The sequence below is a fragment of the Mesorhizobium sp. STM 4661 genome (assembly GCF_000359125.1).
GTDB lineage: Bacteria > Pseudomonadota > Alphaproteobacteria > Rhizobiales > Rhizobiaceae > Mesorhizobium.
Genome location: NZ_CAAF010000027.1, coordinates 115,344 through 173,014 on the forward strand (window position 1 = coordinate 115,344; position 57,671 = coordinate 173,014).

Here is a 57,671-nt window from a genome sequence, read left to right on the forward strand (position 1 = left end):
ACGCGCATCATCTTGAAGTCCGCACCGAAGGGCACGCCTTTTGACTCGCCGTATTGTCGCAGGACAGCTGCTGTATCCCGGTGAGGGTCGTAGCTTATTGCCGCAACTCTGATCTGGCCATCAAGCCCTGCATCCAGCAGGCCTCTGTGAATTTCCACGAGGTTGTAGATGGTCTGAACACACTTTCGAGGGTTCATGCATGTCGCGTAGAAAAAGGCCACGACACTCGGTTTGCCGTGGAAAAAGTAACCCCACTCGAACTTGCCACCATCCTGGTCCTCAACTTCAATGGAAGAAAGATTGAGATCGTGTTCAGTCGTCACAATGCCGGGTTCGATCAGCGGCGCTGAACCGCAGCACGTCCGGGGAGTGGTCGCGGCATATGACCGTAGGGATTCGATGCAGCGGGCGATCACGGCACGGGTTTCCGGGCTAAACCGCGCCGAATAGGTAGAAAGCAGAACCTCCAAATCTGGAACAACATGATGCGCGGCTGGTCCCAGCCAGGCGACCGCCTCCAACACCTCCGATAGTGCCGTGGAGAAGCTGGTGAGCGGCCAAGTCACGTCATAAGCTTCAAAGCTTACTGGCTGGTCGTTCTGCCAAATGTTGTAAATTGCACGGACTAGGTAATCGGCCAGTCGAGCGTCGGGGGCGGCTCCACCCTTGATGGCTCGGGCTGCCGCGGCAACCAAGTTGGGACGGAAGGACGTTTCCAAAACTTCTACGACGTATGGAAGCGCATCGTTTGGGAGGCCGCTGTCATGGAATGCTGCCATGGCATAGGCGCGCATCCTTGTCGCTGACCCGGCGGAACGACCGCGGAAAACCTCATGGCTCACCGACAACAAAGGCAACAAGGTCTTCGCTGCCTCGCTACTACGCCGCCTTTGTTTGTCGACAAACGAGGCGAACCTCTGCTCCGTTATGGAGCCGTCCAACCGCGGTCTTTCTTCATGGACCTCTGAGCCAACGTCACCCACGGGATTGTCCTCACTCGTTCGATAGGGCTCCGGCGGGCAGCGTCAGTTGATCGGCGGCCTGCCGAAACAAGACGGTAGCGGTTGGCGCCATTGAGCGTATGACCTCTCGAGCCTCTTCGACCCCCTTCTGGTCTTTGTGCGGCCTGATGCTGGCGACACCACGGGCCAAGTATGGTGCAATTTCACTTGCAGCGCCCTGTTCCTCCAGCATCCGTTTCGCGACGGAGGCAAACCCACCAGGATCGAAGTTGTTGACGATGTCCGGTATTAACGCCCGCGCAGCGAAAGGCTTCGACTCGTCTTGAAGGATTTTCGTCAGAACCGGGGCAGTGTCAGCATCGGCCGGCAGGTGCCGGACAGCTTGAATCAGGCTTGCATCGTCTGGAGGGTTTTGAGCGATGGCAAGCAGGAGGTCCTTGTCGATGCCTTTCTCGTCCGCGCCCAGCATGGCGATGGCCTGATACGTAGGCACGGACTTTTCCGCCTCCGGTTTGTCCGATTCCAACTCAGAGCGTAGATGCTGCTGGGCAACCTCGTCTCCCCTAAGCGACAGAAAGGACAGCGCTTGGCGCCGAACCTCGGCATCGGGCGACTTGATCAACCCACGCAGCGCGTTGGTCAGCTCGGCCGATCGTGTTGGCAGCACCTTGGAAAAGATGCCCACTACTGTAAGAGTGCCGATGGCACTGAGTTGGTCGGCCGCCGACGTAGCGGGATTCGCGAGCCGCTCAATGAGCGCGGCGATCTGCTCATCGCTTCCCGCCAAGTCCAATATTTCCTGGGTGCCTGCATCAAGTTGGTCGCTTGCCTTCTGGACCTGCTGCAGGAGCTGATCTCTGTAGTCTGAAATTTTGGTCATGCGGTGTCTCCTTTGAAGTGCCAAGTGGCAACTTTAGGAAATGGGCGGTTCGACGTGGTTGTACGGAACGTCGTCATAGCCGAAGCCCAGATAGTGATCCGAGTTGTGGTTGGCGTATGGGTCGATCGCGTTTTCTATGCGCGGACTGTTATTCGGGAAGTTTACTACAAGGTCCGACCGGGTAAAGTTCTCTTTTCGAGTCCCCGGAGGTAGCATGCTTCCTGGTTGGGAGGTCCCACCATCCCAAGGCCACTGTCTGGCGTCGATAATTTCCCACGGATCTGCATCCCCCGCCTGCTGGTAGGGATAGGTGCGGATGTCGTTCTGGTCGTCGCGCTCGAACATGCCCTGCCAAAGAGCCCAGAGACGATCGATATTGCAGTGTAATAGAAAAAACAGAGGGTCTTCCGGGGCTACCGGGACGTTGTTGATGCGACCGTTAAAACTCATATGGGCTGCGCCATGCGGGGTGCCTTCCATTCGAGCAAAACTCTTAGGTAGTGTGAGACTTCCGAGCTTAGCTTCTTCTGGATCGTCGGGAGCCACGCCACCACCCATTCCAAGCGTAACGTCTTGGCTCGTCAGGCGAAAGTCCCGTCCGTCTGGAAGTACCAAGCCGGTCGCTTCCCCGCTTTGTGGATCAAAGCGGGCAGTCCTCGGAATACCTTGGACATCGCCGATTTGCCAACGGGAGAGAGGATTATCAAGGGCTAAGCGCGCGGGGGGCGTAGTAGCTCCACTATCGATCGCTCCTCCTGGCTCCCGGCTGTCTCTGGGAATCTCATCTATGGCGCCCATGAAGCCTTCCGTGAATAGATTGGGCGCAGCCTGATCAAATCGCCAATAAGGCAGCGTTACCGTGGGCTTAATCGCTTGTAGCAGTCTTTCCAGGTCCATCAAGTAGAGACGATGCCAAGGCAAAAAGTGAGAATCCCCATGTTCAGAGTCTGTTGCTCCTTGGACATGCATTTTTACGAAGTCGGTGACGTAAATGCCGCGGCCAGGACCCGGAGTGGGGTCGGTGTCTACGAGAATTCCATTCAGTTTCGCGAGCGCGAACAAGAAGTCATTGCGAGCCTGATCGCTCAGTTCGTTTGCGTTGCGCCGCACCCGAATCATAATCTCGACCGCCGCTACGACGGTTTCGGGTTCATGCGACCAACGCGCCTCTAGAGTCACGTCTTTGGCGTCCACGCTCGCACCGCTATGCCGTTCGCCAGGCTGGAACTCGCCAGCGATGAAAATGGTCCGCTCTTCCCCTGCTTGCAGGTCGACCTCGATTTCCGATTGTGGCGGCTGGTTCCGATCTTGCAAGAAAACAACTCTTGCAGCCGAACCAACGGCGGAACGAGAGCTTATGCGAAGGGTCCCACCTAGCGGGCTGGCAACAACCAGCGGCACAGGGGTCCAGGCAATATAGCCGCTGTCCGGAGAATCAGAGCCGTAGGGCCGTAGAGAAACCGCCATATGAAGCACCTCCGATAATCTTCACTAGAGCGTCCAAGTGTTCTTCGGGTTCAAAGTAGCTACGGCGTTCTGTCCAGCCATTCCAGTCGGACATACCGCCATGCATCGGCCGACAGGGTCACGGTCAACCAGCATGAAGAGAACATGACGGCATTTCCGGAGCGCACGGCTATGGCCAGCTGAAACTTCAATTCCCCAGGACGCAAATAAAGGAAGCGGAGTATCCCGCAGGCGCTCCACCGTGCGGTTTGCTGCGGATCACAGTACCGACGAGCGTCGGAACTTGATCGACGCCGTCGGGCCATGCATGATTTTCCGCACCACGGTAGTCGTACTGCCAGCCCTCGGTTGGCGTCCCATCGCGACCCTTGCCTGAAACCTCGAAGCCGGGCGGGCCACTTCCTGCATGCGCCAGTGAACTTCCGACAAGATCCAGCACGTATCCGCCACCCATATCGAAGGTTCCGGACAGGTAGCCGGACGCTCCCTGATTGATCTGCATGACCCCTTCGCCAAAAATAAGAGCGAGGGCCGCCTGCGGATCGCCAGCCACCAGCTTCTTATCATTGAGAAAACTACGATAAATCCAATCGCCGGTAAGCATTACGCACCTATTGATCGAATAGTCGATATTATATAGTGTCTGAGATATATTTCGAACGCAATAGGGTCTTCGCTAAAAACTGACGCTTCGGCGCGGAAAATCATGAGATTCGGTTCTTACGCTGGAATACAAAGCGGTTGTCAACGACGTTTGTTTTTGTTTCCTAAGTATTTGCGTGTGTTTTCTAAAGTATTTGATTGGCGCAGAAGCGTTCGAAAAGCCGCGGAGAAACCGGCGCGCTGTTCTTGGCAGTGGGGAGAAGGGATGTTTCCGTCCGGGACCTCAATGTCGTTATTTGTTATAGGCTGGCAGCATGATCCCCGACTGGCTCAAGAGTCTTCTCGGCCGCAAGCCGAAAAGTATTCTGATCAAGCCACAGCCGGCCAGGTTGCTAGTGACCGCCGATGCGCTCAAGGACTTGATGGCTGCGCTAGTCCGGTCTCAGCAGCAGCGGCATGAGGGATCGCCTATCTGCTCGGTCGGACCGAAGGTGCCGTCACCCTTGCTGTCGCGGTCTTCGCGCCCGAGGCGCGGACGACGGCGGGCAGCTTTCATGTGCTGCCTCGCGCCATGGTGTCGTGCATGCAGGCGGCGGCGCGGTTTGAGTTGCAGGTCGTGGCCCAGGTCCACACCCATCCGGGCCAAGCCTTCCATAGCGATGGTGACGTCGAAGGCGCCAATCTCCGTTACCCGGGATATGCCTAAATCGTGCTGCCTGAATATGGACGATATCTGCTCGCGCTGGCCGGCGCGGCGCCTATCTGTGGCAGAAGCCGCACGGCTGGATCGAGCTTTCGGACGACGACGTCATTATCATTCCGGCAGGCGGGCCATGGACCAGCAACAGTTTTACGACCGGCTGAACGATCGCATGCGTCGCTACGGCGCGTCACCGCTCGACCCAACGCAGGTAATCACGATCACCGGTCTCCCGATTATCTTGCCAGCTACGATGGGCAAGTAGCAGCACTCGTTGCCTGCAACCTTCTAGGGCGCCTGTCGCCATCGGTTCAGATCGGCTACACTGTCCTGCCCATTCACCCGCACCTGCCCTGGGCGGGTTGTTCGCTCGTCAGGCATACCCTGGAGGGCATGGTGGCAACCAAGCCGTTTCGGCACCTACGGTGCACGCCCGCTGGCAGCGGGCGACTTCCGTTTCCATCTCGCGCAGGACGGCCACGAGACGATCGTGCACGAGGCCGGATGGAACGCTTACATCGGTCCGGCGCCGTCACACCTGCCACCAATCAAAACGGAGCTGCAGGAATGGGCGCCAATCCAGACAAAACCTGGATAAGCGAACTAAACATCCTGCTATTTGCTGCAGCCCGATCCAGCGAGGGACTTGACTAGTTGTAGGCTGAAGCGTCCCATATGGATGTTACTAGCTGGAGGAGACTGTTATGGCGCTCATAATAATACAGATGCCTGGAGGTGACACCGAGGCGGTCGATCCAACTCAACTTCTGTGGTTCCGACCAGCGTTCGACTGGGAAATTGCCAATACGACTGCGATAAGGATAGGTGGTCAGCGCCTGTACTCAATTGAAAAAATGGACAAGATCTCCGATCGCTTCAAGCAAGCGGGCCAGAAATTGGGAACCTTCACGGCACCCGCAGGTGATATCAAACCCGTTGTCAATGCTCGAAATGTCTTAGAAATCGAAAAGGCAAAACCTGCCATCAATCACCCTGGAGCCAGAGCTGTCTTGAAATTTAGTTTTCGAGAAGGGCTCGCTGTTAGGGAGACACCAGAGGATGCTAGAGTTATCTTGGACGATGCACTAAAGGCCTAGCCGGGAAACGTGGATAGCCACGATTGTTTCTTCGCTACCTGGATAGTCACACTGAAAACTCCACACAAACTGCGACTTGGATTTGTCAGCGCCACACGGGCGCGCCATCGTTGACCTGAATGGGGGCGCAATGGGTCAAAAGAGTGAGTATCCGCCCCCACCGGTTCGACGGCTGCGTGTTTATGCTTTTGATCCCCAAGCCTCGACCACGACAGCTACGGCTGGGATCAATGTGGCTACCATCAAGCTGGCGTCGGAGCAAAGCTGGGAGGAGAACCTCCGTCCCGGTCCGATCAATGATTATCTCGAGGTCATCGATATCGACCGGTCAGCGGGCAATTTTACGATCCAGTCAATCTCAACGACCCGCACCTTTTGGCGCAGGATGGCCTCGCCTCGCGGTTTCATCAGATGGTTTTCGATCGACCCGAGTAACGCCCAAAGGGATCGAGAGGTGAGGGAGTGCGGAGATAAGACAGCGACTGCCAGCGGATTTATCGCAAGCCTATAAAGCGCAGCAGATGCGACGATCGGAGGGCGCCATGAACTGGAATCCAGCAGCCAAGTTGATCACGGATTTGACACCGGTCTTTGTTCGACAAAGCCTGAAACTTGCAGAACCCGAACTCGCCTGTCCGAACCCAATTTCGTTCACGTTCGAGGATCTTTGCCTGTCTCTTGCGCGAACGACCTCTCACCAGTCAGCGATCCAACATTGGTCCGTTGAGAAGCGGCTAGAATGGTTGCGAGTGAAAGGTTTTCACTTGGCAGCGCACTTGAATTTGTTCGTCAATGCGGCAGATGAGGAATTCCTGTTTACAAATGAGATCGATATCGAGGCGGATGAACAACGAACATCATTGGCTGCGCAAGTCGGAACGGCGGTAGCGGACCTTATCATGCAACGCATGGGCTTTTACTGGTCTGCAAACGCGCGCGAGCTTAAACTGAGGCGGACCGGCAAGCAGAAATCCCGGAAAATCCCCGACTTCGTTTACGATCCGGCTGAGGGGCATGGATTTCCGCCGGGAAGTATCGTTGTCGTTGAGGCGAAGGGCAGCCTTTCGAAGCAAAGGGCTAAAAGAGGACCAATTCGCAGGCTGGCGCGCGACGCATATAACGAGCAGGTGCGGCATATGATAGGCGCCAGATCCAAAGGTTTGGTCGTCGCGAGTGGCTATGCTATCGCCTTCGGCACTGTTCCCGGTGCGAGCTCTTCGACCTTGGCGCTTGCAAGCCCGCAGCGGATTCGCGCGGACGCTCCCTCCCCGGTACCGGTCCGTTCGCTTTCGGCTGCCGCAAGCTACCAGCAACAGGTAGCACCGCAGGTTACCGAGCAAGCACGGCAAATGCATAAGGAATTGATGCATCAAGAATTGTCGGGACGCGAAGGCGGATTCGGCAAGCCGCCTGGCGATGGGGGCAGAAGAGAGGGCGAACGCCGCTCGCCAAGAGGCCGCATCGCCTATGCAAACTACGAGTCCGTCTTTTTGGTTTGCGGCGCAATGAATGCTGCGCACGTGCTGCGCACGATCCTCTTGGGGCAAAGCATGGAAACGTTGGACGCCGAGCGCCTCGTCCAAGACTTCTGGATTGTCGAGCACAATGGGATGCGCTTTTGGGTCGGCGAGGGTGAGAGTGGGGGATGGCGGAGGGGGCTGTTCGCAATCTACGAGCCGTCGGGCAAGACAATCCTGCGGTCCGTGTCCGAGCATCGAGATACCATCCCCGAGACTCTGCCGCTCACTGTGGCCCCGATCACTGCTAGAGCGGAGTCAGACGAAGATAGCGATATCACGATTCAAGGCGATGGGCTGGCAATGTGCAACGTCTCATCCTTGTACAACCTTATGCGCTGGGATCTCCGCGCGGGCGATTGGTCATAAAAAAGATCGGCGGCCGATCGGAAAAATATCATGACAGAGGCAGAGAAGGCGCACCAAAAAGAACCCATGGCAGGACCCTCTGGAACACGGACGCGGCGAAGAAGCGGCAACGGAGCGAGGCCTGAGAGAGCGCATTTGCACTGAATATTCGTCGCTCCGACGCTTCTATAAATGATGTTCTCCGACTTTGTGGGTTCAGGTCTGAAGTAGCGGGCAGGGCCGGTGCGGCCAAAGTTGCGACGCGGATTTCTTCTAACAAATGGTCGGGAGTTCTTGCTCTTCGCTTCGATGGTTATTCTCCGACACCGATCAGGTCATTCTCAACCTCTTCAATATCGTTAGCCCCGAGGCGATTAAGAAGCTTCCGAAAGCTGCTAACGCCTGACGTAGGCAAGCCCCTCGGAAGTGACATTCCATCAAGACTGGAATTGATCGGAGGCGAAGTCCGATATGGGGCGCACAAATTTACGCATTAGATTGCCTCCCGAGGTGAGACGTTCACGCTTGTCCCTCGGAGCAGGAGAATCGGAAGCAGTCGCTAGATCCAGGAACGCACACCGTTCTGGCAGAAAGAGCAAAGGCTGCCCCGCTCTATACTCTCAGCAGGGGGTATGCTCGGATGGCGATCTACGAGGCGCAGAGTGCGATAAGCGGGAATCGTCGATCAATAAAGGCTAGGCCGAGGCGGAATCGGAGAATTTCGGTGAAGACAATGCTGGCAATGCCATCGAGAGGAGACGAATTTGTAACCGAGCGATTTTACTTACAGTCTAGCCACGAGGCGGGCCTTACGTTACTCTTCGAGTGAGATCCTACCTTACGATCGAATTGTCGCATCTTGATTCCGCTCGGGTGGGGTGGGGGGATTGCAATGCTCGACATTCCGCGGCCGTCACTGCGCCCATTAAGGATCTATGCGACTGATCCAGCGCGCGGTTACAAAGTTGCTCGAACGACCACCATCGGCATTGAGAATGAACCGCTCGATGCTGGGCCGATCGGCGCCCGCATAGAGGTCGTCGACTACGACGCTGAGAACGACTTGTTCTACGATGCCGTCGATCTCGACCATCCTTCTATCCTAATGCAGTCTGGCCTCGCGCCTTCGGAAGCCGATCCGCATTTCCATCAACAGATGGTCTATGCGGTCGCCTCCCGAACCCTGACCAACTTCGATCGGGCGCTCGGTCGCCGAGTTTCGCTGAAAAAGAGCAACGTACGGAATAAGCTGCGCCTTCTTCCGCACGCTTTCGAAGGTGAGAATGCCTTTTACGATCGCGATCTACACGCGGTGCTGTTCGGCTACTTCTCGGCTGACCCAGCCAAGCCTGGACCGAACATCCCCAATCAGACGATTTTCACCTGCCTCAGCCACGACATCATCGTTCACGAGATGACGCATGCGATCGTCGATCGGCTCCGCCGCTATTTTCTGGAACCGTCAAACGTTGACGTGCTGGCGTTTCACGAGGGGTTTTCTGACATCGTGGCGCTTCTCCAGCACTTCTCCTACCGCGATCTGCTTATCGATGAAATTCGACTTGGGGGAGGCGATATCGTCGATGGTTCGCTGCTGGTGAACCTGGCAAGACAGTTCGGCGAAGCAACCGGTGCCGGCAAAGCTCTCCGCTCGGCGATAGACACGGCAACGCCAGACCCGCGCCGCTACGGCAATGTGACTGAGCCGCACGCGCGGGGCGCTATCCTGGTCGCGGCGGTGTTCGATGGGTTTCTGACCACCTTCAGGTCACGCATTGCAGACCTTGTTCGCATCGCCACAGGCGGCAGTGGGAAGCTTCCGCCCGGCGAACTTCATCCCGATCTCGTCGCCAGGATTGCCAGCGAGGCCGCACAGACGGCGCAGCGTCAGCTCAATATGTGCATCCGCGCATTCGACTATCTCCCGCCGGTAGACATAACTTTCGGGGATTATCTGCGAGCGCTGGTGACCGCAGATTTCGAACTCGACCCAGACGACGCCTGGGGGCAGCGCGCAGCACTGATCGAAGGATTTCGGCGACGCGGCATCTATCCCGATGGGGCGACGTCGCTCGCAGAGGAATCTTTGCGCTGGCCTGCGGCCGAGCCCGGAACGGCACCAGTCGTCGACAGTCTCAGCTCCCTCTTGCCGGAACTGCTGCAGCGTGAAGCGGCTCGCTTCACAAAGATCTCGAGTGACCCCAAGATTGCGAAACGGTCGGATGAGCGGCCTGCGTCAATAAGCGATGATATGAATGAAGAAAGCGGCAGCGACGCGTCGAAGACGATGCGAGACGCGCTGGTCGCTTATGCGCAGCACAACAGTAAGGCGCTGCAGCTCACAGGGCGCCCGGACGTGTATGTGTCGGCATTTAACGCCGTATTCCGCGTCGCGCCCTCCGGTGCGCTCCAGATCGAACTCGTCGCGCAGTTCGTCGAAACTGACAAGACGACCGCCTCCGACCCTGATTGGGGAGGCGTTCCGGTGAGGGGAGGCACCACTGCCATCATCGGTGTCGATGGGACCGTGCGCTACGTCATAGCGAAGCCGTTGCCAGCGCACACGCTCGATCCTGCGATTTCGGCCCGTGCGGCTGCTCGGGTGGCCAAGCAGCGTGCTTTCGTCGAAGAGCTCGATGAGGCCGATCCAAGAACCAACTATCTCGACCAGTCCGAGTATGGCGACCGCATGGCAGCACGGATGAGTCTTCGAGCGCTACATGAGGATGCGCTGTGATGCGACGCACGATCCGGATGTATGAGGTCGGCTTCGGCGACTGCTTCTTGCTCGGATTTCACGATGATGCTGGCTCGAAATATGTGCTGATCGATTGCGGGACGATCACTGAAAAGAAGGCGCAGCTCGATAAGATTGTTTCCGACATCATCAAGACTTCCGGAGGGCGCCTTACCCTGGTGATCGCGACGCATCGGCATAAGGATCACGTTTGGGGCTTCGATGATCCGCGCTGGGCCGACGTCGAGGTCGGCGAAGTTTGGATGCCATGGACGGAGGATCCAAAGGATCCGCGCGCCACCCAAATCCGCAAACGCCATTCGGCCTTGGCGTTGGCACTTGCCGGCGCACCTAGCAACCAAAATCCGCTCGAACGCACGCCAGCACGAGAAACGATCGCTCAGGCGAGGGCGCGCAACCTCCAGGCCATCGCGCTGAATGCGTTGACCAATGAAAAAGCAATGACCACGCTCCATAGCGGCTTCGCCGGGGCGCCCCAGCGGGCGTTTTTGCCCAATGCGAATACAACCTGCGAAGCTCGGACAGTCATTGGCCTGGCGGGCGTTACCTTTCATGTGCTTGGCCCGACGCGCGACGCGAAGGCGTTGGCAAGCATGGATCCGCCAGAGGGCGCGGGATATTTGAAATGGCCGACACGCATTCCAAAGCGGCGCGTCGGTCCTCCGTTTTCCCAACGCTACCAGATCAGCGATCCCGATTTCGTACCTCTCGGACCCCGGCAAACTTTTCGCTTCGAAGAAAGGGCGGCAGTCAAGAAGTCGCTGGTTCAGCCCTCCGGCGTGTTGGCAGCGGCCCTGGACAAGGCCATCAACAACACGAGCCTAGTCATCGTCGTGGAGGCGGATGGCTACTTCATGCTGTTTCCGGGCGACGCGCAATGGGGCTCGTGGCAAGCGATCATGGCCGATCAGAAATGCCGAGCGGTCCTTGAAAAGGTAGACCTGCTCAAAGTTGGACATCACGGCAGCCATAACGCGACGCCGAGGGCTTTGGTCGAGGAGATCATCCTCAAGCCATTGACCGCGTTGTTCTCGACCAAGCCGGTAAAGCAATGGCCGAACATTCCGCGCGCGAAGTTGCTGGCCGCTCTCAACGAACGCCAGGCGAAAATCGCGCGGACGGACGCCGAACAGGACGTAGCCGGCGCGGCGTTCGGGGTGTCGAAGGGGCTTTACATCGAGTGGACTGGGTGAGGAACTGAGCATCGATTGAGGGGGATTGGATTATGGACGGCGCAGCTTGGATCATTTTGATCACGCTTGGCATGAGCGTCATCTGCTTCATTTTGTATGTCGTACAGAGCTTTGGGCTCTTCTCTCCGAAGCCAGTTGCCCCCGCGAAAGCTATGGTCGATCGGGCACGAGGTTTGGCTACGGCGTCGGTCCCCGAAATGACCGACCTCTTGAAGGCGACCGCGCTCGCCGACAGCCTTGGCAAGATCGGACCAGCTGTTACCTCTTTGATCGGCGCCATTCTCTTCGCCACGATCGCGGCGCTCGCGACGCATGCTTTGCCGGGCGCTGAACCCAAGCCGACGCCACCACCCAAGAGTACGTCGACGCCTCCGGCAAAGCCGGAGAAGCCTGCTGACCGGCCCGACAACGCACAACAATAGGATTTCCCCGCGCGGCGGTCTTGGTGCCGCCGACCCTGTGATTTTGCCGATCGAGAAAGGAGACTGACAATGACGATTCGACTGACCTGCACACCACGGCGGTTGCCTGATCGCGTCATCGACGAACTGGTACGAACGGGGGTGGCGGCAAACCGCGCGACGTTGTCAGTTCTCATTCCCCGACGCTGGCCTGCTGGTGGGGTTCGGCTCACGGTCGGCTTCCTTGACAACGCGCCGGCTGACTTGCGCGAGCGCATCGTTCTGCACATGAACGCTTGGGCCAAGAGCGCAAACGTCTCGTTCGTTGAGACGCGAAAGCAGGCGCAGGTCCGGATCGCGCGCATCGCCGATGGTGATCAGGGCGGCTATTGGTCGTATCTCGGTACCGATATCCTTCATATCGAGAAGGAGCAGCCGACGATGAACCTTGAAGCGTTCACCATGGCCACCAGCGAATCCGAGTTCAAACGCGTCGTGCGTCACGAGACCGGGCACACGCTCGGCTTCCCGCATGAGCATATGCGCCGACAGCTTGTCGAACTGATCGACCGCGAACGCGCTGTTCAGTATTTCGGAGAGACGCAGGGCTGGAGCGAGGATGAGGTCGAGCAGCAGGTATTGACGCCGATCGAGGATGGTTCGCTCCTAGGCACGCCCCGCGCCGACAGCAACTCGATCATGTGCTATGAAATCCCTGGTGAGATCACGAAATCCGGCGATCCGATCGCGGGCGGCACCGACATTGATGAGCTCGACTACGAGTTTGCCGGCTCCGTCTATCCTAAGTGAGCGCTTTAAGTGGAAGCTCTTGGTTCCGTTCTTGAGGTAGGACGCGTATGACTGCACCTTGGCTAGCAAGTTCGAAATCCATAACGCTATTTGGCCAAACGGCGCGCAGCCACTCCCATTGCTCTTCGAATGGCTTCGTCCCGGCTCCACTGCAAACGAGCATGAGCTCCGCCATCTAAGCACTACGCGGCGCTGGCCAAAACAACGGCGCTCGGGAGCGCCAACATGTTGGTGGTTTCCGCATTGCTGCGTAGCGACCAGGCGCTGATCGCAGCGCTCGTTGACGATCTCGGCACTGACTTTGGCTTTACCAGCGACATGGCTCACATCGGTGCTGACATGCGGCGATCGTTGACCGGCCGCATCGGTGCTGCGCTCTGCCATCTCTATCTCGACCAGCTTGGCTATGCTTGGCTCGACTATGCCGACCAATACATCTCCCCTCGCCGCTGGCCGACTTCCTCTACGACGGCGCGAACATTGAATCGACAGGCTTGGCATTGGCCGAAGCGAAGGGCTCAATGAGTTCAGCAGCTTCGGCACATCGGGTAAAGGTGACGGCTGACAATGCATACACCCGCCAGGTTGAGGGATACCTTGGAACGAAGACGATTGCTGGCCGGATTGAGTACGGTGCCGCTGTCGCCACCGCGATCTTGCCGGCGAGCACCTGGACCGCTGGCACCACCTCCTGCTTCCTGCATGTCACTGAGACCGCTTCCGCGCCTTTCTCGGGGCAAGGGCAGTCGGGTGGCGCAGGTGCCGAAGGAGTCGGTACCGGCACAGGGACCGCAGCCGGCGATGGTGACATGGATAGTACGTCCTCAGTGAGTTGCCGAATCGCCCTTCGTGACTATCGCGCCGCCTTCCGCCTGATTGGCGCACCATATCTCGTAGATTTCATTGACGAGTTGATCGATGGCGGACCACTCAAAACTGAGTTCGAGCACAGGTTTGGTCGCCTGATCGGCCCTGATGGTCCCTTACCATGGGTGATTGGCGAGCCCGGGGAACACTCATTGGGTGATTGGTATTATAGCGCGCAACATTTGCCGTTCTCGACACGAACTTTCGCGCTGCATGAAAGGTCCCTTGACGCGATCATCGAACTTCTCGGAATGTGCGGCTTGAACCGTGAGTTGCTCGACCAAACCGTTCGACTGCCTAATCTCTCGCGGCGGATGCGATTCGATGCCGAAGAATATGAGGCCGATCCACACCGCTCGCGACTGTCTGATCAATCGGGCTCGCAGCGGTAAAATGGCAGGGTGCCTACTACCCGAACGAAAAGAATTTTAGCTGGCCGAACTAAAGCGAACCGAGACGCCGCGCTTGGGTGGAATGCGCTTGCGCCGATAAAATCGCTGGCCCTTCGTCCCAGCGAGGCCAGATCAATTTGATGAGCGAAGATCCGCTCTTGGTAGGTCGAAATTTGTCACTAAAACGGGCCTTCGCGACAGCTATTGGCATCTCATCGCGCCGTCGTCCGCGACGACGAGAATTTCGACCGCTCCACAATTCGTCATTGGTTTCAGGGATCAAAAATCCCGCGCGGCATGGCGAGCCACTTCTGACCAGTTCCTGGGCCGGCGGCCGACGCCGCCCGGCAGGCGACCTAAGTTTCATCGCCAACAAAACGAATTATGCGGAGAAGACCTGCCATTAGATCGGCTCAGGGAAGGTCAGAAGGGTTTGCTATCGGCTAGGATCCTGTCGTCACGAGGCATGACTAGGTGCGCAATTGGTCATCGCACCGTCAACGTCGCGTGTAGTGCTATTAGGCAAACTCGATCAGCTACTGCGCCATCAAGATTGGTACTGTGCCAAAAAGACGGAGACGACACTGTATCCAGTTCACCGACCTTCAGCGGCACATGGTGTCAATGCCGCAAGTGATGGGGTAGAATAGAGATGATGGTGCGAGATGTGGAGCGCTCGAGTTCGCGATTGCGGCAAGTGGGTATCAAACCGGCAAAAAAGCTGAGAACCAAAATAGACATAACAATGTTTCAACCTGCATACATGGGCAAGGCTGAAGCGTTGATGTGGAAGCGGTACTATGAACGCAGATACCTAGGTTTGTTTATGACCATGTTTGGCTGCGGGCGGCACGTTGGCTACTCGCCGTCACTTAGCATTAAGCTCGGATTTTTTGCTGCACAGGCAGCGCGGCTATTTCAGGCATCGCGGTCTGCCGAGGAGGCGCATCGGGCTCTTCCGCCACTCGAGCGTTATTATGATCTTATCGCTATCGGGGCGCCCTCGACATTTTGTTCGCGAGAGGTGGCCCTCACAGAATTGGGATGGTGGCAGGCTCGACGCGAGAATAAGCCGCCCTCCGAGTATGGTATTCGTATCGCTTGCGTTGCCTCCTTAGTCTACGGTGTGGCAATTGATAAGGTGGCTTTGGCGGGCATCCGTCGTGCGCAAGCTATGGAATATCGAGATAGGCATGAAATGGAGCAAAGCGATTGGGCCGTAGTGGAGAATAAGCTTATCGAGTCATACTCCATTCTTAAGTCATCTCTTCGTGCAGACGATAACGAGAATAAGGCATAGCTCATTGTGTCGAGTTGGGCACCCACATGGCCGTAGCAGCCCGTAGAGCGCTAGTAAGAAGACCGCAACGCCCGCAGGCTTCGACAAGGCCTGTTGTCGGCGTCGCTTCCAGGGACGCGTCTGCAGCGATAGGCGGTTACAGGTACCAAATATTACTGAGCGTGAAATTTTGGATTCATCTGAAGCCCGATGAAATCTTGTACCTTGAGGGTGCAGAAGACATTGACCAAGTTGGAAGGAAAGGTGCTAAGACAGTTTCTGTAAAAAGGGTCAATGAGGCAATTTCCCTCAATACAAAGTCGGTCAGGGAAAGCCTTTGTAATTTCTGGAGGCACCGACGGCTTAATCCAGACCAAAAGATTTTCTTTCAGTATATATCGATTGCTCGCATCGCAGTGGAGTACAACGGGAACTTCGGGCGCCGAGTGGCCGGACTTTCTTTGTGGGAGAGAGCGAAAGTCACAACTAATGCAGAAGAGCGCGATCGGATCGTTGGTCTTTTGCAGCGATTTTTGTCCACTGTATCGCTGGAGCCTGACATAACGCTTTTCATACAGAGGGCTACGCAGCAGGAGCTTTTCGACGCCCTCATCAAGCCAATATCATGGCAGTGGGAAAGTGAGGACGCGAGTTCGGTTGAACGGGAAATCAAGGCTGAGTTGGTTCGCCGAGGCAGGTCCCAAGGCAAATCAAGGGCTGACAGTGAAATGGCCTTCGAGCAGTTGGTCACCCATGCTCTTCAGGTAGCCTCACAAAAAGGCGACCGCAGGCTAACCGCGGACGATTTCGATACGATCTTTGAGAGCGCGGGGACTGGCGCATGGATACCGGTCCTGCTGCCTTCCAGGACGCCCCTTCAGACGGCATTATATGTGGCCATGGCCACAGCCGCCGGCGGCATTGTCTTTTTGGGGTCAGGCGCTCTCACCGCCGGAGTTTTCACTGGGCTTATAGCGCTTGTTGGTGCCGTTATTTTTGAACGCATCAGCGGCATCTTGGCTAGCGGAGACCGCAGAAATCCACCTCATCAAAGAAAGGATTACGGCCGGCTGCGCAGAAGTCTAGGCCGCGGCGGCTATACGTCGAGGCTGTTCATTTTGGCAATGTATAACATTGTTGAAGGAACTGATGAGTTTTTTGGAGACGCGCATCGAGCAAAATTGACAGTAGTCCACAGGTTTTTGAGACTAAAGAACAATGTGCCGCTATGGACGATTCATTCATTTGATCGCTGCCTGTTGATCGCCTCGGCGTACCCGCTTACCTGCATCCTGTTGTTTTGGAGTATTTCAGGAAAGGTAGATCAGGCGCAGCTGTTAATTAGACTTAACAAACAGGCCGACCAATTGCATCTCGCTCTAGGATTTGTAGCTCTGCTGATCGAGGCAGTCTCCTTCTGGCTGTTGTTTCGTAGCAAAAGTTGGTTCAGCGCCGCATCAGCAATCGCCGGGGGAGCTTTCGCCGTAGCGCTCGCTGCGTTAGCAGGGGGTGCCCCAACGGCATCGAAATCGGGAGTTTTCATACTCGCTGGGATTGGGGCGGCAGCCCTCGGAGTTTGTATGAGCCGCTCGCAAACTAGGTTTGCTTTCCGCGGGGCTGTGTCGGGGATAGGAGTCGTAGCAGGGGTGATCGGGGGAATTATAACCTTCGGATGGTTAGGCTCATTCAACTGGATCGCGGGCGCAGCAGCAGGTGGTGTAACTGCCGTAGTTGTGGCGGGCTTCGTAACTGTTCGTCGTGAGGCACTTTTTGATGAAGTGTCCCGCAGACGTTACCTCTTTTTCGTTTGGCTGATTCTCCTGGTCATGTGTGGGTGGGCTGCTTTTTGGCTGCCAAGCGCAACGGCTACATGGGGCAAGACGGGCCCAATGGCCCTGTACATTGGGTTTCTGCCGCTCATCAGTGCGCCCTTCGTTTGGTTTTCGGTCGGCCTGACTCGTGCCCTGATGCATCGAGGGCTGGAGCGCAGGGCATGGTGGCCCTTATTCTACGCTGTTCTTGACGCTGCAGTTGGGGTTCTGCTTGTCGTGTGCCTTTCCTTGTCATTAGTCATAGCGGTGCAGTTTCTGAACGCGGTCGTACAATGTGGTCGTGGTGTTGGGAGCTGCGGGACGGGAGCTCCTCTACTGGAATTGTCAAGGATATTTCGGGGCCTCGACTCAAATCCGTCCGCACCGCAATTCTGGTGGGTGTATGCACTTGTTGGGTCGGCACTCATCCCAAGCGCTTTAAACCTGATGGTAGGAGGCGCCTCGCTCATGTGCGGGTTCCCTGGCCTTCCCGCGCTGATCTTAAAGAAGATGCCAGTTGACGATGCCCCGCTATACCACGATCGCAACGCACTCGCATTGGTCTGGACATTTCAGATCATTGTAGGTGCATTGGCGGGCATCGCCGTTCAGGTCTGTCTTGTTTGGGTGATTGTGAAAATCTTGATGCCTTCGGTTTGGCCAAACCTGCTGGAGATGTGTGAACGAGCGTTCGAATTGCATCTTCCTCAGGTTATTATCTCGCTTTTTTGAAGTAGGACAATTCATCCAGCCGCATGTGGGTTGTAGTGGATGGACAATCGACCGAGGTCGGTCCGTTGGCCGCCTTAACCTCGTGCAAAATTTGGGCCGAGCGACGCGTGCACGCCCGGCTTGCTTGCTACCCTTATCAGCCTGTGAGACCCAATTCAGCTGGTCAGTGCCATACGCGCCAACGCTGAGTGGGATGGCGTCTTCTGGCAGCCGCTCTCATTTTCGCTGCTTCTCTATTCTCTTTGGTGTGCTTCCGGATGTCTCTTTGTTCGCAGTAATTGGAGCACCAACTGAGGGCTGAGCAAGCTTGAGGGGCATTCGTTGACTACCGGTTCGCTACCTTGCGTCGACCCTCAGAACGTTCTAGCATGGTATAATGTCCAACCGCGGGATGGATTGACCTCGATGGCTAACGCAAAAACCTCTCAAATTGAAATCGTCGGGCCCAAGAAGAGACTCGTTATAAAACCGCCCAAGCATATCCGAGCTAGGCAATTCCTTGCTGATCTGGACGATGTCCTAGGCAACATTGGTTTGGAAGAGTGCACTATCTCAATTCAGAAGGGCAAAAAGCATTTCAAGGGCCGCACCAGAAACGGCAAGGCAATAAATGTGATCCTTCGCGACGGAGGCTCTGGCTTTCAAGAGCAGACGGTCTCTTTCTGTGACGTGCTTTCGGTGAAAGACCGCAGGGTCGAGGCAAAGAGGTTGAGGAAGGAGGGAATGAGACAGACGGTAATAGCAGAGCGCTTAGGGGTTTCGCAGAAGACGATCTCGAACGATCTTTGTCACGGCACGGACCAATAGGGCCACAAGTCGCGCGTCCTGTCGCTCTGCCGTCAATGTTTGCGGACGGGTAAACACTCGTTCGAGCAGTTTCCTTCTGGAATTTCATGAACTAGGCCGTGGATTTGGTTTGCCGCGCGCCGTTCTGTGAATCCGGCGATGAGCCGCTGCGCCCAGTGGTCGTTCGGATTGGAAAGGGAAGCAGGGTCAGCCAGGTAACTGCGGAGCTTCTGTATGGTCGCATCTTCAGGTGTCTGGCGAAGGTTTGCGCGGAGCTCTTTGACAGCGAGGGCAGCCCCTCGTTTTTGCCGCTTCCGTCAGCATGTCGCGCAACTGCGTGCTTGTCAGCAACCAATGCTTGTATGGCTGCCGTACTTTCCTTGAGGGGATTTTTGCGGCGAAGATCGCAGCTGGTTCATTGCCTCACAGCCAAAAAATGACGTCAAACGCTATATATGCCGAGTAGGGCGCCGAGCATTTCGGTCACTGGACGCATGGGGTCCATCAGCCCAAGATCGTATATTATGCTCGTTTCAAGATTCCCCTTGTGGTCGACGTAGTGCCGTTAGCATAGCGCTGGCTATCGGCTTGTCTCGATTAAGGCTGTTCGGTTTTTTGCGATGTACGGCCAGAGCGTAGCATGCGCTGCGGGAAGCGCTGGATGATCGTCGGGCGACAGCGACCCCCCAAAAAGGTATGCCGAGACTGTATTGCGGCCTAAAATTACCACTAATTTTGCGGCACAAATCAGTGGGAAGATTCCAGAAGGCGTACCGCTGTACGTATAATTGGTATATTGAGGCTGGAGGGGGACAGCCATGCATATCGAGTTTGTTGAGATTTCGAATTTCCGTAAGTTGATCTCGACTCGCGTTGGACTATCGAAGAAAACAACGGTCTTTGTCGGAGCCAACAACAGCGGAAAAACGTCGGCGATTACAGCGCTTCGATACTTCCTCGTTCAACGGGAGAAGAATAATTTCGCATTCAACGACTTCACTCTGACCCATTGGCCCACCATCAATACGATGGGCTTGGCTTGGGAGCAGGCACTGGTGGCACAGAAACCGTTGCCTGACCCGGATTGGGGTGCGGTGCTGCCATCAGTGGATATCTGGCTCGATGTCCCCGAAACTGAGCTGCACTACGTGCAACCACTGCTTCCCACACTCGAATGGGTCGCGGGCCGTTTGGGCGTTCGCGTCCGTTATGAGCCGAGCGACGCCAAGCAGCTTCGGATGGATTACGTCTCGGCACGCGGGGACGTCCTAGCACTCCAGAAGGAAGCAGCGGCACTCGCCGGGGAAGCGGGCGCAGCCGTGCCTGCTTTCGAGGTCAAGCTGTGGCCTGAAAACCTGGTCGATTTTCTCCAACGGCGGCTTACAAGCTATTTCACCCATAGATACTACGTGTTGGATCCGGAGGCCATCGCAGATCCGGTGCACGGGGTAGCCCAGCCTCAGCAGCTTAACGGCAATGAGCCAATCGAAGGAGATCCCTTCAAGGGGCTCATTCGCATCGACGAGATCAGTGCTCAGAGGGGCTTCGGAAACGGGGAAGACGGTTTTGAGGATGACAAGGCTGCAACGGCTTCCGGTTCTCGGAAGCTGTCCACCCAGCTGCGCCAGTATTACGCCCACCACCTTGATCCGTATGAAAAACCGGACGCGAAAGACCTGCACGCGCTAAGGGCGATCGAGCAGGCCCAGCAAGCTTTTGACGGTCGCCTGACCGACGGGTTTGAAAGTCCACTCAAGGAAATGCATACGCTAGGATATCCGGGTGTAACTGATCCAAGATTGAATATCTCCACACGATTGCGACCAGTGGAGGGGCTTAATCATGAGGCCGCAGTGCGTTTCGAGATCGCGGTCCATGATGGAGAGAAACACGTTAATCTCCATCTGCCGGAAGAATCGAACGGTCTCGGATATCAAAATCTCATATCGATGGTTTTTCGCTTAATGGCGTTTCGCGACAGCTGGATGAAGGTCGGCAAAGCGAAGGCAAAGGGGGGGGATGAAACGGTTATCGCGCCCCTGCATTTAGTCCTTATCGAAGAACCCGAGGTGCATCTCCATACGCAGGTCCAGCAGGTCTTCATTCGCCAGGCGTACAAGATCCTCCGCAATCACGACGAGCTTGGGGCCAAAGAACCTTTCCGCACCCAGATGGTGGTAAGCACACATTCGAGCCACGTCGCTCACGAATGCGAGTTCGACTCGCTCAGATATTTCCGGCGTCTGCCGGGAGATGCCACGAGTATTCCGACCTCCTGTGTCCTGAACCTCAACGATGCATTCGGCGGCGATCCTGAGACAAAACGTTTCGTCACCCGCTACCTTAAGGTGACGCACTGCGATCTCCTCTTTGCCGATGCGGCCATTTTCATTGAGGGGCCAGCCGAACGCATTCTCGTTCCTCATTTTGTGAACGAGCATGCTGAATTCACCAAGCTGTCCGAGAGCTACATCACCTGGCTAGAAATCGGCGGAAGCCACGCCCACCGCATGAGGTCACTGGTCGAGCGAATTGGCCTGACAACACTTATCATCACCGATCTCGACTCTTGCGATGCTGACGGAAAGGTCGCAGTACCGGTTAGGGGCCAGAACTATACCTCCCGCAATCAGACCCTTCGAACCTGGTGTCCGGCTGCCACTCTCCTCGATGAGCTTCTGGACAAGCCTGACGCGGACAAAATTCTGACCTACACCGATGAGCGCTTCGCGATTTGCGTGGCTTACCAAAGTCCGGTGCAAATCACTTTCAAAGGCACGGCGGCAGAAGCGCTGGCCTACACGCTTGAAGATTCGATCGTCTATGCGAATTTGCCCCTCTTAGCTGGCCTCGATGGCACAGGTCTCATTGCAAAATTCCGCACAGCCATCACCGACAGCGCAGATAGTGCTGCTTTGGCGGTAGCCCTGAAAGAGCATTTGAAGGAAGGGAACAAAGCGGAGTTCGCATTAGACCTGCTTGAGATTGAAAACCCAATCGCCCTCGCTCCACCACCGTACATCCGTGTTGGGCTTCTATGGCTGGCCAAACAGCTTGAACACAAGCAGCTTGAACTCGGCATCGTGAAAGTGATCGAAAATCCCCTTCCGATCGAAAATCCCCTTCCAGCAGCAGGAAATGAAATTGCCGGAGTGGCGGCATGACAGAGCTGGTACAATCCAACTCCAACATGAGTATGGACGATCATGTTGATGGGACGATTGCCGATGCCCTTCGGTTGGACGATCCCAAGAGCTTTTTCCTCTTTGCCGGGGCCGGTTCCGGTAAAACCCGGACGCTGGTGAAAGCGCTCCAACACATTCGCGAAAAGTTTCGCGAAAAGCTTCGCCTGCGTGGCCGCCAGGTCGCGGTGATCACATACACGAACGCTGCCTGTGACGAGATCATCCGGCGAACGGAATATGATCCTCTTTTGGTTGTCCGGACCATCCACAGTTTTGCCTGGCAGCAGATCCAAGGCCTCAACGCCGATATACGAACATGGCTGCGCGACGCGCTCCGGCGCCAAATCCTTGAACTTCAGGAAGAGGAGGTTAAAGGCCGGCCTGGCACAAAGGCGTCCATATCCCGCCTCGCGCAGATCGAGTCCAAGGGACATCGTCTTGATCGTTTGGATCAAATCAAAACATTCACCTACAACCCCAACGGTGACAATCGAGAACGAAATGCGCTGAACCACAGCGAAGTGATCAAGATTTTCTCGTCGTTCCTGCAGACCAAGCCACTGATGCAACGGCTTCTTGTCGAAAAGTTCCCCTTCCTTTTCATCGACGAAAGCCAAGACACCCACGGCGCCCTCGTGGATGCATTACTCAGCGTTCAGCAGGCACACAAAGAGCGTTTCAGCCTTGGTTTGATCGGCGACACGATGCAGCGCATCTACGCTGACGGAAAAGACCGTATCGAGGATGAAATCCCCGCAGGCTGGGCAGTCCCAGCAAAAAAACTCAATCATCGCAGTCCAAAACGTGTCGTTCGTTTGATCAACCAGATCCGCTCGTCAGCGGACGTACATACCCAAGAGCCGCGGGACGACGCGATCGAGGGGTGGGCTCGCCTCTTCGTATTCCCCACAGGCACCGACAACAAACCCGCGCTGGAGCAGAAAATCCGGGAATACATGGCGGAGATCACCAGCGATCTGCTTTGGAAAAGAATTGATGATTGCAAAATCTTGACGCTCGAACACCACATGGCAGCGCGCCGGATGGGTTTCGAACGGATGTTTGAGGCGTTGGCATCCGTCGACGAATTTCGCACCAGTTTCCTGGATGGCACTTTCGGTCCCGCCCGCCTCTTCACTCACTGCGTGCTGCCGTTGGTCACTGCTCAAAAAAAGAGAGACAAGTTTGCAGCCACGAGAGTCCTACGGGAACTGTCGCCGTTGCTCAGCAAGGACAGTTTAAAGGCTTCGCAAAAACCGGCGGACCAATTGGCTGCAGCTCAGACAGCGATCAACAACCTTATGGGGCTATGGGAGGCTGGTGAACCATCCTGCGGCCAAGTGCTGGAGAGCATATCCGCAACGAAACTTTTCGACGTACCCGAAAGGCTCAAAGCAGCACTCGCGGTACGAATGACCTCAATGGAGAATGTGAAGGCGGAAGACGAGAGGGCCGACCCGCCAAGTGAGGATATGGCGGCGCTGCTGGAGTTCCTTGAGTGCCCATTCTCAATGATCGAACCGTACGCCGCCTATGTTGCGCATGAAGCGTCTTACGACACGCACCAAGGCGTGAAGGGACTCGAATTTGATCGCGTCATGGTCCTAATGGACGACAGCGAAGCACGGGGCTTTATGTTTGGCTACGAAAAGCTGCTCGGCGCCAAGGCTCCCACGCCTGGTGACCTTAAGAGCCAGCAGGAGGGCAAAGACAATTCCATCGAGCGAACGCGACGCCTTTTTTACGTAACATGCAGCCGCGCTAAGAGGAGTTTGGCATTGGTTGCCTATACAGAAAACCCGGCCGCGGTGAGGGCGCACGTGTTGGCTAACCGCTGGTTTGATGTAGGTGAAGTACTGCTTGCGCTTCCAGATTAGTGCGGGAAGCCGCTACTAGTCGGTGTCATCGGGTGGTAGGATCGTCGCAAGCTCGGGCTCTATTTCAATCTCGTATGAAGTTGCGAGTTCCGCAATTTGAATGCCGACGCGCGTTCGAAGCTCCCCGAGCGCCGTGAAGAAGCCCAATTGATCTTCAAACCGCCCATGATCTTGAGACTGATAGTTTCGGAAGTCGGCGTGCGGCTCCTCCAAAAATCGACGGCAGGCAGCTCGGATCGATCTGATGGCGGTCAAACTCGGCGACCGTTCCGAGACAATGCCCAAGGCATCGGTGCAGCGCTTTCTGATTTCCTGAACCGAGCGCTCAACCTCGCCCGGAACCTCAAGATTTTGAGGAACATAGAGAACGCGGCGATCTTCCAGGAAAGCCAGAAATTTCCGAACTTCGTCCCGCTCAGCGTTTTAGATGTCCCACGATGCGCCAAAGCCTAACGCACTAGCTCCTTTGATCGAACTTTCGTTCCTCTCAACGATTTTGGTCCGCGCGCCATAAATGCCCCTCCTGAAATTCCGTTTATTCCTCTGGACCCCAATCGGGATCAATACATCCGAAACCAATCACCACCCGCACCGGCGTTATGTCGATCCTCTCGACAGCGGGCTCCTTATCGATGTTTCGTTCGATTGTGACAGTGAGGGGGAGGCGAACCGTCTGCTCGACATCTTTGCTATCTGAGCCCAGGTAGACTTCGTCTCGGTCGACTGTGTCATGGACATAATAGCGAAAATTGCCTGTGAAATTGACGATTGCGCCCACGGTGATGCTGAAAACCACGGTATCCGCATCGGCGTTTAGAACCTTTGGCTCAATTTCCTGAACTATCTCCCAATGCTGCACGGCAGACTCAAGGTTCTCCACCTCGTATTCGAGGGAAGCATAGGCATCACTCTCGGGGTCGAACTCTTCCAAAAACAGTTCCAAGGCGCTTCCGATGGCTTCGTTGAGTTCCGGAGCCGCCTGCTTGCGAAGCAGTCCGACGGCGCGTCCAACGACGAAACGGGCTTCCCCGTTGAAATAATCCAGCGCCTGATCGAGGTCGGGGATACAAACCAGGTGTTTGGAACTTTCCGCGAAAGTTTGCCAGTCACCATCCCTGCTCACCACCAAAATGAGCGTTTTATTGTCTGCGGCCCAGGATTCCAGGAGAGCAGAGCTAACGCATCCGGAAACTCACTCTTCTTCCGGTCCTTCGCCGAAAAGGGGGCTCCGGAGCAAAATACCGTCGCAGAATCTCTGCGTGCGAAACGCGGCCGTCTGCGGATATGACTTCTGGTTTGGTGGCACCGGCGAACACATTAAAGTAGGCTTCGGCGAAGTCCTGAGGCGCCTGCTGAAGGCCGATAGCCACTTCGATGGCGTCGTTATCAACCGGCTTCCGCCACCTATGTCTAACTTCACGCAAAGCCGAGCGAAGTTCCTGCCTTGCCTTGGCGGCGTCCCGCGCAATGTGCGACTTAACCTCGCCCGCGACCACCTCCGACAGAATGAATTGGGTCTTTGATCCCAAAAACTGTGCAAGCCCCAATAGGGCGGGCACCTCTAGATTGCACTGGTATCGGTCCAACGCGGTCGTATCCAGGGATATCCCCCCGATCTGACCGTGGGCGATCCCCTTCACCAGCGCCGCTTCATCAAATGTCGGCATGCAGCACTCTAACCATCTGTGGAACGGTCACGGCATTGCAGGCATCAGCCGGGAGCGGACGCCGTCACTGAGCTCCATCAAATGATCCGGCTCCGCTGAGAACCATGCAAAGCTTCCCCATGGGGGCAGAACAAGAACTGTTCCCAGCGACACGCTAAGGTCGAACGGATCAAGAACTCATGCGGCCCGTCGCAGCCCAACTGGAAGGCGAAGCGACCGGAAACCTTCCGGCAGATGCTGCTTGCTGTCCCAGGTATAGATGCCGGTCAGATTGATGTGCTCCCAGCTCAGCGGCGAGATGTGCCTGAGCAGATGATCCGGAATCTCGCGACGCATGTTGCGCAAGTGGGTGACGGCCCGTTCGATGTAGACCGTGTTCCAGTGTACGATCGCGCTGACGACGAGGTTGAGGCCGGAGGCGCGGAAGGCCTGGCTTTCGAACGATCGTCCCGGATCTCTCCGCGCTCGTGGAAGAAGACGGCGCGCTTCAGCTTATGCGCTGCCTCACCCTTGTTGAGGCCGGCCTGGCATCGCCGGCGCAGCGCCGAACTTGAATACCATTCGATCATGAACAACGATCGCTCGATCCGGCCGAGTTCGCGCAGCGCCCTTGCGAGCTGGCTTTCCTTCGGTGATGCGGACAGCTTCTTCAGGATCGTGGACGGCACCACGGATCGCGTCGTGATGGACGCCGCCAGATGGAGCAGATCATCCCAGTGCTCGAGGATCAGGGTGGTGTTGATTGGGGCTCCAATGTGGTTCGACAACGCCGGATATGCGTCGCCTTTCTCGAATGTGTGGAACTTCCGGTCCTTGAGGTTGCGCAGCCGAGGTGCAAAGCGTTTGCCGATCAAGGCGAACAGCCCGAAGACGTGATCACTCGCACCGCCCGTATCGGTGAAGTGTTCCTGGATGTCGAGGACCGTGTCCTGATCGAATAGCCCATCGAGCACGTAGGCCGCCTCGCTTTCCGTCGGACTGATGGGCAGAATGCTGAAGTAGCCGTACTGATCCGACAGATGGCTGTAGAACTTCGAACCCGGCTCGCTGCCGTAGTGCAGATTGACGTCGCCGCGCTTAGCGGCTCGGTCGCTTGCGCGGAAGAATTGGCCATCCGATGAAGAGGTGGTTCCGTTGCCCCAGAGGCGCGAATGCGGATGCCGAGTGTGCGCATCGGTGATACATGCTTGCGCGGCGCGATAGGTCTCTGATCGGGCGTGGAATGTACGCATCCACCCGATCTGGTGAGCGCTGATGCCTTTGGACGCGCTCGCCATTCGCTTCGGACCGAGATTGGTCGCATCGGCCAGCACGCCGGCCAGCATGGCCGAGACATTTCTTGGGACGTCTCCGGTGCGAACATGCGTGAAGTGATCGGCGAAGCCAGTCCAATCGTGCACTTCCCTCAACAGGTCTGGCACCTCAACCATTGGATACATATCGCTGATCTCAGCATTCAGTTCATCGGCCGCGGTCGGAACCTCGCCAGCCGTTGGCGTCACGATCAACGTGCCGGCTTCCAGACGAACACCTTCGAGTTTTCCGGACCGTGCTCTGTGCGCGAGGCGCTTGAGTTTGAAGTCGAGCATCTGACGCGCTTCGGCAAGCCACTGCGCGCCGTCACCTTGGACGCCCAGCCCGAGACGATCCTCCTCTTTCATTGTGGTGAATGTCGACCGCGGCATCAGATGCTCGTCGATCGGCCGGAAGGATCGGCTGCCGTCGACCCAAACGTCCACAGATCTAAGCCGCTCTCGCAAGGCCGCGAGCGTGGCAATCTCGTAGAGTCGCCGATCGGGCTTCCCCTGGCCGAAGATGAGTCTTCGATCCGCTTGGCTGAGGTGGGTGACCGGGACGCGATCCGGAAGTGTCCGCCGCTTCTCGGCATAGAGCCGCTTCAGCAGCGAAATTGCCGCAAGAAGCGGATCGTGACGCCGCGCGGATTGGAACGAGAACGCCTGCAGGAACGCACCGGCATATTTGTTGACGGTCGCATATTGCTCGGCCGCCACCGTCAATGGCGATGCCTCGTTGCCCTCGACCATCGACTCGAGTTCAGGCTTCATGCGCAGCAGCCTGTGCCAGCCTACTCTCTGGTCGAGAACCTCCAACGCATTCCTTCCATGGTCGTCCGCGGACTGCAGGGCTGTGATCGTGTCAAGGAACATGCGCAGCGCCTTGGCGGTGTCCGGCCTGCAATCCATGTGCCGCTGCTTCTTGCGGTTGCTGGCCTGAGAGAACAGCCGACCCATCAGCTTGATGAACATCGCCACGGCATCGTCGGTGAGCTTCTGGCCGAGCTTGATGACCTGCGCCACGATCAGAGCATGCCGGCGGCTGGAGTTGAAATCGCTGGCCAGCCAGGCCGGGGTGGCGTTCCCTTCACGGATCATCTGGTCCCACCGACCCGAGGAAATCCGCATCTGCAATCTCGGATCGATCTCCAGCGTGCGCAGGAAGGCGATTCGTTCTGTCAGCCCGACCAGGTTCGACGCACCAGGTGCTTCCGGCGCCGAGCGCAGCCAATGAAAGCGGGTTTGGCCGATCGACGGATCAACCTCCAACAGCCTGTCCATTGAGGCAAGCCGATCCAGCGAGATACCCGCAACGATCGCGTTCTCTGCCCGTCGGCGGGCAATCGCGCGACCGCCCAACCCTATTTTCTCGATGGAATGCAGCGAGGGAAGGAGGGCGTTTCGTTTCCGGAACTCGGCAATGACTGCTATCGCGATCGGCAGTCCGTGATCGCCGTTGGTTGCCACTTCGATTGCAGCTATCAGAGCGGCTCGCCGATCTTCTTTGGAAGCCATCCGAAGACTGAGATAGTCCATCAGATGCCGGCTATGTTCAAAACGGGTTTGTACCCGGCGAGCATAAAACTCGTACAGGCGAGCGTCGATACCGAGCTGCTCCGCAAGATATTTGATCGCAGCGGCTGGTGGCTGCTCGTTCTCCGACAATAGTCGCCCCGTTTGGCGCATTGTGCAAAGTTGAACCGCGAAGCCCAGCTTGTTTTGCGGTCGCCGGCGAAGTTCGCATTCCAAGCGGTCTGCCGATTCCAACGTAAAATGTCGGATAAGGTTATCCTCGTCCACCGCTATGCCCAGAAGCGTCGCCGCTTCCTTTGAACTGAGAAGCCTTCTTCTGCCCATCCGCATTCCCCCAATACACAACTTCGAGGGAAATCGGTCGCCATCGGCCACCTGCTTTCAACTGGCGGACAGCTTCATCTACAGATCAATTGCGAGCGTTCATGCTTCGTTCGACCTTAGCGTGTCGCTGGGAACAGTTCTTGTTCTGACCCGTGCTTTGGACGGAACAAGAAGGGTAGGCTTCACGATCGAGTCTCAGGAACATCCCGCTCGGCTCGTCCTCCCCGAAACCCAAGCCGGAAAGGGCGGAAGACGTGGCATGATCGGAGGCTCAGCAGGCTCAGGCAAGATGACACCCCCGGAAACGTGGCAGGTGTCGCTGCTTTCGAATCTAAGAGCCTTTTGAGATGCGAAGAACGTCCATGAGGTTTCCAAACCAAATTGCGTTGTCTCTGTCACACAATTCGGCGTCGAGCGCCCGCTCAGCGAGCGGTGAAAGTGACCAGCTGACCACTGCCTTGTAAAGATCAGTTCGTGAGAACTCGTTCGTTGATGGCGCATCAAAGCAATATTTCGCGGCTCTGACCTTCGCCGTCCCGATCACCGGCTGGATTGGAACGTAGTTCGCGAGTTCGATAATCTGGATGCCCCCTAATTCGCTCAGGGCGAATAGGTCTTCCCTTGCGGCCTCTACATGACCAGTTCGAGCCATGTACAGCGCATCAAAGGGCTCCTTGAGGTACATTGCCACGTCATCAAGCCAGCTGCCGGTCCATGGCTTCAAAGGCGTTGTCCAGCTCGCTTGGCGTCGGGTTCCAACGAGTGGTCGACCCGCAAGGAAGTACTGGGGTTTTGCCGTTGGCGAGGATCGGAGCAGAACCACGACAGGCCTTAGCCCGAGTTTTTGAAGATAGGCGACAACCTTGTTTGCCATCTCGAGGCCGCTGTCGTCGAAATATCCTCCGTCCACGAGCCTCGCATTGGTCACGTTGGTAAGACCGTTCGGCACCTCGTTAGGCGGAAACCTCTTGACGATGGCCGCAGGGCTGACGAGCGGGAACCTCGCGCTCAGCACAATTGCGGTCGAAAGCTTTATGTCGTGTCCCTCTCCAAGGCCTGGGTTGATGGAAGGCGCTTCATCTGCGGCTACCTCGGGCGGCCGACTGGCGGTGTGCCCGATAAATTCAAAGATGTTGTGCGCGGCGGTAAATAGGTCGACGCAAGGGCGCGTCGCGCAATCCGCGATGGCCGTTTGGAAATCGGAGACAATCACAGGCCGTCCTGTTGTGGCATCCGTGGCATTGAGCGCAAGCAGAGGCTCCCAGCCGCCCTGCGCCCGAAGGTAGCCGAAGGGCCGACATAGGCCTTGCGGTGTCTCGCTGGCTTCACAGTCCGTCTCTTCCAGGCCAATGGCAGAGGCGTAATGCCGCTCTATTGCAGTCCCGAGCGCAACGGCCCGATCACCTCCCAGCACGCTGCCAAAGGGGTCGCGGAACAAAATGCCCGCGACAGTCGAGGTGAGATAGTCGCCCGCCACCAAAGACTGAAGGCAGGTTCGCCAACTTTTCGAGGGATCAGCGATCGACGGGGTCGCCGCCCATGGCGCTCTTGCCGCAATGCAGGGTGGCCTGGCGCCGCCGGGCGAGTCCACCAGTGCCGTTCGAAAGGTCGTCACTCCCAACGACCCGCCGGAAACGCCTGAAAGGAGGAATATCTGCTTTGCCGGATCGGCGTACTGATCCGGGTGCGCATAGGCAACGTCGAGCAGGGCTCCGAGGACGGTGCTCACAAAGAACGCGGAGCGGCTCGCGCCACCCTCGGCGGCGATGATGATTGGGCGCGTTTCGCAAGCTGCAGGATTCGCCGCATCGCAGCCGTTGGCGACGAGCCACTCGTTGGTGCTGTCGGCCAACATTGACTGTCGGATGACGTCGCGGTCAGGCCGAGTTTGTGCCAGTTGCCAATCGCGCGAGGCAAATGTTTGGAGGTCATGATAATCGGGCTGAAACTTGGCCGAAAACACCCCAAGCCCGATAAAAGCAACGGCGGCCAAGACCCGGATCGGAATGGCGACTGCGGTAGTTAGGAGGGCGAGCGGGACGATCCAGCCTCCGAAAAGAACGGGTGTCAGTACGAGTGGACCCGATAACTCGCCCAGTGAAGCGGGCGCTGCCAACGCGACGATAAGGCCGGCCAAGCCGAGCGCCAGTATCGGATACGAGACTCGGGCCCTTTGCCCAGGCCCGGGAAACCGGCGGCATAGCCAATAATCCAAAAGGACAAGACAGGCGACGACCGCGAGACCGATCCAAAGGCCGAATGCCAGATTGTCGCCATTTGCAAGCGCCTCCTGGACGGGAGCCCAAGGCAGCCTTTCAGGCGCGCTTACGGCGGCATCGAGCACCCCTAAGTCAGCATTGTGAACGGTCTCCAAGCATCGCTGCATGGTTGCCAACGAAGAAATCACGTTGCACGACAGAATGAGCGACTTTGTGAACGCTACGGCACCCAGCAAGATCCCAAAGGGTGCTGCCGCAACTACACCGGGTAGGATATGGCCCGCGCTCTCCGGGGGGCCGCGCCGCCTCGTCCAGACATATAGCGGCAGTGACCACAGCACGATGATCGCGAGGACCAAACCCACGACGCGTCCGGAGTCGTGCGGATAGATCAGAAGGTCGCGCGCCTCCGGCAATAGCGCGAACGCGACGGCCGCCCCCGCAACGCTTACCAATGGCACACGCGGGGCCTTTGCAAAGAATGCGAGCCCCCTCATAAGGCTCCCTCGCACCCTAGACCAACGCGACGGTGCCTGTGATGGCGCGGCCTCCCTTGTCATCGCCTTTACGGCAATCTGACCGAGAGCGTGCTCGGGCAATGATCGGAAAGCCGTTCATGATCGGCGGGGGTTGAGGGCGTCCATGGGACCTGACCATCGGAGTTGGCGACCGCCAACTGCCGTACCTTGTCGCCGAAGACAAAGAATTCAATCGGTAACATGTTGTAGTCGTCGGCCGCCGGAAGGGACCCTGGATAGGGGTTGGACGTGTCTGCCCAGCAGAGCGACGGCTCCTTGTAGGGTGCGCGGAACAGCGCAATGTCCGGACGATTGTCGCGGTCGTGTAGATCAGCTGCTGGCGAGTATCCCGAGACGGCCTGCCAGACCTCGTCCTGGAAGCGGCCGGCGCCGGCATCGAGGCGCCGATTGAAGTCGCCGACCACCATCCAGGGATCGCCGGCGTTCTGCCGAGCTTCGACCCAAGCCCGCAGCGGGAACATCTGTCGACCAAGCGTGTCGCAGGCGTTGCTGGTCGGCGGGGTGGTTGACGGGTCAACCGTGAACAGGCGGAAGTTAATCAGGTCGTCGAAGCACCCAGACTTCATGTGGACCACCAGCGCCCGCACCGACGTCGTGCCTGCCGTTACTGTGACATCCAGACCCCAACGCACGTCCCTAATGGTCCCGCCATCGTCCGATTTGACGTTGAGCTGCGGCAGGTCGGCAGCAGTCGCCGTGACCCCGGCGTCGGCCCGCCAGGCAACCGCCGTGTATTGGTGACGTTCAGCCCCAGCGGGCTTGACGGGGGTATCACCTGCCTTGGTGCATATCGGGCCCGGTGTCGCCAATCCTTCATCGGCGGCGAACTGGCCGCTGATGCAATGGGCCCATCCATCAGAAATCGGGAACACCTCATTGATCGCCGCGGGGCTGCTCACCTCCTGGAGAAAAAAGACCGAGGCTCCGGCCTTGTCTCGCCAAACCTTCAAGTCTGCATAGTCCTGCGGCTGCCGTATGTAGTCACCAGGGAACACCGTCACCGGGTCGCCCGCATAGAGAAGCGTCTGCACGTTCCAATTGCCGAGTTTGAGCTCAGCAGCAGATGCGGGAACGGCGAGTGTTGAGATCGCGACTAGCAGAGCGGACAGAACCTTGTTCATGATTACCCCCTTTGAATTTATGGAAACGTAGCTGGCCCGGATGGTTTGGTCGCTTGGCAATTGTGTGAAATACCGCCCCGAAGCGGATGCGGCGAGGACAGGCGGTTGTGGTCACCCCGTGAGTTAGTGAGCGAAGAACTGGCGACGGGCGGAACGCTCGGTGTCGCCGAAATAGTCCGACCACCAGGCGTCCGTCCGGAGCGGCTTGGGTGGGTCGTCCGCCTCCCGCCACTTCAGGGACTCCCGGAACGCATGGTGGCTGTAGAGGCGCATGAATTCGCCCAGATAGATGTCGGCCACGCGCTTGTTGCCGACAACGACGATCATGTTCTCGTCGTTTTGGTTGGTCGATGCGGCGCTGAAATTGGCGGAGCCGCCGACGACCACCGGATTGTCAGACATCGGATCGATGATCATGAATTTGTTGTGCACGTATTTCACGTTACCGTTGAGACCGCTCAGGGTCTCCTTCACCCACCCGTCGATCTTGTTGGTCGCGATGAGCGAACCAATCGCGAAGGTGTTTTCCGGCATGTTGCGAAGGTCCTGGATCGCTTGCTCTTCAGCGATGCGTTCTGGACTGCCCGCCTTGAGCGGGCGGGTGGCTTTTTCGAGCAAGGCGAGGCGAAAGGGCGCCGGGCTGGTCCGATACACATCCTTGAAGAGGTCATGCATGCCGAAGGCGAAAGTCATGAAGAGGCCTTCCTGCGCGGTCATGGCGAGGTCGGCGTACCATTGCAACGCATCGAGATTCGAGCGCGGACTGAACACGACGCTGGTTCCCGCCGGCGGCGGCATGGTTGGCAGCGGCGTGAGCTGCTCGGTGATCGGCGCGAGGTCGGCGTTCGCCGGATCGTCGTGTAGTGCGGTCCAATAGGCGAGATAGCGTTGCGCGACGTCGGGATCCTCGACGACGTGCGCCACGTTGGAGTGGCCGAAGATGCCGCCGTCCGAGAAATTGGTACCGCCGGTCCAGACAGATTTGGGTTGTCCGTTCTCAAGTTTCACGATGAATTTGTTGTGCGAGATGTAGGACGGGTTGGTCTTGCGCTGCTTGCAGTGATCGCCGAGCAAGCTGCCGCCGGCCGCGTCGACCTCGATCACCGCCGCCCGGTTCGCGTCGCCGGGCTTTGCCTCGCGCCCGTCATAGATCACTTCCACATCCACGCCCCGTCCGATGGCAGCCTTCACGAGCTTGAGGAATGGCAAATAGTGGAATTCATAAGCGGCGATGCGCAGGGAATGCATGCCTGGCTGGGCGTCGTTGACGAACGCTTCCATCGCCTCATAGAGGCCGCGCGATAGCCAGATCCAGGCCTGATTGTTCTGGACGTCCTTGGGCTTTCGATTGCCGAAGCGTGCGACATACGCCTGCGAGGCGGCAACGCCGCGATTGAAGTAAACATCGTGGTCGCCGCCTTCGGGGTTCTCGGTCTCGACCTCAATCGCAACGACAGCGTATGGCGTAAGAGCGGTGGGAGATCCTTTGAGGGCTGTAATGGTATACGTGTAGCCATAGCCCGGTTTGGCGGAGTAATCCGCCCACTGAAAGCTCTGGATCGGTTGTTCGTTCGTCGGGTACTGCGCGCCCGCAGGAAACCCGGGATCGGTCTGGGCGAAGCATTTCATCGCCTCGAGGAAGTAGGCCTCATCCTCATTGTGATCCCGCCGATGGAACGAAAATCCCATCAGGTTGTCGCACTGGTCCTGCGGGAGATCGAGACCGAACGTCACCACGTAGGTCCCGGCGATGGCGTTGACTTTCAGACCGCCGCTTGACTGTGTTACTCGCATCTCGCCCCCTCCTCGTGAAGTCAGTTGGCGATAGTAGCGGCACTTGCTGTCACAATGAAGTATCCTCGGATCGACGGCCAATCCGAATATTTCGGCGACCTGTAGAAGCGGACTCGCGCGGGCGGCAGTTTAGCTCTACATCTGGAGATGTCATCGCGGTCGCGTTAGGGATTGACGCGGTGGATCTCCTGGGGCGCCATGGTCGGCGACGGGCAACGATTACTGCGATCTATGCGACGCGGTCCGGGGGCCTTCCAAATTTCCGTCCCAGAATTCCGTGCGGCGCTCCCGAGCGCGTCGTCGAATTGGGGGAACCCTCGAAGGCCCAAATGTCGTGCGTTTCATCCCGACAAGCTGGTCATTGATAATTCAAAAGTTTCGCATTCTGGGCCGCTATCCGAACACCCACGGAGGACACAATTGAGGACGAAAACCTTGAGGACGATACGGTCCGCTGCGATTTCAGTGATCGCCTGCCTGGCGCTTGGCACGGCAACGCCGTCTTTCGCCGATCAGTTCGAGACCATCGCCCGATCGTATGAGCGTGGCGAACTCGACAAGACCAGCGAGGATTCCTTTCCCGATTCAGCCACATTCGATCAACCAATCTATGTGGACGTTGAGGACGTCGCTCTGATGCGCAAGCTGGTCCTGGCGTGGGATGGCAACGGGATTGGCGCGCCACAGGTGTCTCCCTACACGCCGTTCGGGACGCCGGATTTCGTCGGGCCGGTGGTGTCTGTAATAGGCAACAAGGAGGCCGATGATGTCGGTCGCGCACTGGGAGATGCGCTACATGCTTTGGTTGTAGTGCTGCGGATGGGCGAACTTGCGCCCGGTAGCTATGTGCTCCCCTGGGGGCCGGCTTCGGCCGACCACATTCGAGCGATCGGCGGGGTCCCTCCGCCGAGTTTGGGAGCAGACGGCAGCTTCACGTTTACCGAGGAGCATAAGAAACTGCTGGGGCATCTGTGGTTCGGCACGCCGACGGAGGAACAATGGACTCGTGCCACGATGGCCGATGCTCTGCTGTCCTGGAACACCGATGGATCGCTGCCCTACGGTGATCCGCGGGCCCATTGGGCGGGCGCCGCGACGGCTCTTGGGTGGACAATAACCACGGGCCAAGACGGTTCGGTAACGCTGTCTGATGTCGACTATGCGCGCTTCCAGAAACTCCATGCTGAACTGCTCGCCGCCACCCTTGTCATGCAGGCGCACGGCACGCTGGCGCCTGGGTTGTACATCGCCTCGTACGATGAGCCTTGGCAGGTCCCCGATGATAATAAAAAATGATCGTTCAAAAAGTGGCGATAGTTGAATGCCCCAAAGGTCTTCGGGCCGAAAGCGCCACCGTCGCGAAGTCCGATCCCAAGCCGAGCCATAACTCTGAGCGCTCCTGATCGGTGGCTTTAGTCCGCCAGCCGCCGTCCTCGCGGATGGTGCATGGGACCGAGTCGGCATGAAGCGATATTTAGCGAGCCCCCAAAGCGTCTAAGGCCATTGGCAGTGTCCGCTTCCGCTTTGTTGCAGGCCAGAGCCGCGAGTCTGCTCACGGCCCAATCCAGTCATTTCGGAACATGCGAAGCCGACTAAGTGGCGATTGGAAATCAATAGCACTGCGCCGCAGCGTTCGTGGTTTGTGCCTCAAAAGTCGCATAAAGGGCAGTGTGGAACGTCAGTCTACAGATCGGTTCCCTCAGAGGGGCGCGAACCTTGTGCTCACCTGTTCATCGGCCAACAGCTTCATCATGACGTCACCTCGGAGGACGAGAAACGAATGTCGAGACACGGCTACGGGCTGCCTCGGTCGTTCGCTCAATCGAAAGCTCCGCGTGCGGAGGAAGTTCGCCCCCATGCAAGGCGAGAAGGTGCTGGCCTACTTCCTTGTCCGCTGCCGTGAGCCGATGATTGAGGCGAAGAAAGTCCATCCAGGTTGGCGTGCGGAACGTCTCCGTCCAAAGTGAAGGTGTTTGCAGGTTGCGCTGGAGCGTCCAGTTTCGTGCACCGGCACGGCTAAGAGCGTGGCGTTTTGCGCGCATGCAAGCGAGAAACGCGTCGGTGTTCTTTTCGGATATGGAATAATCGACCTTGGCAACAATCGGGCCGCTTCTTGGCTTCAAATCGAGCGCGAGCTCCGGGGCGCGAAAATCCGAACTTTCCTGGTCCGTGTCTTCCCATGGACGGATTGGCAACACTATTCCCGCTGCCGCAACCAGCAACAGAGCCCCCGCGGCGCCCTCCAAAGCTGAGGTCAACGAGTAGTTCTCCGCGACGGTACCCCAGATCCAGCTGCCGGCAGCCATACCGCCAGCGCTCAAGGCGTAGTAGATCGAGAGGGTGCGGCCGACGACCCACCTTGGACTTGCCAATTGCACCGACACGTCAATGCCCGTCCAGGTGACAAGCCAACCCGCGCCACCGAGAGCTAGCGCAACAGCCGCCACTGGGACCGACGATGTCAGTGCAAGCGAAAGGCAACATGCCGCACAAGCGACAGAGGCGAATGCGATCAACCTGTTTTGAGACGTGATCCGTCTTAGCCAGCCGTTGCTCATGCCCGCGATGAAGGCTCCGGCGCCGAAGCCGGCCAGCAGAATGCCGTAGACGATTGACCCGCTCTTCAACTGATCCCGGACGACGAGAGGCAGCAGCGCGAGGATGGAGATGCTTGCCAGCCCGAAAAGGGTTGCACGGGCGATCGCCGCCCTGATCTCCAGGGACATCGTCGTGAAGCGGAGTCCGTCATGAACCGCCATCGCCATTCTCTCGCGAGGGAGGGGCGAAGAACGAACTTTCCAATTGGTGCGCCATATTGCGCCCAGAGGCGCCAGATCACTCAGGGCGGCCAGGGCGAAAGCGGCCAGCGGTCCAAAGAGCGCCAGGATAACGCCCCCCAAGGCCGGGCCGACGCTGCGTACAATGTTGTATCCGACAGACATGAGCGTCACCGCGGCCGGAATGTCGCGCTTGTCTAGGATATCGCCGACCGAAGCATGCCAGGCCGGATCGTTCAAAGCGAAGCCGCAGCCGGCCAGGAATCCCAATCCGAGTAGGAGCCAGGGATCGACAAATCCCAGGCCCACAGAAATCATCAGCGTCGTTGATGCCGATGCTATCAGGCAGTGCCCCGCAAACATCACCCGTCGGCGGCTGAAGTTGTCGGCGATGGCGCCGGCGAGAATTGAGAGGAGGAATACCGGTAATGTGGATGCGGCCTGCACGAGTGCGACCATCAGGTCGGACGCCGAAATGGTGGCCATCAGCCAACTGATGGCAACCGTTTGCACGAGCCACCCGAGGCTGGATATTTGTGTGGCCGTCCAGATCGAGCGAAATACCGGATTTCGAAGTGGAGCAAGCGTCGTTGGAGCGGACGGTTGAGGATCTTCGTGCTGCACTTTTTTTGCTTTCGACGAGCCGATTATTCAAATCCACGGCTGCCACTGGACTTTTTGTCTCTACGATGTTGTGTAATCGGTCAGTGCTTCCAAGACATGACCCAGCACCCGCTTGCGCATGCTCCAAGTTCATCCGTGCAGCCGACATATCGGTTTCGGATGACGCGCTCAATCCCAAGTTCTTAAGCCAGGAGCTCGGACCGGAGGTGTCGCGTCGAGCTACACGGGCTGCGCGGGCAAACGTCAAACGCGAATTTCCTCCCGCTTTCGCGCCCGTGCGCCCCGGCTGCGGTATAACCGGCCACCTCGTCGACTCTCAGCACGATTGAAAGCTGCGCGTAAAACGGACCCGCGGCCGTGCATTTCCCAACGGTTTTCGAAAAGTGGCTGCTCTCCAAGCCACGACTCAGGCGGCTCAGCTTTGCTGTCAAGCAGTGTTTTGCCCCAACGAGAGCTGTACCGGGACATAAGGGGAGGGGGAAGCGGGTCAGGCCGTCATCGCCAAAGACCCGCCGGAATGATCCGGCGGGGCGACTGAAAGAATTCATTGCGCGCGCGCCAGCCAGCCAGTGCCGGGTTTGGACCAGCCGCCTAAAGACAGTCGGCTTGAAGTCGCCCTTGCTCCCAACTGGCCTCATCCGGTAATGCTCCGCGCGCCGAAATGGAAAATGCCTGGATAGTTCAGGCTTCGTCAGCAGCGGCTTCCTGTGCATCGCAAGGAGCCAAGGAAGGATCATGAAGCGGCAGAGTCGACCATTCATCGTGGAAATGAAACAGAAGCGCAGTTTACAAAAACGCGGTCGTTCCATCTGGGGCGATTTCGATTTCTCCGCGGCTATCGCCGGGACAACAAGGGAACTCCAGGAGATCGAGCTGCCAAATCGTCAGCTTGTTGACTCCACTACCGTGACCCATGATGCTGAACCTTTGAACCAATCGACATTGGAGCATCTTATGGCAGATCCAGAGCGTGCTGAATCAATAAACGCTGCGGCGGAAGGTGCCGTGAAAGCGGAGGCGCCACAGACGACGACGAAGGCCCGGCGGCCACGGAAGGCCAAAGCTGAGCCCACACCACCTGCTCGGACGAATGGCGCCAAGGCGGCTTCCCAGGGGAATGGGGCATCGGTAGCGACATCGCGCGGGCCTCGGAAAGTCTATTCCGAAAAGGAACGCTCCCTAAAGCTGGCCCTGATCGCGAGGTCGATCAGCGGAGGCGCCACCCTCAAGAGCTCGGTAACGCAGGCGGGGATCTCAGAGCAAACCTATTATGTTTGGAAGAAGGCCTCGGCGCCGGCAGCGACAAGCGATGATCTCAAGGATCTCATTGCGCTCGAGGAAGAAAACCAACGGTTGAAGGGCCTGCTTGCGGAACGTCTTCGCAATGAGAATGCGGAACTGAAGAGGAGGCTGGGGCTGGACTAAGACAGTCCCAAGCCTATCAGCTAGTCTCAAAATCGGAGGTGGCGGGTTGCCTGCGTCAGCCATTGCGACGCAGAGCGATTGTCGGCCGTTCTCAATGGCGTGGCAGTCGTAACCTTCATCGGCGGCGGCCGGAAGGATGTGGACGCGTCGCTGGGTGTGGCATTTGCAGAGCACGCTTGAAGCGTCATCGAAGTGACAGCACATTCTGCAACGCTCGGCGAGCGTCGATGCGGTTCCGCTTGATGCACATCAGTTGTTCAGCAGATTGGGAGGAGCAAATGCAGGCTGAGGCTTTCAGCAGTCCGATTTTCGTGAAGCGCGCCACCTACATCGTGCAGGAGATTGCCAGCCTTGCGGACGCTATCGATTTTCTCGACGAATGGCCCGAAGATCGCAGAGACCTGATCCACGATACTGCCCTAAGGGTGTGCTATGATGCATTTGACGGGCGCAAACCCATAAGCGCCGCGCGCGATGCCTTTTGCGAATTCGCGCAACGGTTCGCCATGCTGGAAGATCCGACCTTTGCGATGCAATGGATTGCCGCCTGCAAATCGGCCAATCAAAAAGCCTAGGTACCGACGATGGCAAGAGGCGGCGAGACTGGCGCGAGGCTCACCTGGCTGGGCGCTATGCGGCGCGACGAACATGGTTCCCGTCCTTCCCGCACGCGGAGTCTTCACGGTTTCGAGCATCTGCCGCCGTGCAGCCGACTGCTTCGAGCCGGCGTGGAGTATCCGCTCCAAACGCGGCCGCTCGTATTCCACTGAGATCTCAAGCGGCGCTTAGGAAGAGATCAGGAGTTCTCATCCAGGGTTATGACTTCCGTCCACGATCCATCCCTTCGCCATCGCTTCCTCTCCAAACAAAAGCGACGCTGATGAACCGCTCAGGCTGACAACCCGTATTCAACCTAAGAGAAATTTGCCGCTCTCGGCCTATTTATCGGTGATGTTGCATCACCAGCGGTTCCTTTTGTCAGCCGACAGAAAGGCGGATCGAAGCATGGGTATTCGGATACAGCAGGGCGACAATGTGAAGCCTGGCCTGAGTGAAACAGAAAGCGCGATTGGCAACCTTTAAGGTCGGCGATTCCGAAGGGAGCGTTGCGTTTGGCCGTTCTCTGTCTCGAATTTCAGAGGGCCGAGTTTTTCTACTAAGTCGTCAAGCTTTGCGGTTGGAGTTTACTTTTTCCGAATTGTTCGCTGGTAGGGGACCAAGCGCAGCTACTGCTCCAGCGCGGGGAGTGAAAGAGTGATGCAGCGTCTGGATGCGGCGAGGTTGGGTGACCTTCTGGCGGGAGACCTGCGCGCCTTTGGCGGGCCCTCTACGGTCGAACCGCTCGCCGGCCGGATCAGGGCGGAGCAGGTCAGTATCGTGCTTCGCAACACCCCTCTTGTGATGGTTGCGAACATACTTAATGCGGCCGTTTTTGTCATGGCGCTTTGGGGCTCGCCCGAGCAAACGGAAGCCATCCTTTGGGCGAGTGGCATCATCGTAGCGGCTGCTGTTGTGGGCCTCAAAGCGAGGTGATCGTTTCAGTCGGTCAAACCAAGGTCGGTGTCCCGCCGCACAACACAAAACCTGGTGCGGAACGCCTTCCTGTTCGGCACTTGGTGGGGGGCGCTTCCCGTCCTGTTCTTCGGTGGCGCAGCAAGCGCGGTGCAGGTTGTCATTACCTGCCTGAGCGCGGGGATGATCGCAGGCGGTGCCGCTTCCTTCTCCACGATTCCTATTGCGGCCGTCGCGTATACGCTACCAATCTTCGTCGGTTCGATGCTTGCGATTGCGCGGGTGGAAGACGCAGTCAATCTGCCCGTAGCAATCCTGATCATGTCCTACGCCACCACGCTGTTTCGTGCAGTGCTTGCCCACGCGTTCGAATTTACCCAGCGCTTCATTCTGCAAGCGGAAGGCGAACGTGCCATTCGACGGGACGTGCTGACGAGTTTACCAAACCGGTTCAGCTTCAATGAGCGGCTTGAGAACGCAATCGCAAACGCCACGCAATTCGATCAGAAGTTTGCGTTGCTCTTGTTCAACATCAACAACTTCAAAAATGTCAATGATCGTTTCGGCCGAGCGATGGCCGATGCGGTTCTGGTCGAAGTGGCTGCCAGAATTCGGAAGGCGACACGGGAGAGCGATTGTATTGCGAGGCTTGAGGGGGCGGAATTTGCAATAATCGCTTCTCGCGACTGCAGGCCAGATCAAATCAGATCGCTGGCCAAACAGATCACGGATGCCATGCCCGCCCCGTTCTTGATCGAAGGGCGAGAATTATATTGCAAGGCCTCTGTTGGTATCGCTTTCGCACCCTCTGACGGCTCGGATGCCAACCAGCTCTTGCGGTGCGTCGACACCGCACTATACCGGGCCACGACGCTGGGAGCGGGTCCGATACAGTTTTTCCGCGCAACGGACGATGAAGCGGCCGTGAGGCGCCATGCGCTTGAACGCGATCTGGCATCTGCGCTCGCCAACAACCAGCTTTCGCTCGCGTTCCAGCCGTTTCTTGACCTCGGGAGCGACCGCATCCGAGGTTTCGAAGCGCTTCTGCGGTGGCGCCATCCGACACTTGGCGCGATCCAGCCGTCGGAATTCATTCCTATCGCTGAAGACATCGGATTGATTCACGACATCGGCCATTGGGCCATCAAGTCGGCTTGCTTGGCCGCGGCGCAATGGCCGTGCGACTTGCGGGTCGCCGTCAACTTGTCGGTGGTGCAGCTCAAGAACAAGGCATTACTTGATGGGATCCTAACGGGACGGGGTGCTCGATTTCCGGCCGCTCATCCTGCATCTTGCGCGGGAAGGACTGAGCGGCGCTGACGCGGCCGATCTCTTTCACGGTACGCTGATCGCGGGACTTGCGGAATGGGCCGCGAGGGAAGCGGCACTCTTGGGCATCCCGGAGGTCGCGCTCGGCGGCGGATGCTTGATGAATCGGGTCCTTGCGGCCGGACTTGCGCAAGCGCTTCGGGACCGCGGTCTCAGAGCTTATTTGCCACGTCTCGCGCCGGCCAATGACGGCGGCATCGCGCTCGGCCAGGCCGCCCATGCGCGGCAGGTCATCATGAACGAGAATGCATCAGCGGAGGAGAGCCGGACATGTGCCTAGCGATACCGGTCCAGGTCAAGGAAGTACTGCCCGACAACATGGCGAAGGTCAGGCTCGACGGCGTATCGAAGATCGTTTCGACCGCGCTGATCGACGATGTCCGGCCGGGCGACTATCTCGTCCTTCATGTCGGCTATGCGCTCGCGAAGATCGACCCGGAGGAGGCGGAAAGGTCGCTCGCCCTCATCCGCGAAGCTGCTGCCATGGGAGATGCGGCATGAAATATATCGACGAATATCGCGACGGCAGGCTCGCCAAGGATATCGCCCGGCAGATCGCCGCTCTCGCCGCTCCGGGGCGTTCCTATCACTTCATGGAGTTCTGCGGCGGCCATACGCATGCTATTTCCCGCTATGGTCTCGAGGATCTGCTGCCGGCCAATGTGCGGATGATCCACGGACCGGGCTGTCCCGTCTGCGTGCTGCCGATTGGCCGTATCGATGCGGCGATCGCGCTCGCCATGCGGCCGGAGATTACGCTCTGCACCTATGGCGACCTGATGCGCGTGCCGGGCTCGAACGGATCGAGCCTCTTGAAGGCCAAGGCGGCCGGCGCCGATATCCGCATGGTTTATTCGACGCTCGATGCGCTCAGGATCGCCGAGGCCGAGCTCGAACGCGAAGTGGTGTTCTTTGCCATCGGCTTCGAGACCACGACGCCACCGACCGCGCTCGCGCTCAAGGCGGCGATAGCCAAGGGGCTCGGCAATTTCTCGATCTTCTGCAATCACGTGCTGACGCCGGCGGCGATCCAGAACATCCTGGAAAGCCCTGACGTTCGCAAGCTCGGCACGATCAAGATCGACGGTTTCGTCGGTCCTGCCCACGTCTCGACCGTCATCGGCACCGAACCTTACGAATTCTTCGCTGGGGAATTCCAGAAGCCGGTGGTGGTGGCGGGCTTCGAGCCGCTCGACGTCATCCAGGCGATCCTGATGCTGGTGTGCCAGGTCAATGACGGCAGGCACGAGGTCGAGAACCAGTATATCCGCGCGGTGACCGCGCTCGGCAACGAAAAGGCCCAGGCCGAGGTGGCGAATTTCTTCGAGCTGCGCGAGAGCTTCGAATGGCGCGGTCTCGGCGAAGTGCCCTATGGCGCGCTCCGGCTCCGGCCGCAATATGTGGCCTACGACGCCGAGAAGCGCTTTTCGATGGTGACACCCGCCGCGAAGGACAACCCGGCCTGCGAATGCGGCGCGATCCTGCGCGGCGTCAAGAGGCCGGCCGACTGCAAGCTGTTCGGCACGGTCTGCACGCCCGATACACCGATGGGCTCCTGCATGGTGTCGTCGGAGGGCGCCTGCGCCGCGCATTGGACCTATGGCCGCTTCCGCGAGAAGGCGCGGCAGGTGGATGTGGGGAGGGCGGTCGCATGAACATGATGATCAAGGCCTACAGGCGCAAGCTCGATGTCGCGAACGGCCGTGTCGACCTTTCGCACGGGGCCGGCGGGCGCGCCATGGGCCAGTTGATCGAGGGCATTTTCCACAAGGCTTTCGACAATGACTGGTTGAGGGCCGGCAACGACCAGTCGGCCTTTTCGGTGCCTGGCGGGCGGATGGTGATGACCACGGACGGCTACGTCGTTTCGCCGCTTTTCTTCCCCGGCGGCAATATCGGCACCCTCGCCGTGCACGGCACGATCAACGACATCGCCATGGCGGGCGCGGTACCGCTCTATCTGTCGGCAAGCTTCATCATCGAGGAGGGTTTTCCGTTCGCCGATCTCGAGCGCATCGCCCAGAGCATGGGCGCCGGCTCGCGCGAGGCCGGCGTGCCGATCATCACCGGCGACACCAAGGTCGTCGAGCGCGGCAAGGCCGACGGTGTCTTCATCTCGACCGCCGGCGTCGGCATGGTTCCGGACGGGCTCGATCTCCGGTCCGACGCCGCCCGGCCCGGTGATGCGGTGATCATTTCCGGCTCGATCGGAGACCATGGCGTCGCCGTGATGTCGAAACACGAGAACTTGGAATTCGACACCGACATCGCCTCCGACAGCGCGGCCTTGCACGGGCTGGTAGCAGACATGGTCGCGGCTGGCGGGGCGCATATCCGGCTAAGGCGCGATCCGACGCGCGGCGGCATCGCCGCGACGCTGAACGAGGTCGCCAGCCAGTCGCGGGTCGGCTTCCGCATCGACGAAGACAAGATCCCGCTCAAACCGGAAGTGGCTGCAGCCTGCGAGTTCCTCGGCCTAGATCCGTTCAATGTCGCCAATGAAGGGAAACTGGTAGCAGTCGTGGCGCCGGAGGGCGCTAACGCCGTGCTCGCGACGATGCGCGCGCATCCGCTTGGCAGTGAGGCGGTGCTGGTCGGCCACGTCGTGGCCGACGACAACTGCTTTGTCCAGATGACGACCTCGTTTGGCGGCGGCCGGATTGTCGACTGGCTGTCGGGCGAACAACTGCCCCGGATCTGCTAAGAGAGGGTGATGCGCATCCTGCTTCTCTGCCACAATTTCAACTCGCTCTCCCAGCGCCTGCATGTCGACCTGAGACGGGCTGGTCACGAAGTGACGGTCGAGCTCGACATCCATGACGACTTCACTCGCGAGGCGGTCGTTCTCTTTTCGCCGGACCTCGTGATCGCGCCCTTCCTCAAGCGGCCGATCCCGGCCGATGTCTGGCGCGGAACGCTCTGCCTGATCGTCCATCCGGGCATCCGTGGCGATCGCGGCCCGAGCGCCCTCGACTGGGCGATCCTCGACGGCGAAGCGACCTGGGGCGTCACACTGATCGAGGCTCGGGAGGAGATGGATGCGGGGCCCGTCTGGGCTTGGGCGGAATTTCCGATGCGCCCCGCTCGGAAGTCGAGCCTCTACCGACATGAAGTGACCCAGGCTGCCGTAGCCTGCGTCTTCGAAGCGATCGGCCGCATCGAGCGCAGGGAAGGGGCGGCGCTGCCGGCGAACTGGGGCAGGGGGTGCGAGCGACCCGCCTGCGGGAGGTCCGACCGTATCCTCGACCCGACCCGACACTCGGCCGAGGAAGCGCTACGCATCATCCGGGCGTCGGACGGAGATCCCGGCGCTACGATGACGATCGCCGGACAGACTTTCCTGGTGTTTGACGCCGAGCGTGCGGAAGGAGTTCCGGGGCCTGCCGGCGCGCTCATTGGCCGTTCGCGGCACGCTCTCGCCATGGCCTTCCGTGAGGGGGCGCTGTGGATCGGCCATCTCCGGCGACCGGATTCCCGCTCGCCGAAACTGCCGGCGCTCCGGCTGCTCGGTGCCGAAGCAAGCGATCTGCCCATCATCGAAGGACCCGAGCCCTGCCGTTACCGGGAGGAGAACGGCGTCGGACTTCTCGAATTCCGCTTCCACAACGGCGCGATGTCGTCGGAAGATTGTGATACCTTGCGCAAGGCGATCACGAGGGCCAAGGCACGCTCGCTTCCGGTTCTTGTGCTGCGGGGCGACGCGGATCGCTGGTCGAACGGCATCCATCTCGGCATCATCGAGGGCGCCGACAGCGCCGCCGACGAATCCTGGCGCAATATAAACGCGATGAACGACTTGGTGCGCGAGATCATCGAGACCGATGACCGACTGGTTATTGCCGCGGTGCTCGGCAATGCCGGGGCTGGCGGCGTCTTCCTGTCGCTTGCCGCCGACGAAGTCTGGATGCGCGAGGGCGTCATCCTCAATCCGCACTACAAGGACATGGGCAATCTCTACGGCTCGGAATACTGGACCAATCTGCTGCCGGCTCGGATCGGCGAGGACCGAGCCCGCCGCGTGACCTCAGGCAAGGCTGCCGATGGGGGTCGACGAGGCGCTTGATCTGGGGCTCGCCACCCGGCGCCTGCCGGGAAATGTAGAATCCGCCGACTGGGAACTGCTCCGCGCTGCCGCCGAACTCGCGGCCTCTCCCGATCTTGCCCGGCGGATTGCTGCCAAACGGGCGCGCCGCGCTCGCGACGAGGCCGAGAAACCGCTTGCCGCCTATCGGGAAGAGGAACTGCGGCGGATGCGGCGCAATTTCTACGGCTTCGACCCGAGCTATCACGTGGCGCGCTACAATTTTATCCACAAGACGCCCAAGTCCCGTACGCCCGTCACGCTCGCTGTCCACCGCGCGAACGCCGACCACTACGGACCGTAGGAGCACCATGCGATGACGAACCCGCTCGCAACCGTTCTCGTAGTGGGCGACGAGGTGTGCTCAATCGAGGCTATGTATTCCTCTTTTCTATGGATTGGCGCGCCGTCTTTTGCTCGGTGGAGCGAAAGAGCGAGCGAGCGCCATCGCTGCGGAAGTTGAAGGTTTGCTCGCCATCTAAGGACCAAATGGGTCCTTCCGCGGGTACGTTCCTCGAATCCGCTGCCCGCGCTGAGCGGGCCAGACATCGCTCGGCCTGCGCTCTCCCCGAGTTTGAGAAGCCGATATGAGATTTCCATTTTCCCGTCAGGCTATACCTCGGCAGGAAAATTGAAGGACTTCGGGCAGACATCCGGCAGGCTAGGCTTTTTCGGCTGGCACAAGCGTTGCAGAGCCATTTGCGAGAACATCTCGCCCCAATGGGAGGCACGCGTGAATCACGGCAAAAAGCAGGCTGACCGTCGTCCCCGTCAATTTCGAAGGAGAGGGAGAATACCTGTCGAACAGCTGGCCAGCTTAGGCGAACTGCAGGCGAACGAACTCCTCGACTTCAATCACCACGACAGTGGTAGGCGGCGCGGGAGCGCGCGGCTGCACTGTCAGGTTCTCGACCACGTGCGTGCACCAAGATTCCCATCGAACTACAATGCCGACAATTGTCCCGGTGAGCTGCTCACATAACGCTGAATGCCCGAGGCAGCAAATTTGGGACCAATCGACGGCCAACATTCCACAATACGTGCTGCGCATGGATGCCAAGGACGAAATCTACACCGAGGGAGTCGATGAGAGCTCCTTTTTGGAGCAACATCATGAGGAAGGATCGGATCATGGCTTACAAACATATGGATCGCCCGCCGTATGTTCATTCGGCCAGTTCCTGGGTGAAATGTCTGTCAATCGGCGCCAGTATGGCTTCGGCGTTACTGCCTCCGATCGCCCAGGCCCAGGATGTCGAGGGCGGCAAGGCGGTCTTCAAAAAGTGCACCGCCTGCCACAATGCTGATACCGACGCGAACAAAGTCGGCCCGAGCCTGAAAGGTGTTGTGGGTCGGACAGCGGGGACCGCCCCAAACTATTCGTATTCGAAAGCCATGAACGATGCGGGTGCGGCGGGCCTCGTATGGGACGAGCCGAACTTGACGGAATATCTGGCCAACCCCAAGGCGAAGGTGCCGACGAACAAAATGGGATTCCCTGGCCTTAAGAATCCCGACGACATCAAAAACGTCATCGCCTATCTCAGAATGTGTCAGGTCAGAAAACCCTAGCGTGCATTTCAAGAACAACCGCAAAGGAGTGATCGTGTTTCGCGCCGCGAAGCCCCGTTTGAGAACCGACTGCTTGGCAGGGCGGGGTGGCGAAGGTCAGTCGAGACGGCGGTGGCGAAAGTGGTGGCGCCAGGCGACGGCCGTTCGGCAGCGGGCTTCGCCGCTAGCGAGGACGAGGGTGTCGGGTCTACAACCAAATGTGGGAGGTCGGACATGGAAGGCAGCTTACCATGTAGGTCATTGAAAGCTGTATTCCCTTGGCACGATTAGTGCAACGGATGATCCGCAAACGTTGCACGGAACCGATACAACTGAGGGGAGCGTCATCCAGATGTTTACGTTGACCGTCCACTCAGTCTTCACCCAGTGGCAGCCGCGCAGGCGCTGGCGTCGCCGGCCGGCCCGATAGCTCATCGATCCAGTCGGCGGATACAGTAGATAGAATGGGAGAGACACCAGTATGAACTGCCAATGTGATATGGTTGCTTGGGTAAGCGCCATCGCCTTGCTCTGGACGGCCACCGCTGCATCGGCGAGCGAAGGCATGTGGATGCCGGCCCAGAGTGCGGAAGTCGGCGTGGCCATGCGCGCGGATGGGCTCCAGATCGATCCCGCGCAGCTGAGCCGTCTGGGCGCTGCCCCGCTTAACGCGATCGTTTCACTGGGCGGATGCTCCGCCTCATTCGTCAGCCCGCAAGGACTGGTCGCGACCAATCATCACTGCGTGTTCCCATCCATGCAGTACAACAGCAAGGAGAGCCAAGACTATCTCACCAACGGCTTTCTGGCGAAGAGCCTGGGTGAAGAATTACCCGCGGTGCCCGGCAGCCGCATCTATGTGATCGAGGATATGCGGGATGTGACCGCCGACATGCTCAAGGGCGTATCGGACAAGCTGAACGGCTTTGCCCGCTATGAGCGGCTCGACACGAACCGCAAGGCGCTGATCGCCGCATGTGAAGAACAGCCCAATCGCCGCTGCGACGTGGGGTCCTATTATGGCGGCGCCTCCTACTATCTCCAGCAGAAGCTCGAAATTCAGGACGTGCGCCTCGTCTATGCGCCCGGGCTCGGCACCGGTAACTTCGGCGGCGAAACGGACAATTGGATGTGGCCGCGCCACACAGGCGATTTCGGCTTCTATCGCGCCTATGTCGCTCCTGATGGTTCCTCCCGGCCTTATGCGCATGACAATGTGCCTTACCGGCCAAAGAGTTGGCTGCCCATAGCCCGTGAAGGCGTCCAAGAAGGCGACTTCGTGATGGTCGCCGGCTTTCCCGGCGCAACCCAGCGGTTCCTCACCGCCGATGAAGTCCGGTTCAACTTTGCCGAATACGAACCACTGTCCCAGCGTTTGCTCTCGGATTATGCCGCTCAGATCAAGCAAGCCACGGCAGGCAATCGCGAAGCGCAGATCCGCTACGCCTCCACCCTGCGGGGCGTTGAAAACTACAAGAAGAAGCTGGCGGGCGATCTAGCCGGCGCCGACGCGATCGGCCTCGACGCGCGCAAGGCTACCGAGGAGGAAGCTTTTCGCGCTTGGGTCGCTGAGTATCCCGTGCGGCAGACGCGCTTTGACGCAGCAATCCGCGAACTGGACGCGATGGTGGGCGAGATTAGCCGGGCTTCGCTGGCGAGGCTGCGCCAGGGCTTGCTCAATCGCGCGCAACTACTGTCATCGGCACGCACTCTCTATCGCTGGACAAAGGAGCACGAGAAGCCCGATGAAGACCGTGAAAGCGGCTTTCAGGATCGTGACCGTAAAGAAATCTCGGATCAACTGACGCAGATCGAACGCCGCTATTTGCCAGACATCGATCGAAAGCTTTTCGAGGCCGCACTCGACGAGTATCGCCGGCTGGATGAAAAGGACCGCGATACTGCTTTCGAAAGTGCTTTGGGCCAAACTGGCCTTGACCGACTTTATGCAGGCACCAAACTCGCAGACACGGCGACGCGGCTCGGCTGGCTTGACAAGCCCGCTGCTGCCTTCGAGGCGTCCGAGGACCCTTTCATCAAGCTGGCGGTCGCGCTCTATCCCGGCGACATCGCTGCGGAGCAGGCTGCGAAGGACCGCGCTGGACGCAGCCAGGCGGCTCGCGCCATCTATATGCATGGTCAGCGTGCCTACCGGCAGGCAATCGGCCGGCCGATATATCCCGACGCGAATGGCTCGCTACGCATCACTTGGGGCAAGGTGGCGGGGCGAACACGCGACGGGCAGATCTGGACGCCATTCACCACGGCCGAGGGACTTCTGGCCAAAGAAACGGGCAAGGGTGAGTTCGATGCTCCAGATGCGGCTATCGCAGCGATTAGAGCCAAGGATTATGGCCCCTATGTCGCGCCGGCGCTGGGCACGCTGCCGGTCAACTTCCTGTCCACCGCCGACATCACCAACGGCAATAGCGGCTCGGCGACGCTGAATGGGCGCGGCGAGTTCGTCGGTCTCGCCTTCGATGGCACGCTTGATGGAGTGATCTCCGATTGGGCATATGCCGCAGACCGCAATCGCAGCATCCATGTCGACAGTCGCTTCATGCTCTGGACCATGGACAAGATTGACGGCGCTGGCCGGTTGCTCAAGGAGATGGGAGTGCTGCCGGCGTCGCGCTCCTCAGCGGGGTAGTCTGGCGGTAGGCAAACGCGTCGGCCTCGCCAGCAGAACGGCACTTCGGGATATTGACGTGAGCTTGCCACAGCGATCGTTGATCGTGCTCGAATCGGGCGGCGCTCCAACGCATGCGCAACATTCGAAGGTTCGCCAGCGCCTGAGCCGTTGCCCAATTCCGTTTCTCCTTGGCATAAATTTCCAATGACGTAATCGGTGCAGTCGCGCCGATGCGCCTGAACATCGCACTTTCATCTTTTGGTTGCGTGTTTCCCAAACTCTGGACAGGGCTTTATACTTTCTAGATCGCTTCCCGTTGCCCAACGCTGTCGGACTTTGCTACCCGCTCAGGAGACCGCTCGCCGTGACGTTCGGGCGACTAGTCTAGTTTCCGTCCACAAACGTCAAACTGTTGATTTTATTGCCTAAATCGTGACTTTGCGCAGGCAAGGCCCGGCGCACCGTCCAAGCCAGCATATTCGATCTTTTCGCCACACACGAGATCGGCCACGAACTGAAAGCGATGTCGCAGTGGCTGGACGGGCACCACGATCTGCTTGGCTTGGTGGCACGAGACTTGGTTCGGAGCAGCGTCAGGGCCACCGGACGGCAAGGCCTACCTGCCGAAGCGGTCTTACGTTGCGCGCTTCTCAAGCAATACCGGCAGTTGACCTACCAGGAGCTGGCCTTCCATCTTGAGGATTCAGCATCATTTCGAGCCTTTGCGCGGCTGCCGTGGTCTTGGAGCCCGCAGAAGTCGGTGCTGCAAAAGACGATCAGCGCGATCCGGCCCGAGACTTGGGAAGAGATCAATCGGGTGCTGCTGTCGAATGCCCGGCAGGTAAAACTGGAAGACGGTGCGGTCGTGCGGTTGGACAGCACTGTGACCTCGGCACTCATGCACGAACCGAGCGACAGCAGCCTGTTGTGGGACGCCGTCCGAATCATGGTGCGCCTGTTGAAGCAGGCTGATGCCTTGGCCGGCGGCGGCGGCTTGGAATGGCACGATCACTGCCGCGCGGCCAAGAAGCGCGCCCGCAAGATTCAGTTCACACGCGGCCGACCCAATCGTGTCCAACTCTACCGCGAACTGATCGGGATCGCCCATGCCACCTTGGCCTATCTGCGGCAGGCGGCGGAACGATTGGCCGTGGCGAGCACTCCGCTCATCGCACTGTGGCTGACCCAGGTTCGTCACTATCGGCCGCTGATCGAACGCATCATCACACAGAGTGAGCGGCGGGTGTTGGCCGGCGAATTGGTGGCGGCCAGCGACAAGCTGGTCAGCCTGTTCGAGCCCCATGCCGATATCATCGTCAAGGGCAGCCGCGACACCGAATACGGCCACAAACTCAACCTGACCACCGGCAGGAGCGGCATGATCCTCGATCTGGTGATCGAGGCGGGCAATCCGCGCGACAGCGATCGATTACTGCCGATGCTGGAACGCCACATCGCCTTCTATGGTCACGCGCCGCGGCAGGCGGCCGCCGACGGCGGCTTTGCCAGTCGCGGCAATCTGGCTACAGCCAAGACCTTGGGCGTTCGCGACATGGCATTCCACAAGAAAGAAAGCCGGCCTCAGGATCGAGGACATGGTCAGAAGCAATTGGGTCTATCGCAAGCTGCGCAACTTCCGTGCCGGCATCGAGGCCGACATCTCATGCCTCAAGCGCGCTTACGGCTTGGCGCGCTGCACCTGGCGCGGCCTTGATCACTTCAAGAGCTACGTCTGGTCCTCGGTCGTGGCTTACAATCTCGTCGTCTTCACGCGCCTCAAGCCGACCTGACACTGATCCATCGCAATTGCCCGCACCGGCACAGCCGGCCTCGTGGCGTGCGCGTGATCGCGCCCACAACGCCTTTCCGCTCGATAGCCAGCCCTCGATCCTGTCCATACCACTCAACGCACACCAACTAAAGCGTGTCGCGATTTAAGGGATTCAGGATTGAACGAACCCGCTGACGCGGGATTGGCGTGTGCATTGGCTGGAATGGCCTCCTGATGGGAAGGTTTGGTTGCTGAGACCAACCCCTGACCAGGAGACCATCCCATGGCTGAAGCCACGACAGCGGTAAGCCCGCTGCGCCGTCGCATGATCGACGACATGAGCTTGCGCAACCTGTCGCCCGCGACGCAACGATCCTATCTGCATGCGGTGGCGAAGTTCAGCCGTTATTTCGGCCGGTCGCCGGATCGGCTGGGGCTGGAGGACGTCCGTGCGTTCCAGGTTTATCTGGTGTCGCAGGGCATTTCCTGGCCGGCACTGAACCAGACGGTCTGTGCGTTGCGTTTCTTCTACGGCGTGACGCTGGACCGGGCGGAGATCCCGGAGCGCATCGTCTATGCGCGCACGCCGCGCAAATTGCCGGCGATCCTGAGCGCCGACGAGGTTGTGCGCTTTCTGGAAGCGGTGCCATCGTTGAAGGCGCGCACTGCACTGACCACCGCCTATGCCGCGGGGTTGCGCGCCTCGGAGGCGGTGAGCCTCAAGGTGGCGGATATCGACAGCGACCGAATGGTGATTCAGGTCCGTCACGGCAAGGGCGCCAAGGATCGCACGGTCATGCTGTCGTCGCAGCTGCTCGGGATCTTGCGGACCTACTGGCGACTGGCACGCCGGAGGACTGGCTGTTCCCCGGACGAGGCGACAAGCCGATCGACGTGCAGGTCCTTCACGCGGCCTGCCGCTCCGCGACCAAGGCGGCGGGTTTGGTCAAGCGGGTGAGCGTGCATACGCTGCGCCACAGTTTTGCGACTCACCTGCTTGAGAGCGGTACGGATATCCGGATTATCCAGGTGCTGCTGGGGCACAACAACCTCTCGACGACGGCGCGCTACACCCATGTGGCAACAAGCACGATCGCCAGGACGCAGAGCCCGCTCGACCGCCTGACGCTGGAGGTGGTGCCGCCCGCCTGAGCCCAGCGATGCGCTCCGAGCTGGAGGTGGCGGATATTTTCCGTCGCCATGATCATGCTTATCGTGTTGCCCATGACGGCCATCTCGGTCGCGTCGAGCGCCGCGTCATGTCCGCGATCGAGCTCTGCCGGACTGCGGCGCTTGGCGGTCATGTCGAGGCCTGTGAGGACTGCGCACATGCCCGCGTCTGCTATAACTCCTGCCGCAACCGGCATTGTCCCAAGTGTCAGAGTGCGACGCGCGAACGGTGGCTCGCCGACCGTCAGGCCGATCTGCTGCCGGTGCCTTACTTCCACGTCGTGTTCACGGTGCCGGCCGAAGTCACCGAGATCGCCTTTCACAATAAGGCAGTCGTCTATGCCATCCTGTTCGACGCCGTCGCCGCAACGCTCAAGACCATCGCCGCCGATCCGCGGCACCTCGGCGGGGAGATCGGGTTCCTGGCCATTCTTCACACATGGGGCCAGGCGCTCACCCATCATCCGCACATCCATTGCCTCGTCCCCGGCGGCGCTCTCTCTCCCGATGGGCGCTGGCTCAGCTGCCGGCCACGCTTCTTCCTGCCCATCCATGTCCTCTCCCGCCTATTCCGGCGGCTGTTCCTCGAGCGGCTCCAGGCGGCCTATGCGGCTGGGCGACTGCGCTTCTCCGGCACCCTCGACGGGCTCGGTCAGGCCCATGCCTTCGCGGCCGCGATCCGGCAGCTTCGTCGCAAGAACTGGATCGTCTATGCCAAGCCGCCGTTCGGCTCGCCCGAGCAGGTCCTCGCCTATCTCGGCCGCTATACCCACCGGGTCGCCATCGCCAACAGTCGCCTGGTCAGCGCCGACGAGACCAGCGTAACCTTCCGCTGGCGCGATTATCGTCACGGCAACGCGCCCAGGCTGATGTCGCTCGATCCGCACGAGTTCATCCGTCGCTTCCTACTGCACTGCCTGCCCGACGGCTTTCACCGCATCCGCCACTATGGCTTCCTCGCCAATGGATGCCGCCGGACCCGACTCGCCATCATCCGGCAACTCCTGGTGGCGATGAAGCTCGCTCCGACCGCCGCAGCCGGCGAGACTACCAGGCCGCTCCCGCGCTTTGACCCAACCGTCTGTCCCTGCTGTGGTGGCATTCTGCGCATCACCGCCACACTGCCGCGATGGCGCACCGGGCCGCCACGACCGCAGCCGGATACCTCATGACGACAGGATGTCGCCCCAGCATCGATCGTGGCAGCGTCGCGGCATCAGCGTCGACGGACGCAATGACCCCCCATATCGTCATCTTCCCGACCAGCCCGAAGAGCAGAAGCATTACCCCGCAGCCCGCCCAAAGATGCCACCGGGCGCGTCGATCGCCTCGGTCAACGTCGGCGTCTCGGCCTCGTCTTCACCGACATGGCAGCATTGCATCACACCAAGCCGCTCACCTGGAACAGGCTTCGCGACACTAATCCCATAGCGCGTGGCCGCGTCAGCGGGTTCGCTCAATCCGACTTCAATGAGGTCGCGCACCGCGCCAAGCCAGACCATCTCCGCCGCGCGACCTCACAGAACCCTCCAGATTCCCCTTGAATTGAGTTCGTGATTCATTGCGGTTGAAAGGAGACCGCGATGGGCAAGCCGCTACCGCTTGAGTTGCGTCGGCGTGTTGTTGCGTATGTCGATGAGGGGCATGGTCACCGCGAGGCCGCGCGCCATTTCCGCGTTTCGCCTCGCTTCGTGAACAATCTGATCAACCTGCGCCGGCAGACCGGTTCGCTTGAAGCGTGCCGGCAGGGCCATGTGGGAGGAGGCAAGCTTGAACCGTATGCCGAGTTTGTCCGCTTGCGGTTGGCCGAGACCGGCGAACTGACGTTGGATGATGCCTTGAACTGGAGGGGCGTGGGGTAAGCGTGCACCGCTCCAATGTCGGGCGCCTGCTCCATCGCCTTGGGCTCAGTCATAAAAAAAACTCTGCAGGCCAGCGAGCAGCAGCGGGCCGACGTGCGCCAGGCGCGTGAACTGTGGATCGGGCGGCGAAAGCGTTTCTTCAACAAGGCTTTGGCGCGGCTGATCTTCATCGATGAGACGTCGACCAATACCAAGCTGACCAAACGCACCGGCTGGGCGCCGAAGGGTGAGCGCTTCAGGACACATGCGCCATTCGGCAAATGGCAGACGCAGACCTTCATCGCCGGGCTGCGATGCCACGGCCTTGTCGCGCCGTGGATCGTCAACGCACCGATGAACGCCGCCATCTTCGAACGCTATATCGGAACTCAACTTGCTCCCGAACTGTCACCCGGCGATGTCGTCATTCTCGACAATGTCGGCTTCCACAAGAACGAGCGCGCCGCACAACTGGTTCGCCAAAGGGGTGCCTGGCTCCTGTTCCTGCCGCCATACTCGCCCGATCTCAACCCGATCGAGATGGCCTACTCAAAACTCAAGGCGCGGCTGCGAAAGAAGGCGGCCAGAACCTTCGACCCACTCTGCGAAGCCCTCGGCGATATCTGCAACCTGTTCGAGCCCGCCGAATGCAGAAACTTCTTCCAAGCTGCCGGATATGAGGCCAATTAAGCGCGACGCGCTTTAGTCTAGTTCTTTCGCTTGACCATGATCTTTCCGAACTGCAGGTCAGCGCAGCAAAAACAGGGTTCCACTTTTTGGGATCATGGTCTAGGACGATTTCCGGTCGAGGATTTCGAATGACTCACGGGAACTGGCTGACAACGGGCGTAGTCTGCGCCGCGATCGCCTTTGTCGTCGCCACAGGCGCTTTCTTCCATTCCCAGCAACCGGCTTCGGCCGACAGCCGGGCGATGATCCTTGCCGTCGACCCGCAGCCGCTGGTCGCGGTGACGAAAGGCGGCGAACGCTCTTTTTCCGTCGAAATCGCCGACGCCTCGGCTGAGCGCGACGCCGGCCTGATGTTTCGCGAGGAGATGGCCGACGATCGTGGCATGCTGTTCGTGTTCGAGGAGCCTCAGGATGTCAGCTTCTGGATGAAGAACACGCCGATGCCGCTCGACCTGATCTTTGTCGGCCAGGACGGCAGGATCCGGGCGATCAAGCAAGGCAAGCCGCAATCCGAGGCGATGATCTCGCCCGGCGAGCCGGTTCGCTTCGTGCTCGAGCTCAAGGCAGGCACGGCAGCCAGGAGCGGCATCGCGGACGGCGATTTGTTGCGTCACCCGGCAATCGGCACTGCGCACAACTGAACGCGCAGGATCGATCGCAGATGCAGTTTTTCTCCCATGACGGTTTTGACCTTGCCTTCCTCGACCGCCAGCCGGCATCGGGCAGGGCGATCCGGTGCTCATGATCCATGGCTTCGCCTCGACCCACTACGTCAATGGGTGTCGCCCGGCTGGTTCAAGGCGATCTTCGCCCTGTCTGTTTCGACGACTGCTAGCCTGAGGGCTCGGAACCTCTCTCCAGAAGGTACGCTGCCACATCCTCGGAGAACCGTCTGCGCTTGCCTGCGGCGCGACAAGGACGCAATCCGGATGTTCGGGATCTCGAGCGCCCTGAACCACCCCGTGTTACCTGGCGATGCCGGACTGGCGCGCGATGCGCCGAGCCGCAGCCGCGTCATTGCTCGCGCAGGCGGCCACAAGAGGTCCTCATCGTCAAGGTCAGCAGTAACACCTGCTCTTTCGAGCGCGGCGGCGACCTCCGGCAGGCCGTACCGCGCCTGCGTGTAGGCGCTGACACCGTCCCGCGTTCATGCCGTCCTGCTCGAACACCTCGATGCCTAGTGCCCGCGCCCGCTCCGGCGTGAGCATCAGGAAGTCGTTCGGCCCAGCGATCCTGAAGAAGCGAATGGCTTCGATCCGCACACCAAGATGCGTGGTTCTGTTGCAAATTTTTGTTGAACTGAAGCAAGAAGAGATGGCGGGCGGTGCTTATGCGGCGGCGAGGATATCGAACTGCTCGGCCAATGACGGATTTGGGTTGAAGGCGAACCTCGCCTGTCGTTTGCGCATCATGTGAAGCATTTCGATGCCGTCGAGGATGATGCTTGCGGCTGCGGGAGATTTGAAGCCGAGCATCGGCCGAACACGGCGCTTGATCCGCCGATGGTCCTGCTCGATCCGGTTGTTCAAGTATTGGCTTTGGCGGATTCGGATCGGCTTCGGTCGGCGCCTGCAGCGATCCTGCAATCGATGTGTCGTATCGCAGGAAACGATCGCCTCCTGGTTGGTCTGGCTACCATCGATGACGACACGATCGGGACGCCCATGGCGCTCCAGCGCTTTCCTGAAGAAACGCTTGGCCGCCGGCAAATCCCGATGTTCGCTGAAATAGAATTCGACCGTGTCGCCGACGCTGTCGATAGCGCGGTAGAGATACATCCACTGCCCTCGGACCTTGATGTAGGTTTCATCAACATGCCATTTGCCGGTCGCTGCGCGCTTGCGCCGGTTGAAGCGCTCCAGCAGCAAGGGCGAGAAGTGAACAACCCAGCGATGGATCGTCGAATGATCAACGCTAATGCCACGCTCGGCCATCATCTCCTTCAAATCGCGCAGGCTCAGTCCATATGCCAGATACCAGCGAACGCACACCAGGATGACCGATCGGTCGAAATGCCGGCCTCTGAACATCACAAACCTCCTAAAAAAATGTCGGAGGTCACTTGCCAGACAACCCGTAACGAAAAAGTTTGCAACAGAACCCCTCAGCCT

The 57,671-nt window shown here is 58.9% G+C and carries 43 protein-coding genes and 4 pseudogenes (1 of these 47 only partly in view); 34 read left to right on the forward strand and 13 right to left on the reverse strand.

The window, feature by feature from the left end:
• The 4 genes from MESS4_RS08655 to MESS4_RS08670 form a co-directional block, all read right to left on the reverse strand.
• Nucleotides 1-983, reverse strand: partial view of an SCO family protein gene (locus tag MESS4_RS08655; protein WP_157385537.1) — the 5' portion only. It extends 232 nt beyond the left edge of the window; 983 of the gene's 1,215 nt are visible here — the first part of the coding sequence; its start codon is at nucleotides 981-983; the stop codon falls past the left edge of the window.
• Between the two features lie 10 nt (nucleotides 984-993).
• On the reverse strand, nucleotides 994-1,842 hold the full coding sequence (locus MESS4_RS08660; RefSeq protein WP_006328984.1) for a hypothetical protein: 849 nt from the start codon (nucleotides 1,840-1,842) through the stop codon (nucleotides 994-996).
• A 33-nt stretch (nucleotides 1,843-1,875) separates the two neighbouring features.
• Complete coding sequence (locus tag MESS4_RS08665; protein ID WP_006328985.1) at nucleotides 1,876-3,309, reverse strand: tyrosinase family protein; 1,434 nt, start codon at nucleotides 3,307-3,309, stop codon at nucleotides 1,876-1,878.
• A gap of 187 nt (nucleotides 3,310-3,496) precedes the next feature.
• On the reverse strand, nucleotides 3,497-3,913 hold the full coding sequence (locus MESS4_RS08670; protein ID WP_006328986.1) for a hypothetical protein: 417 nt from the start codon (nucleotides 3,911-3,913) through the stop codon (nucleotides 3,497-3,499).
• A gap of 1,403 nt (nucleotides 3,914-5,316) precedes the next feature.
• Here MESS4_RS08670 and MESS4_RS08680 point away from each other — a divergent pair.
• The 14 genes from MESS4_RS08680 to MESS4_RS08750 all read left to right on the forward strand — a co-directional run bounded on the left by MESS4_RS08680 (nucleotide 5,317) and on the right by MESS4_RS08750 (nucleotide 24,118).
• Nucleotides 5,317-5,709, forward strand: a complete 393-nt coding sequence (locus MESS4_RS08680; protein WP_006328991.1) for a hypothetical protein — start codon at nucleotides 5,317-5,319, stop codon at nucleotides 5,707-5,709.
• A gap of 542 nt (nucleotides 5,710-6,251) precedes the next feature.
• Entirely contained in the window at nucleotides 6,252-7,595 is a 1,344-nt protein-coding gene (locus MESS4_RS08690) for a hypothetical protein (protein WP_006328994.1), read from the forward strand.
• 871 nt (nucleotides 7,596-8,466) lie between these two features.
• Nucleotides 8,467-10,311, forward strand: coding sequence for a hypothetical protein (locus tag MESS4_RS08695; protein ID WP_006328996.1), 1,845 nt, complete (start codon nucleotides 8,467-8,469; stop codon nucleotides 10,309-10,311).
• Nucleotides 10,311-11,525 carry an MBL fold metallo-hydrolase gene (locus tag MESS4_RS08700; RefSeq protein WP_006328998.1) on the forward strand — a complete coding sequence of 405 codons (1,215 nt, stop codon included), beginning with the start codon at nucleotides 10,311-10,313 and terminating at the stop codon, nucleotides 11,523-11,525. The genes MESS4_RS08695 and MESS4_RS08700 overlap by 1 nt, the downstream gene beginning before the upstream one ends.
• Nucleotides 11,526-11,557: 32 nt before the next feature.
• The gene (locus tag MESS4_RS08705) at nucleotides 11,558-11,947 is read left to right on the forward strand and encodes a hypothetical protein (RefSeq protein WP_006328999.1); all 390 of its coding nucleotides are present in this window, start codon (nucleotides 11,558-11,560) and stop codon (nucleotides 11,945-11,947) included.
• Nucleotides 11,948-12,016: 69 nt separating this feature from the next.
• Nucleotides 12,017-12,736 carry a M12 family metallopeptidase gene (locus MESS4_RS08710; RefSeq protein ID WP_006329001.1) on the forward strand — a complete coding sequence of 240 codons (720 nt, stop codon included), beginning with the start codon at nucleotides 12,017-12,019 and terminating at the stop codon, nucleotides 12,734-12,736.
• A 225-nt stretch (nucleotides 12,737-12,961) separates the two neighbouring features.
• Nucleotides 12,962-13,261, forward strand: a complete 300-nt coding sequence (locus MESS4_RS08715; protein WP_006329005.1) for a hypothetical protein — start codon at nucleotides 12,962-12,964, stop codon at nucleotides 13,259-13,261.
• Complete coding sequence (locus MESS4_RS08720) at nucleotides 13,258-13,995, forward strand: hypothetical protein (protein WP_006329007.1); 738 nt, start codon at nucleotides 13,258-13,260, stop codon at nucleotides 13,993-13,995. The genes MESS4_RS08715 and MESS4_RS08720 overlap by 4 nt, the downstream gene beginning before the upstream one ends.
• Before the next feature lie 697 nt (nucleotides 13,996-14,692).
• A complete protein-coding gene (locus MESS4_RS08725; protein ID WP_157385538.1) occupies nucleotides 14,693-15,295 on the forward strand; it encodes a hypothetical protein in 603 nt (200 codons plus the stop codon).
• A 161-nt stretch (nucleotides 15,296-15,456) separates the two neighbouring features.
• A complete protein-coding gene (locus tag MESS4_RS08730; protein WP_157385539.1) occupies nucleotides 15,457-17,817 on the forward strand; it encodes a hypothetical protein in 2,361 nt (786 codons plus the stop codon).
• Nucleotides 17,818-18,222: 405 nt separating this feature from the next.
• Nucleotides 18,223-18,624 (forward strand): helix-turn-helix domain-containing protein, encoded by a 402-nt coding sequence (locus tag MESS4_RS08735; protein WP_036240923.1) that lies wholly within the window; start codon nucleotides 18,223-18,225, stop codon nucleotides 18,622-18,624.
• 797 nt (nucleotides 18,625-19,421) lie between these two features.
• On the forward strand, nucleotides 19,422-21,767 hold the full coding sequence (locus MESS4_RS08740) for an AAA family ATPase (protein ID WP_006329015.1): 2,346 nt from the start codon (nucleotides 19,422-19,424) through the stop codon (nucleotides 21,765-21,767).
• Nucleotides 21,764-23,665: a UvrD-helicase domain-containing protein gene (locus MESS4_RS08745; protein WP_006329016.1), complete on the forward strand. Its 1,902-nt coding sequence runs from the start codon at nucleotides 21,764-21,766 to the stop codon at nucleotides 23,663-23,665. The genes MESS4_RS08740 and MESS4_RS08745 overlap by 4 nt, the downstream gene beginning before the upstream one ends.
• A 96-nt stretch (nucleotides 23,666-23,761) precedes the next feature.
• Nucleotides 23,762-24,118, forward strand: coding sequence for a hypothetical protein (locus tag MESS4_RS08750; RefSeq protein ID WP_006329017.1), 357 nt, complete (start codon nucleotides 23,762-23,764; stop codon nucleotides 24,116-24,118).
• Between the two features lie 82 nt (nucleotides 24,119-24,200).
• On the opposite strand, the gene MESS4_RS08755 is transcribed toward MESS4_RS08750, so the two are convergent.
• The 6 genes and pseudogenes from MESS4_RS08755 to MESS4_RS08780 form a co-directional block, all read right to left on the reverse strand.
• The gene (locus MESS4_RS08755; protein ID WP_036240925.1) at nucleotides 24,201-24,791 is read right to left on the reverse strand and encodes a hypothetical protein; all 591 of its coding nucleotides are present in this window, start codon (nucleotides 24,789-24,791) and stop codon (nucleotides 24,201-24,203) included.
• A gap of 49 nt (nucleotides 24,792-24,840) precedes the next feature.
• Nucleotides 24,841-25,332 (reverse strand): PIN domain-containing protein, encoded by a 492-nt coding sequence (locus tag MESS4_RS08760; protein WP_006329019.1) that lies wholly within the window; start codon nucleotides 25,330-25,332, stop codon nucleotides 24,841-24,843.
• Nucleotides 25,333-25,509: 177 nt separating this feature from the next.
• Nucleotides 25,510-28,484, reverse strand: a pseudogene (locus tag MESS4_RS08765) (Tn3 family transposase).
• A 331-nt stretch (nucleotides 28,485-28,815) separates the two neighbouring features.
• The gene (locus MESS4_RS08770) at nucleotides 28,816-31,200 is read right to left on the reverse strand and encodes a hypothetical protein (protein ID WP_006329024.1); all 2,385 of its coding nucleotides are present in this window, start codon (nucleotides 31,198-31,200) and stop codon (nucleotides 28,816-28,818) included.
• Between the two features lie 68 nt (nucleotides 31,201-31,268).
• Nucleotides 31,269-32,363, reverse strand: coding sequence for an endonuclease/exonuclease/phosphatase family protein (locus MESS4_RS08775; RefSeq protein WP_006329025.1), 1,095 nt, complete (start codon nucleotides 32,361-32,363; stop codon nucleotides 31,269-31,271).
• Between the two features lie 123 nt (nucleotides 32,364-32,486).
• Nucleotides 32,487-34,238, reverse strand: coding sequence for a phospholipase D-like domain-containing protein (locus tag MESS4_RS08780; protein WP_198292736.1), 1,752 nt, complete (start codon nucleotides 34,236-34,238; stop codon nucleotides 32,487-32,489).
• A 339-nt stretch (nucleotides 34,239-34,577) separates the two neighbouring features.
• Here MESS4_RS08780 and MESS4_RS31135 point away from each other — a divergent pair, with 339 nt between their 5' ends.
• On the forward strand, nucleotides 34,578-35,453 hold the full coding sequence (locus MESS4_RS31135) for a hypothetical protein (RefSeq protein WP_006329027.1): 876 nt from the start codon (nucleotides 34,578-34,580) through the stop codon (nucleotides 35,451-35,453).
• Between the two features lie 461 nt (nucleotides 35,454-35,914).
• On the opposite strand, the gene MESS4_RS08790 is transcribed toward MESS4_RS31135, so the two are convergent.
• Entirely contained in the window at nucleotides 35,915-37,558 is a 1,644-nt protein-coding gene (locus MESS4_RS08790) for an MFS transporter (protein ID WP_036240927.1), read from the reverse strand.
• A 735-nt stretch (nucleotides 37,559-38,293) separates the two neighbouring features.
• Between MESS4_RS08790 and MESS4_RS08800 the strand changes: the two genes are divergently transcribed.
• The 15 genes and pseudogenes from MESS4_RS08800 to MESS4_RS08865 all read left to right on the forward strand — a co-directional run bounded on the left by MESS4_RS08800 (nucleotide 38,294) and on the right by MESS4_RS08865 (nucleotide 54,201).
• Nucleotides 38,294-38,983, forward strand: coding sequence for a transposase (locus MESS4_RS08800; RefSeq protein WP_006329030.1), 690 nt, complete (start codon nucleotides 38,294-38,296; stop codon nucleotides 38,981-38,983).
• A gap of 278 nt (nucleotides 38,984-39,261) precedes the next feature.
• Nucleotides 39,262-39,558, forward strand: a complete 297-nt coding sequence (locus MESS4_RS08805; RefSeq protein ID WP_006329031.1) for a DUF982 domain-containing protein — start codon at nucleotides 39,262-39,264, stop codon at nucleotides 39,556-39,558.
• Between the two features lie 679 nt (nucleotides 39,559-40,237).
• A complete protein-coding gene (locus MESS4_RS34430) occupies nucleotides 40,238-40,516 on the forward strand; it encodes a hypothetical protein (RefSeq protein ID WP_006329033.1) in 279 nt (92 codons plus the stop codon).
• Nucleotides 40,517-40,543: 27 nt separating this feature from the next.
• Complete coding sequence (locus tag MESS4_RS08810; protein ID WP_244441083.1) at nucleotides 40,544-41,815, forward strand: diguanylate cyclase; 1,272 nt, start codon at nucleotides 40,544-40,546, stop codon at nucleotides 41,813-41,815.
• Between the two features lie 109 nt (nucleotides 41,816-41,924).
• Complete coding sequence (locus MESS4_RS34435; protein WP_244441084.1) at nucleotides 41,925-42,104, forward strand: hypothetical protein; 180 nt, start codon at nucleotides 41,925-41,927, stop codon at nucleotides 42,102-42,104.
• Entirely contained in the window at nucleotides 42,095-42,325 is a 231-nt protein-coding gene (locus MESS4_RS08820) for a HypC/HybG/HupF family hydrogenase formation chaperone (protein ID WP_006329037.1), read from the forward strand. The genes MESS4_RS34435 and MESS4_RS08820 overlap by 10 nt, the downstream gene beginning before the upstream one ends.
• Nucleotides 42,322-43,479: a hydrogenase formation protein HypD gene (gene hypD, locus MESS4_RS08825; protein ID WP_006329038.1), complete on the forward strand. Its 1,158-nt coding sequence runs from the start codon at nucleotides 42,322-42,324 to the stop codon at nucleotides 43,477-43,479. The genes MESS4_RS08820 and hypD overlap by 4 nt, the downstream gene beginning before the upstream one ends.
• Nucleotides 43,476-44,528 carry a hydrogenase expression/formation protein HypE gene (gene hypE, locus MESS4_RS08830; RefSeq protein ID WP_006329039.1) on the forward strand — a complete coding sequence of 351 codons (1,053 nt, stop codon included), beginning with the start codon at nucleotides 43,476-43,478 and terminating at the stop codon, nucleotides 44,526-44,528. Before hypD ends, hypE begins: the two co-directional genes overlap by 4 nt.
• 9 nt (nucleotides 44,529-44,537) lie before the next feature.
• Nucleotides 44,538-45,887: a formyltransferase family protein gene (locus MESS4_RS08835; protein ID WP_006329040.1), complete on the forward strand. Its 1,350-nt coding sequence runs from the start codon at nucleotides 44,538-44,540 to the stop codon at nucleotides 45,885-45,887.
• Nucleotides 45,865-46,209 carry a hypothetical protein gene (locus MESS4_RS34440; protein ID WP_006329041.1) on the forward strand — a complete coding sequence of 115 codons (345 nt, stop codon included), beginning with the start codon at nucleotides 45,865-45,867 and terminating at the stop codon, nucleotides 46,207-46,209. The genes MESS4_RS08835 and MESS4_RS34440 overlap by 23 nt, the downstream gene beginning before the upstream one ends.
• A gap of 908 nt (nucleotides 46,210-47,117) precedes the next feature.
• Complete coding sequence (locus tag MESS4_RS08845) at nucleotides 47,118-47,477, forward strand: cytochrome c family protein (RefSeq protein ID WP_036240961.1); 360 nt, start codon at nucleotides 47,118-47,120, stop codon at nucleotides 47,475-47,477.
• Nucleotides 47,478-47,955: 478 nt separating this feature from the next.
• Nucleotides 47,956-50,106 (forward strand): S46 family peptidase, encoded by a 2,151-nt coding sequence (locus tag MESS4_RS08850; RefSeq protein WP_036240935.1) that lies wholly within the window; start codon nucleotides 47,956-47,958, stop codon nucleotides 50,104-50,106.
• 457 nt (nucleotides 50,107-50,563) lie between these two features.
• Nucleotides 50,564-51,878 (forward strand): annotated as a pseudogene (locus tag MESS4_RS08855) (ISNCY family transposase).
• Between the two features lie 318 nt (nucleotides 51,879-52,196).
• Nucleotides 52,197-53,011: pseudogene (locus MESS4_RS08860) on the forward strand (site-specific integrase).
• Between the two features lie 8 nt (nucleotides 53,012-53,019).
• The gene (locus tag MESS4_RS08865; protein ID WP_006329062.1) at nucleotides 53,020-54,201 is read left to right on the forward strand and encodes an IS91 family transposase; all 1,182 of its coding nucleotides are present in this window, start codon (nucleotides 53,020-53,022) and stop codon (nucleotides 54,199-54,201) included.
• 111 nt (nucleotides 54,202-54,312) lie between these two features.
• On the opposite strand, the gene MESS4_RS08870 is transcribed toward MESS4_RS08865, so the two are convergent.
• Nucleotides 54,313-54,531 (reverse strand): hypothetical protein, encoded by a 219-nt coding sequence (locus MESS4_RS08870; RefSeq protein ID WP_036240937.1) that lies wholly within the window; start codon nucleotides 54,529-54,531, stop codon nucleotides 54,313-54,315.
• A gap of 81 nt (nucleotides 54,532-54,612) precedes the next feature.
• On the opposite strand from MESS4_RS08870, the gene MESS4_RS34445 reads away from it, so the two are divergent.
• From MESS4_RS34445 to MESS4_RS34455, 4 genes and pseudogenes are all read left to right on the forward strand, one after another.
• Nucleotides 54,613-54,891 (forward strand): helix-turn-helix domain-containing protein, encoded by a 279-nt coding sequence (locus MESS4_RS34445; RefSeq protein ID WP_006329064.1) that lies wholly within the window; start codon nucleotides 54,613-54,615, stop codon nucleotides 54,889-54,891.
• A 93-nt stretch (nucleotides 54,892-54,984) separates the two neighbouring features.
• Entirely contained in the window at nucleotides 54,985-55,560 is a 576-nt protein-coding gene (locus MESS4_RS34450) for an IS630 family transposase (RefSeq protein ID WP_244441085.1), read from the forward strand.
• Between the two features lie 128 nt (nucleotides 55,561-55,688).
• Nucleotides 55,689-56,201, forward strand: coding sequence for a DUF192 domain-containing protein (locus MESS4_RS08885; protein WP_006329067.1), 513 nt, complete (start codon nucleotides 55,689-55,691; stop codon nucleotides 56,199-56,201).
• A 20-nt stretch (nucleotides 56,202-56,221) separates the two neighbouring features.
• Nucleotides 56,222-56,366, forward strand: a pseudogene (locus MESS4_RS34455) (alpha/beta hydrolase); the annotation flags it as partial.
• Between the two features lie 522 nt (nucleotides 56,367-56,888).
• Here the strand turns inward: MESS4_RS34455 and MESS4_RS08895 are convergent.
• Entirely contained in the window at nucleotides 56,889-57,590 is a 702-nt protein-coding gene (locus MESS4_RS08895; protein ID WP_006329070.1) for an IS6 family transposase, read from the reverse strand.
• Between the last annotated feature and the right edge of the window lie 81 nt (nucleotides 57,591-57,671).

Coding starts and splice junctions, on each gene's coding strand:
- MESS4_RS34445 (WP_006329064.1), top strand. CDS start 54,613: ATGGGCAAGCCGCTACCGCTTGAGTTGCGTCGGCGTGTTGTTGCGTAT.
- MESS4_RS08660 (WP_006328984.1), bottom strand. CDS start 1,842: ATGACCAAAATTTCAGACTACAGAGATCAGCTCCTGCAGCAGGTCCAG.
- hypE (WP_006329039.1), top strand. CDS start 43,476: ATGAACATGATGATCAAGGCCTACAGGCGCAAGCTCGATGTCGCGAAC.
- MESS4_RS08715 (WP_006329005.1), top strand. CDS start 12,962: ATGTTGGTGGTTTCCGCATTGCTGCGTAGCGACCAGGCGCTGATCGCA.
- MESS4_RS08865 (WP_006329062.1), top strand. CDS start 53,020: ATGCGCTCCGAGCTGGAGGTGGCGGATATTTTCCGTCGCCATGATCAT.
- MESS4_RS08690 (WP_006328994.1), top strand. CDS start 6,252: ATGAACTGGAATCCAGCAGCCAAGTTGATCACGGATTTGACACCGGTC.
- MESS4_RS34435 (WP_244441084.1), top strand. CDS start 41,925: ATGAATCGGGTCCTTGCGGCCGGACTTGCGCAAGCGCTTCGGGACCGC.
- MESS4_RS08695 (WP_006328996.1), top strand. CDS start 8,467: ATGCTCGACATTCCGCGGCCGTCACTGCGCCCATTAAGGATCTATGCG.
- MESS4_RS08850 (WP_036240935.1), top strand. CDS start 47,956: ATGGTTGCTTGGGTAAGCGCCATCGCCTTGCTCTGGACGGCCACCGCT.
- MESS4_RS08745 (WP_006329016.1), top strand. CDS start 21,764: ATGACAGAGCTGGTACAATCCAACTCCAACATGAGTATGGACGATCAT.
- MESS4_RS08775 (WP_006329025.1), bottom strand. CDS start 32,363: ATGAACAAGGTTCTGTCCGCTCTGCTAGTCGCGATCTCAACACTCGCC.
- MESS4_RS08680 (WP_006328991.1), top strand. CDS start 5,317: ATGGCGCTCATAATAATACAGATGCCTGGAGGTGACACCGAGGCGGTC.
- MESS4_RS34440 (WP_006329041.1), top strand. CDS start 45,865: ATGGGGGTCGACGAGGCGCTTGATCTGGGGCTCGCCACCCGGCGCCTG.
- MESS4_RS08805 (WP_006329031.1), top strand. CDS start 39,262: ATGCAGGCTGAGGCTTTCAGCAGTCCGATTTTCGTGAAGCGCGCCACC.
- MESS4_RS08760 (WP_006329019.1), bottom strand. CDS start 25,332: ATGCCGACATTTGATGAAGCGGCGCTGGTGAAGGGGATCGCCCACGGT.
- MESS4_RS08710 (WP_006329001.1), top strand. CDS start 12,017: ATGACGATTCGACTGACCTGCACACCACGGCGGTTGCCTGATCGCGTC.
- hypD (WP_006329038.1), top strand. CDS start 42,322: ATGAAATATATCGACGAATATCGCGACGGCAGGCTCGCCAAGGATATC.
- MESS4_RS08870 (WP_036240937.1), bottom strand. CDS start 54,531: ATGGTCTGGCTTGGCGCGGTGCGCGACCTCATTGAAGTCGGATTGAGC.
- MESS4_RS08720 (WP_006329007.1), top strand. CDS start 13,258: ATGAGTTCAGCAGCTTCGGCACATCGGGTAAAGGTGACGGCTGACAAT.
- MESS4_RS08845 (WP_036240961.1), top strand. CDS start 47,118: ATGGCTTCGGCGTTACTGCCTCCGATCGCCCAGGCCCAGGATGTCGAG.
- MESS4_RS08665 (WP_006328985.1), bottom strand. CDS start 3,309: ATGGCGGTTTCTCTACGGCCCTACGGCTCTGATTCTCCGGACAGCGGC.
- MESS4_RS08820 (WP_006329037.1), top strand. CDS start 42,095: ATGTGCCTAGCGATACCGGTCCAGGTCAAGGAAGTACTGCCCGACAAC.
- MESS4_RS08895 (WP_006329070.1), bottom strand. CDS start 57,590: ATGTTCAGAGGCCGGCATTTCGACCGATCGGTCATCCTGGTGTGCGTT.
- MESS4_RS08800 (WP_006329030.1), top strand. CDS start 38,294: ATGAAGCGGCAGAGTCGACCATTCATCGTGGAAATGAAACAGAAGCGC.
- MESS4_RS08770 (WP_006329024.1), bottom strand. CDS start 31,200: ATGAGGGGGCTCGCATTCTTTGCAAAGGCCCCGCGTGTGCCATTGGTA.
- MESS4_RS08735 (WP_036240923.1), top strand. CDS start 18,223: ATGGCTAACGCAAAAACCTCTCAAATTGAAATCGTCGGGCCCAAGAAG.
- MESS4_RS08835 (WP_006329040.1), top strand. CDS start 44,538: ATGCGCATCCTGCTTCTCTGCCACAATTTCAACTCGCTCTCCCAGCGC.
- MESS4_RS08705 (WP_006328999.1), top strand. CDS start 11,558: ATGGACGGCGCAGCTTGGATCATTTTGATCACGCTTGGCATGAGCGTC.
- MESS4_RS08700 (WP_006328998.1), top strand. CDS start 10,311: ATGCGACGCACGATCCGGATGTATGAGGTCGGCTTCGGCGACTGCTTC.
- MESS4_RS08670 (WP_006328986.1), bottom strand. CDS start 3,913: ATGCTTACCGGCGATTGGATTTATCGTAGTTTTCTCAATGATAAGAAG.
- MESS4_RS08885 (WP_006329067.1), top strand. CDS start 55,689: ATGACTCACGGGAACTGGCTGACAACGGGCGTAGTCTGCGCCGCGATC.
- MESS4_RS08740 (WP_006329015.1), top strand. CDS start 19,422: ATGCATATCGAGTTTGTTGAGATTTCGAATTTCCGTAAGTTGATCTCG.